Raw genomic sequence first — 54,084 nt, forward strand, 5'->3', positions numbered from 1 at the left:
TGTTCGCCCGCGAGGGGATCAGGACGAGCTGGTTCGTCCCCGGCCATTCGGCGGAGTCGTTCCCCGACCAGATGCGGCGGATCGTCGAGGCCGGGCACGACGTCGGCGCGCACGGCTACATGCACGAGAACCCGGTCGCGATGTCCGCCCAGCAGGAGGAGGACGTCCTGGCGCGCAGCCTGGAGGTGCTGGACAAGGTGCTCGGCGTCCGGCCCCGGGGCTATGTGGCGCCGTGGTGGGAGATGTCCGCGCGGACCGTCGAGCTGCTGCTGCGCTACGGCTTCGGCTACGACCACTCGCAGTCCTACCGCGACTTCCAGCCCTTCTACGCCCGCAAGGGCGAGCAGTGGACGCACATCGACTACGAGCAGGCCGCCTCGACCTGGATGAAGCCGCTCGTGCCCGGCCAGGAGGTGGACCTGGTGGAGTTCTCGGCCAACTGGTACCTCGACGACCTGCCGCCGATGATGTTCATCAAGAGCTCGCCGAACAGCCACGGCTTCGTCAACCCGCGCGACCTCGAACAGCAGTGGCGCGACCAGTTCGACTGGGTCTACCGCGAGCTGGACTACGCGGTCTTCCCCGTCACGCTGCATCCCGACGTCAGCGGGCGTCCCCAGGTGCTGCTGATGCTGGAGCGGCTCATCGCGTACATGCGCGGCCACAAGGGGGTCACGTTCATGTCGATGGCCGAGGCCGAGATCGACTTCCGCGCCCGCTTCCCCTTCGACGGGCGGGCGCGCCCGGCCGACATGCACTGAGCCGCCCCCGGCCGCGGGCCGGGGACGGCTCGGGCCCCCGTCTACGCCCAGGGCGGGCCGACGACCCAGCTCACGTCCGCCGCCCAGGAGGCGGCGTTGTCGAAGGCGTGCGAGCCGCCGTTGCTCGCGATGTAGACGGTGTTGTCGTAGTGGCGCAGGAACCGGTCGGGGAAGTTGGCGGCGGCGAACGACGTGCCCTGGCCGCTCTTGCCGGCCTGCGGGCAGAAGGTGGCGTCGGCGGCGAACAGCGCGCTGCCGTCGTCGTGCTGCCGGTAGAGCTGGTAATTGCGGTGCCGCAGGTAGTCGCCCGGGTAGTTCCGCGACTCGAACGACACGCACGAGGCCCCGGCCAGGCCGCTGCGGACGATCCACGTGGCGTCGCTCCTGTCCAGCGACGAGCTGCCGGCACCGATCACCGACGTGACCACCTGGTCGTTCTGGTGGCGCAGGTAGCGGGTGGTGCAGCAGGCCGTGGTCGCGCGCAGCGAGACGGACGCGCCGGGGGTGAGCGTCCCGTCCGCGCCGCCGCCCGTGGTGGTGTAGCCGGCGGCGACGATGTTCGCCTGAACGGCGTTCTCGGTGGCGTTCGAGGGGTAGCCGGCGGTCATCACACCCTCGTAGAAGGTGCCCGCGGAGCCGTTGCTGTTGTCGCCGCCGATCCCGAGGATGATCGCGCCCTCCTTCTTCATGGGGTTGTAGCCGGGGGCGTTGGGACGGGGGCCGTCGTAGTAGGTGGACAGGCCGCCGGACTGGGCGTTCCCGGCGCGGATCGCCCAGTGGTTCGGCTCGCCCTTGACGACGGCGGTCAGGTAGCGGTGGCTGACGCTGGGGTCGCCCGGGTTGTAGCCCGGGTTCACGCCGGAGAACAGGCCGTTCTCCAGGTCGGCCATGACCAGGGGCCGTTGCCGGTGCCGTAGCCCCAGACCTTGATGTCGCCGAAGTAGATGGCCTCCATGGTGCCGTTGCCGTTGTCGCGGCTGTTGGTCTCGGCGTTGCCGTAGTCGAAGCAGCAGCCGCCGTTGTGGTGGGTGCCGTCGAAGACGGCGTACATGCCTTCGGGCTGGTCGCCCTTGGCGATGCCGTTGGTGACGTTGTCGCGGTAGCCGGTGCCGGGGGTGACGCGCACGCCGTACGCCTTGTGGCCGTTGACCATGGTCGGGGCGGCGGTCGCGATCGCGAGGTTGTCGTACCCGCCGGGCGCCGGGCCGGGGAAGCCGCCGGGGGGCGCCTGGGTGAGGTGGTTGCCCCGTCCGGACTGGTCGTAGAGGACGGTGATGAGGCAGGTCGTGCCGGCGCAGAAGGTGTCCTGGGCGGCGGCGTCGGCGTAACCGCCCGCGGCGAGCAGGCCGATGTCGCGGGTGGCGTTGTCGGAGGAGCGGCGGACCTGGTAGAGCGGGCCGTTGTAGGCGGCGTACAGGGCGCGGGTCGTGCTGTGGGCCGCCACGCAGGGGGTGCCGCCGGCGGCGTAGATGTCGCACGACTGCTGGGCGGCGGCCCGCGCCCGGCTCACGCCGTTTCACACAGCCGCACCACGACGACCGCCCCGGACTTCAACCGACCGGCGTAGGCGTCCGCCTGCATCCGGTGGGTGCCGGCGCTCCAGAGGGAGCCGACGGTGAGTGACGCCTGCTTCCAGGCGGGCGAGCTCATCAGGAGGCGATCCGGCCCGTCCGCGTCGTCCTGCCAGCCGCGCCACCGCAGGCGGTCGTGCGCCAGGCGCAGGGCCTCCTCGAAGGTGGCGGCGCCGAGGTCCAGCACCACGATGTCCTCGACCTGCATCGTGCCGTTATGTGCCAGCTCCGCCTGCTCCTGTCGCACCGTCCGGCCGATCTCCCGGACCTGGGCGAGGGCCGCCGGGTCGGCCTGGAGGCGAGCCGGGCGGCGGCGGGGGGTGATCAACGGATTCTCAACGGGGGCTCAACGTCCTTGGGGGCAGGGTGGCCGGGTCTTCGCGTTCACCTCACCACGGAGCTGGGATGACCACTGTCACGTCACGGGACGACCTCGAACTGGAATCGGCGTACGAGGCTCCGCGCACCGACATCGAACGGCGGCTGGCCGGCCTGTGGTCGGCCAAACTGGGCGTCGCGCCCGTCGGCATCGAGGACGACTTCTTCGAGCTGGGCGGCGACTCCCTGCTGGCGGCCGACGTGCAGTTCGCGATCGACCGCGAGTTCGGCTTCGAGGTGCCCGCCTGGACGCTGTTCCTGTCGCCGACCATCGCCGAGCTGGCCGAGGTGATCGGCTCGCCGGCCCCGCTCGACCATGCGTGACCTCGCCGACCCCGGCCTGTTCGAGGCGGGCGGGCAGCACGAGACCTGGCGGTGGTTGCGCGAGAACGACCCGGTGCACCGGCACGACCGGGGCTTCTGGTCGGTCACCCGGTACGCCGACGTGGACCGCGTCCTGCGCGACCACACGTGCTTCACCAGCGAGCGCGGCACCCTGCTCAACCTCCTGGGCCGCGCCGACCCGGCCGCCGGACGGCAGCTCGCCGCCACCGACCCGCCCGAGCACGACCGGATGCGCGCCCCGCTGCAGAAGGTCATGGGCATGCGCTCGGCCGCGGCCTACGAGCCGTCCGTCACCGCGGCGATCACCGCCCTGCTCGCCCCCGGTCTGGACGGGCCGGAGTTCGACCTGGCCGCCGCCGTACGGGGGCTGCCGCTGGCACTCGTCGGGCCGCTGCTGGAGCTGCCCCACGACGACCGTCCGCGCCTGCTGACGCTGGTCATGGCGGCCAGCGCCGAGGACGACCCCGACTACCAGCTCGCCGGCGACGCGTCCGGGACGCTGCGCCGGGCGCACCGCGAGCTGTTCGCCTACTTCCTGCACCTGGTGCGGGAGCGCGCCCGAAAACCGGGCGACGACCTGATCAGCCTGATGGTGTCGCAGGACGGCGGCCGGATGGACCCCGGCACGGCCGTCTCCAACTGTTACAGCCTGCTGCTGGGAGCGAGCGTCACCCTGCCGAACGTGGCCAGCTCGACGGTGTTCGAGCTGGCCAGGGGCGGCGGCTACCGCGCCTGGGCCGGCCGTCCGGACCTGCTGCGCGACGGGGTCGAGGAGGCGTTGCGCTGGGCGTCGCCCGGCAGTCACTTCATGCGGCACACGACCCGGCCGGTGCGGCTGTCGGGCGTGGAGCTCGCGGCGGGCGAGCCCGTGGTCGCCTGGATCGGCGCGGCCAACCGCGACCCCGCCGTCTTCGCCGACCCCGACACGTTCGACCCGGCCCGCACGCCCAACCGCCACCTCGCCTTCGGCAGCGGACACCACTACTGCATCGGATCCCACCTGGCCCGGCTGACGCTGCGGCTGTTCTTCGCGACGCTCTTCGCGACCTTCGCCGACGTCGAGGTGGCCGGCGAACCGGTCCGGGTGCGATCGACCTTCCTCACCGGTTTCAAGAAGCTGATCATCTCGGGGACGCCCAGGAGAGGCCAATGACGACAGAGATCCCGTTCACCTACGCCCAGCAGCTGCTGCTCGGGCTGGAGCAGGCCGTGCCGGGGAGCGTGGTCAACTCGACGTTCATCGTGCGGGCGGCCTACCGGGTGGCGCACGAGGTGGACGCCGGCGTGCTGCGCCTGGCCGTGGACGACGTCGTGGCCAGGCACGACGCGCTGCGCACGGCCGTGTCCCGCGACCCGGACGGCGAGATCCGGGCGCGGGTGCACGAGAGCGCGCCCGGCCGCCTGCTGGTGCACGACGTGGACGACGAGGACGCCTTCCTCGCGATGGCCACCGGCTCGGCGTACCCGCCGGAGGAGCCGCCGTTGTTGTGGGTGCACCTGGGCCGGTGCGCGGACGGCACGAGCCTGCTGGTGATCGTCGCCCACCACCTCACCTCCGACGCCTGGTCGCTGCCGCTGCTGGCGCGCGACCTGTCGGACGCCTACACCGCCCGGCTGCGCGGCGGCCCGCCACCGGGCTCCGCCGTCATGGGGTACGCCGAGGTCGCCGCCGACGACTTCTCGCCCGCCTGGGAGCGGACGATCACCGACGCGCTGCCGTACTGGAAGGAGCGGCTGGACGGCGTGGCGGAGCTCGCCATGCCGGTGCCGACGCCCGGCAGGCGCGGCGACCAGCGGACGTGCCGCTTCACCGTGCCCGGCCCGCTGTGGCGGGACCTGGGCCGGGTGGCCCGCCGCCGCCGGACCACGCCGTTCACCCTGCTGCTGACGGCGTTCACCGCGTCGGTCTGGGCCGGGCGCCACGACGCGGTCGTGCCGGTCATCACCGCGGGGCGCAAGCCGTCGGAGTGGTACACGGCCGGGTTCATGCTCAACATGTTGTGGCTGCGGATCACCACCGGCGACCCCGCCGACCTGGACGAGCTGAGCCGCCGCGCCGACGAGGCGTGCCGGGCGGCCTACCGGCACGACGTGCCGCTGCTGCGGGTGCTGCCCGAGGCGCCGGAGCTGGCGGCCGTGATGTTCGACCCGTCGGAGGTCGTCGAGCGCACCTTCCCGGTGTTCCAGCTCATCCCCAGGACGCCGTTCGCCCCCACCGCCGAGGACCCGGCGCTGGTGCTGACGCCCGTGCCGGAGGAGCGGCAGCCCGCGCCCGTGATGCCGGTGCACCTGCTGTGGTCGATGCGGGTGGACGAGGAGGTGGTCGGCATCGTCTCCTACGAGGCCGCGATGTTCGGCCGGGACTGGGTGGAGGCGAAGGTCGCCGGGTTCCTGCGCGTGCTGGAGCGGCTGGCCGATGCTTGAGCTCATCGAGCCGCACCTGGGCGGCGCGGCCACGGCGATCGCCGACCGCGAGGGCGAGCTGTCCTACCGGGACCTGGACCGGATCAGCGCCGGGCTGGCCCGGGTGTTGCTGGACGCGGGCCTGCGCCCCGACGAGCCCGTGGCGATCCATGCGCATCTGTCCCGGTGGGCGGTGATCGGCATGCTCGCCGTCCTGCGGGCCGGCGGCCGTTACGTGGCCATCGACGCCGCCTTCCCCTTCCAGCGCCAGCAGGACGTCGCGCAGGCGTGCGGGGCCCGGATCGCGCTCATCGAGCCCGACATGATCGTCCCGCTGACCGGCCCGGCCCGTCGTGTCGAGATGTCCGGCACGGAACTGCCGGACCGGCCGCTGCCCGCGACCTCGGCGCGGCTCGCCTACACCTGCTTCACCAGCGGCTCGACGGGCACGCCGAAACCCGTCACCGTCTCGCGCGCCGCCCTGGCCTGGTCGACCGGGGCCCGGCTGGCCCACTACGCCGCGCCGGTCACCGGGTTCCTGCTCTGCTCGTCCATCTCGTTCGACAGTTCGGTCGCCGGCATCTACTGGACGCTGGCCTGCGGCGGCAGGCTGGTCATCCCGAGCCAGCGCCCGTCCGACCTGGCCGCCGTCGCGCGCTTCGCCGTCGAGCACCGGCCCTCGCACCTGCTCATGGTGCCGTCGTTCTACGGGCTGGCGCTCCGCAACGGCCTGGCCGACGCGTTCGGGTCGCTGGGCACGGTGATCGTCGCGGGCGAGACGTGCCCGCCCGCGCTGGTCGGTGAGCACTACGCGGCGCTGCCAGGCGCGGTGCTGCACAACGAGTACGGCCCCACCGAGTGCACCGTCTGGAGCACGGTCCACCGCTGCGTCCCCGAGGACGCGGCGGCGGCCCGGGTGCCGATCGGCCGCCCGGTCCCGGGGGCGCGGGTGTCCATCGCCGATCCCGGCCCGGACGGCGTCGGGGAGCTGGTGATCTCCGGCCCCGGCCTGGCCGAGGGCATCGGGGACGCCTACCGTACCGGCGACCTGGTCTCCCTGCGCCCGGACGGCGAGCTGCTGTTCCACGGCCGCGCCGACCACCAGCTCAAGCTGGGCGGCGCGCGGCTGGAACGGGCGGAGATCGAGCACGCCATGGCGGGCTTCCCCGGCGTGCTGGCCGCCGCCGTCGGGGTCGCCCGGGCCGGTTCCGGACCGGCCCGGCTGAAGGGCTACCTCGTCACCGGCGAGGACCGGATCGACCGCCGGGCCCTGCGCGCCCACCTGCTGGACCGGCTGCCGATCGTGGCCGTCCCGACGGTGTTCCAGCGGCTGGACGCGCTGCCGCGGCTGCCCAACGGCAAGGTCGACTACAACGCCCTCGACGGCGGCTGACCGCCTCCCGGGATGATGGGGGGCGTTCCGTACGCGGTCGCCGGGAACCGCTCGCGGCCGGTCAGGCAACAACAGTTGTCCTGATTCATCGCCGAAAGGCCACGAAGTGAGCGCCCCGAACCCTACGGAAGGTGATGACGCCTCCCATGTCCAACGCTCCCTGCACGAACCGGAAGCCTTCGCCGAACTGTTCGGCCCGCGTCCCCGACGGGGGTCGGCCGGGTCTTCCGGCTCGGCTTTGCCGGCACGACCGAGCGCGACCGCATCGGCGGCGCCCTCCGTCCGGAGGGCTGCACCCCCGGGCGGCCGGGCTGCGCGCTCACCGTCACCGTCTCCAAGGGGTTCGGCGGCAAGGGGACGCTCCACCTCGGCCGTCCGGCCAGGCCCGGCGAGCCCTACCAGAACAACGCCGACGCCGGCCGGAAGGGCGAGGCCCTGGAGGGGTACGCCGCGGACGGCCGCACGGTCGCCGAGGTCCTGGCCGAGACGCGCAGGGGGGCTGGAGGTGACGTTCCAGATCATCGAACCCGCTTCCGACGGGAACGGCTTCTCGATGAACCCGCGCGAGCAGTCGGCGAGGGTGGGCGGCCACTGGGTGGTGTGGGCCGCCGAGCCGCAACAGCAGGGCACGGTGCGGCTCCTGGTGTCGGAGAAGCGCGTGCCGAAGAACCCGGTGAGCGGCGAGTGACCTCGCGTCTCCTCTCACACCTCGCCGCGCTCGCCGCCATTTCCGGCGAAATGATGGCCCATGAGCGCACATAGGCAGGGGTGTCCGAACAAATGATTCGATGAGGAGATCCGCCATGGGAACCGCCCGTGGATGACGAGCGGTCGGCCAGGTTCGAGGCCGCCTACGACCGGGCCTACGGCCAGATCACCGCCTACGCCGTACGCCGGTGCGACTCGCCTCAGGACGCCGCCGACGTGGTGGCCGAGACCTTCACCGTCGCCTGGCGGCGGGTGGACGAGCTGCCGGAGGGCCCGGAGGCCACCCTCTGGCTGTACGGGGTGGCGCGCAAGGTGCTGGCCAACCACTTCCGGGGCGACAACCGCCGCAGGGAGCGCACGGCCGAGCTCGACGCCGAACTGGCCGACCGGTACGGCCACTCGCCCGACACCCAGGTCGAGCTGGACGCGATCGGCCGGGCGTTCCGCAGCCTGCCCGACGACGACCGGGAGCTGCTGTCAGTGATCTTCGCCGTCATCGGCGTCCCGCCCGGCAACCCGGGAGGGTACGGCATCGACCGCACCCAGAGCACGCCCGTCGGCGACGACTGGGTGGTCTGGGAGGCTGAGGAGAACGCCAAGGGGGTGATCCAGCTGCTCGTGACGGAGGAGCGCCTGGACAAGAACCCGGTCTACGGCGGCCCCCGCGACGCGGTCATCCAGGACTGACCGGCGGTCCCGCGCGCCTCCCGGTGAGGCGCGCGGGACGGTCACCAGGCGAGCGGCCCCTCGGCGTCGAAGTAGCCGCCGGTGGGGCCGTCCGGCCCCACCTGGGCCATGCGCACGATGATCTCGGCGCCCTGCTCGACGGTCTGCAGGCCGCTGTTGCCGTTCAGGTCGGTACGGGTGAAGCCGGGTTCGACCGCGTTGATCCGCATCTGCGGGAACGCCTTGGCGTACTGGACGGTGACCATGTTGACGGCCGCCTTCGAGGCCGGGTAGGCGACGCCCGGGTAGGGATAGCCGGGCCTGCCGGGGTCGGTCATCCGGGACAGCGAGGCCAGGCCGCTGCTCACGTTGACGACGACCGGCGCGCCGGATCGCCGCAGCAGCGGCAGGAACGCGTGGAGCACGCGCACCATGCCGAACACGTTCGTCTCGAACGTGCGCCGCATCATCTCGGCGGTCACCTCCGCCGCCCCGGCCACCTCCTGGTCGTCCCCCATCTCCACCTGGATGCCGGCGTTGTTGACCAGCACGTCCAGCCCTCCGTCCGCCTCGACGGCCCGCGCCGCCGCCGCCACGGACGCGTCGTCAGTCACGTCCAGCGCCACCGCCCGCGCGCCCAGCCGCTCGGCGGCCAGCCGTCCGCGTCCGGCGTCCCGGCTCGCGACGTAGACGGTGTGCCCCGCGCCGACGAGCCGCCGCGCGGTCTCGAACCCGAGCCCCTTGTTGGCCCCTGTGATCAGTGTCGTCGTCATGGACGCGACGCTAGGAATTCGAGCGCGCTCGAAGTCAATTCGCCCTGATGGTCCTTGGCACAGGCGCACCGGCGGCCCTCAACCCGCCCCGAACCCGATGACCTTCCAGGGAGCGTCGTCCGACCGTACTCGTCAGGTGTCGGCTCGGGTAATGAGCCGGCGCTGACAGGAGACGAACCGCTTCGTCGTCACGGGCGGCGATGGCCGCCAGATACGCGCGCACCACCACATCGGCGGCCGCGTCACGCTTCGGCATGGTGACCGGCGGCCCCTGCGCGACGGAGCAGGTGGAACAGCCCGCACCACAGCACACCAGGAGCAGGGCGGCCAGCGTCGCGAGCAGCTTTCTCGTCGTCAACCCCTCGTCCTTCCCGCTCGTACGGCCGAATGCGGGGAGAGGGCGTCGCCGATCTCCTCCGCCTGTTCCGATGCGCTGATCATGATCCATCAGATCGACCCTCATCGCAGGGAATCGATCCGATTCGGATACCCCCGGCCCCCCGCCGGAGCCGGTCGCGGTTGGCCCTTGCCGGACATCTCTGCCAAGATCACCGTGTTTCGCACCGCCTTGACCGAGGAGCCCTGTGGACAGGAGACGTTTTCTCACCCTGACCGGTGTCGCCGGACTGGCGGCCGCCACAGTGCCCGCCGCAGTGCCCGCCGCGCCCGCCTTCGCGGCGGCCTACCCGTCCGCGGACGCCGGGCTGACCGCCGAGGCGCACGCCAAGCTGGCCGAGCTGGCTCCCTACGGCGTCACGGCGCTCGCCTTCACGCCGTCCGGCGGCTGGGTCATGGTCACGCAGGACGGGCGGTACTTCGCCCGCGGCATCCCCGACGCCTGCTTCACGGAGCTGGGGGCGCTGGTCAAGGCCGGCCGGAAGGTCAACGCCATCGCCTTCCCGCCGGAGGGCGGCGACCGCTGGGTGATCACCACCGACAAGGGCGTGTCGTCCCGCGGCCTGCCCGCGGCGTGCCTCAGCCGGATCAAGGCGTACTACACCGCCGGGCAGCAGGTCGTGGACGTGGCCTTCCCGCCCGCCGGGGGCGACCGCTGGACGGTCGTCGCGTCCGGCGCCTTCCAGGCCAACGGCGTGGACGACGAGTGCTACCAGATGATGCGCAACCTGACCCAGGGCGGCCGCCGGCTGACCCGCGTCGCCTTCCCCAAGGCGGGCGGCTGGGCCCTGGTCGCGCAGGACGAGTTCCACGCCCGCGGCATCGACGACGCCTGCTTCGCCAAGATGAAGAGCCTGGCCGGCGGCGGCTGGCAGCTGCACAACGTGGCCTTCCGGCCGGGCGGCGGCTGGGCGCTGTGCTCCCGGGGCAAGGCGCCCGCGCTGCCCGCCGACCGGGTGCGCCAGTTCGAGAACGCGGTCGGCGGCTCGACCATCTGGCAGCGGATGAGCGCGTACAAGACGCCGGGCGTGGCGGTCGCGGTGGTCGTCGGCAACAAGATCGCCTGGTCCACCGGCTACGGGCGGCTCGCCGCCGGCGGCGCCCCCGCCGCGCATCCGGAGAGCGCGTTCCAGGCCGCCTCCATCAGCAAGGCCGTGGCCGCGGTGGGCGTGCTGCGGCTGCTCCAGACGCGCAAGATCGCGCTCACCGCCGACGTCCGCCCGCATCTCGGCTGGACGCTGCCGGCCCGCTCGTGCGTGTCGCCGACGGCGGTGCCGACCGTCGAGCAGCTGCTGACGCACCGGGCCGGGGTCGTCGGGCGCGGCTCCACCTCGCCCGCCGGGGCCTGCTCCGGCTTCGACGCCGGCGGCGGCGGCTTCGCCGGGTACGGCGCCGCCGCCACGGTCCCGTCACTGCTCCAGGTCATGAACGGCGAGGGCAACTCCCCCAGGATCGAGCTGTCCACGGAGCCGGGCGCCGAGTACCACTACTCCGGCGCCGGGTACGTGCTGCTGCAGCGCATGGTGGAGGAGCTGACCGGCAGGTCGCTGGCCGACTACATGAGCCAGGAGGTGTTCGCCCCGCTGGGCATGGCGGGCAGCTCGTACGCGCTCTCCCCCGCCTTCGAGCTCGCCTCCGGCCACACCTCCACCGGGACGGTGATCCCGGGCGGCCACAACCGGTATCCCGAGTCCGCCGCCGCCGGCCTCTACACGAACGTGCTCGACCTGTGCCGCCTGGTGTCGTACCTCAACCGGGCCTGGACCGCCACCGGCGACATCGCCGGGCCGCTCACCCGCGCGTCGGTGCGCTCGCTGCTCACCGAGGGCCCGCAGCCCGGGATGGGACGCGGCCTGTTCGTCGCCGGGTCCGGCACCCAGAACTTCTCCTACACCCACGACGGCTCCAACTACGGCTTCAGATCGGTGTTCAAGGGCTATCCGGAGCTCGGCGCGGGCTACGCCGTGCTGGCCAACGGCAACGACACGGCGCTGGTGAACGAGGTCGCCGCGGCCGTCAGGTCGGTCTACGGCTGGGCGTAGGGCACGACGACTCGTGGGGTCTGAGCTGCGAGGTCGCGGGTAGGGCCCCTGGCATGGACAACGAGCGGAGAACGGCTGGGACCGTCATCGTCGTGGGGGCCGGGATGGCGGGGCTGGCCTGCGCGGTGCGACTGCACGAGGCCGGTGTGCCGGTGCGGGTGCTGGAGGCGTCCGACGGGGTGGGCGGGCGGGTGCGCACCGACGTCGTGGACGGGTTCCGGCTGGACCGCGGCTACCAGGTGTTCAACACCGCCTACCCCGAGGCCCGCCGGCTGCTCGATCTGGACGCGCTCGACCTGCGCCCGTTCGCCTCGGGCGTGATCGTCCAGGGGACGCGGGCCAGGGCCAGGGTGATGCTGCCGTGGCGGCATCCCCGGCACGCGCTGAGCGGGCTGCTGACCGGCCTCGGCACGCCGCGCGACGACGCCGTGCTCGCCGCCCTCACGGCCCGCGACCTGGTGCTGCCGGCGTCCCGGCTGCGCGGCGGGCCCGACCGGCGCACCGACGACGAGCTGCGCGCCTGGGGCATGTCGGAGAAGATGATCGACTGCCTGATGCGTCCCTTCCTGGCCGGGGTGCTCCTGGAACGCGACCTGGAGACCTCCAGCCGGATCTTCCACCTGTTCTGGCGGTCGTTCGCGCGCGGCACCATCGCGGTGCCCGCCCTCGGCATGGGCGAGATCCCGCGCCGGCTCGCCGACCGGCTGCCGCCGGGCACCGTCACGCTCGGCGCCCGCGTCACCGAGGTGAGCCCCGGCGGCGTGCGGCTCGCCGACGGCGCCACGGTCGGGGGCCGGGCCGTGGTCGTGGCCGCCGACCCGGGGGCCGCCGGCCGCCTGCTGAGCCAGATCGAGACGCCGGAGATGCGCGCGGTGACCACCTTCTACCACGCCGCGCCCCGCTCCCCCATGCGCGAGCCGATCCAGGTCGTGGACGCCACCGGGGCCGTCACCGACACCCTGGTGCTCACCGACGCGGCCCCCGGGTACTCCGCCGACGGGCGGGCGCTGGTGTCCACGTCGGTCCTGGGCCTGGCCGACGACGAACGCCCGGTACGCCGCCGCCTGACCGAGATCTACGGCGACACCTCCGGCTGGGAGCACGTGGCGACGTACCAGGTGCCGGCGGCGCTGCCGGCGATGCGGCCGCCGTACCCGCTGCGCAAGCCCGTGCGGCTGCGGGCCGGCCTGTACGTGTGCGGCGACCACCGCGACACCGGCTCCCTGCAGGGGGCGCTGGTGTCCGGCCGGCGCGCGGCCGACGCCGTGCTCGACGACCTTCGGTCGCTGCGCGCCGAAAGCCTGGCCGCCCGCGACCGGGCGGCGCTCTAGGGGCCCGCGGTCACAGCTCGCGCAGGGCCTGCATGGCCTCGCGTTCGATGCGCGCGAGGTCGTGCAGGAGGGCGCCGGCCTGTTCCAGGTACGCCGCCTCGCGCCCCTCGCCGGCCTTGGCGATCAGGGCGGCCACGTCCGTCCACAGGGCGGCGGCCTCGGCGTACAGGCGGTGGCCGGCGCGCAGGCGGTCGTCGTCGACGAATCCGGCGCACTCGCCGAGGAAGTCCCGGTAGAGGGCGCGGAACAGGCCGCCGCCGGTGCCGCCCCTCTCCATGAGGAGGGCGGCCAGCGACAGGTCACGCGCGGGCTCGGCCACGCGGTCCAGCCACTTGGGCACCAGGCGGGCGGCCTTGTCGATGCCGCGGTGGCCCAGGTTGGCGATGGGCGCGGCGAGGAACGCCTCCGCGCACGCCCTGATCGCCGGGACGGCCCGCTCCCGCCAGGCGGGCGGGCCGCCCGGCAGGGTGAGGGTGAAGGACCGGTTCCTGGCGGTCATCGGGCCGCGTTCGGACCGCGCCGCCGCCAGGCTGTCCCGGCTCGTCCGCACCGCGCCGCCCTGTTGCGCGGTGTCCACCAGGTACGCCTGCCGCTCGTCGTAGCCGTACATCGCGACGACGTGGCCGCCGAAGTGCACCTTCGAGCCGAAGTAGTCCAGGTGGTGGCTGTCGAGCTGGAGGCCGACCGGCAGGCCGCCGTCGATGCGGGCGGCCACGTTCTCCCAGGCCCTGCGGGCCGAGCCGGTCTCGGCCACGTCCAGGGTCAGCCCGAGCCTGGCGGCCAGGTTCCTGGTCAGCTCGAACGGCTTGACCCGGCCGCCCAGGAACGGGACGTCCATGCCCTTGGCGTCCCAGTAGACGAAGGACAGGCCCGAGCCGAGCCCGAACAGCATGGGCTCGGACAGGTCGAGCCCCTGGTGGCGGAGCAGCACCCCCAGCGCCGTCGTCTCGCAGTGCTCCATGCCGCGAGCCTCGATGCCTTCCACGATGGTCATGCGTCGCTCTCCTCTGGCCGGTTCGATCATCGGGCGCGGGGCCGCCGGCCGGTCCGGCCCCGTCAGGCAGCCTGCGGCCTCCCACGGGGGGAGAGTCCATCGTCCCGCTCCCGCCGCGCGGCCCGGTGGGCGGTGAGGGCGCCGGTCGCGCAGAGGGCCGCGAAGCCGAACAGCACGTACCGGGCCGAGTCGAGCATGGAGGCGCCGCCGAGGTTGACCAGGATGCCGGCGACCGCCGTGCCGAACGCGACGGACAGGCTGGTCACGGTGGCGATCGCCGCGGCCGCCCGGCCGCCTTCGGCCGGGTCCGGCGTGCCGGTCAGCACGGCCACGGACAGGTGCGGGTAGGCCAGGCCGATCCCCGCGCCGGCCGCGAACAGCACCGGCACCCAGACCAGCACCAGCCATCCCGGCGGGTCCGTACGCTGCACCAGCCCCTGGACGAGCAGACCGGCCGCGAGCAGCAGCGGGCCGGCCACCCGCAGCCGCCGCACCGCGCGCCGCCCGCTCACGGACGAGCTGCCGATCTGGGTCGCCGACCAGCCGAACGAGACGGCCGCGGCGAAGAACCCGGCCGCCAGCGGCGGCAGCCCGGCCGGCACCGCCGTCGCGCGACGCGTCGCCCCGGCCGCGCAGGGCCCGCGGGACGACCAGGCCGCAGCCGGCACGACGGCGGCCCCGAGATGCTCCCGTCCCAGCAGCTCCCGCCAGGTGGCGGGGACGTCCTGCGCGCGGCTCATCCGCGTGCCTGCGCCGTGCGGGCGGGCGGGGGCGGTGGCGGGACCGGCGTCGCGTGCGCGGGCTCGGTTTCGGTTCTCATGGCTTCAAGGCTGTCGTTGAACCGCTCCCGGAAGCTTCGCGCCGGGTGCGGCGGGCGGCGCTGGGCCGCCGGGCGGCGCGCCCTCAACCGCCGGTGCAGCCCCGCCGGTCAGCTGTAGGCGCGGATCGTCCGGTCGAGCCACTCCGCGTACGCCGGCACGCTGGTGTACAGACCGGGGCCTTCCGCGCAGGACGGGCTCTTGGCGCCGGGCCCCGAGGTGACCCCGATGAGCTCCCACCGGCCGTTCCTGCCCCGCTGCAACTGCGGGGAGCCTGAGTCGCCGTTGCACGCCATGGCCTTGGGCACCCGGCTGACCGTGCACAGGCGGGTGCCGCTCGCGTATCCGGGCCCGCACTCGGACGGAGCGCCTCGGCGCGTGTCGAGCTGGTTGAGCCGCGGGGACATCTTCCAGTCGGCCGGGTCGGGCTTGGACTCGGTGACGCCGAAGCCGATGATCCGGGTCGGGGTGCCGGGCCGTCCCGGCCGCGCGGCGATCGGCACGGGCTTCTGGGTGACCGGACGGTCCAGGCGGACCAGGGCGATGTCGTTCCTGTTGGGCGTGTTCTGGGAGTAGCGGGGGTGGAGCACGGCCTGGGCGATCTCGCGCACCTCACCGCCGGACTTGCGCAGGTCGCTGCCGACCCGGACGGTTCCCTTCGGGATCGACCCGACCTCCATGTCCAGGCAGTGGGCCGCGGTCACCACCCACTGCGGCGCGATGAGCGCCGCTCCGCACACGCCGTCCGTGAGCCCCAGGGCCGGGGCCTTGATCGGGATCGAGGCCATGAACGGGTACGCCTCCGTGGCCTTCCCGCCGTTGACGATCGCTCCGGCGCCGCCGGCGGTGACGGCGAGACAGGCGGCGCCCGCCACGGCGACGACGGCGGAACGGCCCAGGACACGACCCAGCGATTTACGACTAAACAACGGATTTATCCATTTCAGTGCGTTATTACGATGAAAACACGCTATCTGCGAAGAATTCACCCGCATCAGTACGCCAGCACGCCAACCCGTGGTGGGGACAACCCCCCTCCCGACGGGCTGTGGTTTTCCGCAGCAGGACTGGGCGGAGCACCGCATTCCGCCGTACGGCCGATCTTCCTAACGTTGACCGCATGATGCAGACGATGATGAACGTGCTGGTGGCGGCGACGATGGCGGCGGGCGCACCGGGCGCCGGAGTGGGCAAGGAGCTGGCCGGGATCGTGGCGGGACAGGGCGCGACGGCGGCCCTCGCCCGGGTCACCGACGAGCGCGGCACCTGGACGGGCTCGGCGGGCGTGCGCGACGTCGAGCGCGGCGGACGCCCCTCGCCGGGCGGCTACTTCCGGATCGGCAGCGTGACCAAGACCTTCGTCGCCACCGTGGTGCTCCAGCTCGTGGACGAGGGGAAGCTGAAGCTGGACGACCCGATCGGCGACCACCTGCCCGGCCTGGTCCCCGGCGGCGACCGGATCACGGTCCGCGCCCTCCTCGACCACACCAGCCACCTGTACGACTACATGAGCGAGCCCGGCTACTCCACCAACCGCTGGCGCGGCGAGGCCCGCTTCCGCTCCTACCGGCCGGGCGAGCTGCTCAAGGTGGCCTTCGCCAAGAAGCTCCCCGACGACGGCAAGTGGCACTACTCCAACACCAACTACGTGGTGCTCGGCCTGCTGGTGGAGAAGCTGACCGGCCGCACGTACGGCGAGGAGGTCGCCCGCCGGATCCTGCGCCCGCTGGGCCTGCGCCACACGCTGGTCCCCGGCGACCGGGCGGGCCTGCCGTCCCCCCACGCCAAGGGGTACGAGCCGATGCCCGGCCTCGTGGACGCCACCCGGATGAACCCCTCGCTGGACTGGGCCGCGGGAGAGATGATCTCGACCGCCGCGGACCTGGAGCGGTTCATGTCCGCGCTGCTGGGCGGCAGGCTCACCAGCGCCGCGTCCCTGAAGGCCATGCGCACGACCGTCGAGACGGGCGCCGGGTTCCGCTACGGCCTCGGGCTGCAGGCGTACGCGCTGCCGTGCGGCACGGTGTGGGGGCACAGCGGGGAGCTGATCGGCTACCTGACGTTCGCGTTCCGCTCGGACTCGGGCAAGTCGCTGACCCTGTCGCTCAACCCCTCGACCAGGAACCCGTCCACGGCGGAGATCATGGGCATGGCCGTCAAGGTATTCTGCGGGACCGCGGGCTGAGCAGGCCCCCGAGACCACGAGGAGGATCCGTGACGACTCCGACGGACGGCCCGACGGGCGAGCCGCCGCTCGCGGGCGCCTTCCGGCTCCCGGACGGCTCCTGGATCCGCGGCCGGGGCCTGCGCCACCCGCTGCCGGACGGCCCGGCGCCCGGCTTCGGCCTCTACCTGGGGTCGGCGCGGCTCACCCGCCGCCACGAGGACGGGCTGCGCTGGCCGCACGCGTGGATCGAGTGGCCCGACTTCCTGCTGCCCCGCGACCGCGACGCGGCCGTGGAGCGGATCGGCGACCTGCACCGGCGGGCGCGGGCGGGCGAGGCGGTCGAGGTGGCGTGCGGGGGCGGCGTGGGCCGCACCGGCACGGTCGTCGCCTGCCTGGCCGTCCTGGCCGGTCTCGACCCGGCCGACGCCGTCGCCTGGACGCGCGAGCACCACCATCCCCGGGCGGTCGAGACCCCGTGGCAGCGCCGCTGGATCCTGCGCTTCCCGGGCCCGGCGCGGCGCTAGGCCGGTCCGCGTGCCCCTTCGCCGGTCCGGGCCTCGGTGAGCAGGCCCTCTTCGAGGACCACGTCGAGCTGGAGCTCGCGGTATCCGGCGTCCTCGAACAGGACCGTCAGGCGGTCCTCGCCGCGCTGGATGACCTGGCCGGGCCCCCACGCGCGGTGTTCCACCCGGGCGTGCAGCGGGAAGGGGCCGCTCTCCGGGGACGCCTGCCCGGCGGTCCCGGCGCGGCAGGTGTCGCAGTTGCCGCAGTTGCCGGCGAGCTCCTCGCCGAAGTAGCCGAGCAGGAAACGCCGGCGGCAGTCGGTGGTCTCGGCGTAGCGGCGCATCATCTCCAGGCGGCTGCGGTCGACGTCCCGGCGGCGCTCGGCCAGCTCCCTGGCGCGGCTCGCCGCCGCCCGGGGGTCGAGGCCGGGCACGGGATCGACCTTGCGGGTGCCGAGGCGTACCGCGCCGGCTCTCTCCAGCAGGTCCAGCAGCGCCGTGAGGCGTCGCGCCGACAGTCCGGCGCGTTCGGCCAGGCCCTTGCGGTCGCTGCCGGGGCCGGACTCGGCGACCGCCTCGGCGACCCGGGCCAGCCGTTCCTCGTCGGGCGTCCCGCCGGTGAAGAACCGCTGCAGCCCCAGGTCCTCGGACCGGTAGAACAGCAGGGCGTCGGCCGGGTCGCCGTCCCGGCCCGCCCGGCCGATCTCCTGGTAGTACGCGTCCGGCGAGCCGGGGATCTCGGCGTGCAGGACGAAACGCACGTCCGGTTTGTCGATGCCCATGCCGAAGGCGTTGGTCGCGACCACGACGTCCAGGTCACCGGCCATGAACCGGTCGTGCACCGCGTCCCGTTCGGCCCGGCGCAGCCCGGCGTGGTAGGCGGCGGCCCGCACGCCGGCCTCGGCCAGCAGGCCGCTCAGCCGTCCGGTCTGCCTGCGCGAGCTCGTGTAGACGATGCCGGGCTTCTTCGCCGCCGCGACGGTCGTGACGATGTCGCCGGCGGGGTCGCCGAGCGCCCGGCGCACCTCCAGCGAGATGTTGGGCCGGTCGAACCCCTGGACGATCTCCACCGGCGTCCGCATGCCCAGCCGCTCGGCGATCTCCGCCCGTACCGGCGGGGCGGCGGTCGCCGTCAGCGCCGCCACGACCGGACGGCCGAGCGCGTCGGCCACCGCGCCGAGCCGCAGGTAGTCGGGGCGGAAGTCGTGCCCCCAGGCCGAGACGCAGTGGGCCTCGTCCACCACCATGAGCGAGGGGGCCGCGGCGGCCAGCTCGCGCAGGACGTCGGGACGGGCGAGCTGCTCGGGCGCGCAGAACAGGAACTCCGTCTCACCCGCCCGCAGCGCCTGGAACGTCTCCGCCCGCTCGGCGGCCCGCGTTCCCGCGTCCAGGCTGACGGCCTCCTCGTCGCGGTCGCGCAGGGCCTCGACCTGGTCGCGTTGCAGGGCGATGAGCGGCGAGACCACCAGGGTCGGGCCGCGCAGCAGCAACGCCGGCACCTGGTAGATCGCCGACTTGCCGCTCCCGGTGGGCATCACCACCAGCGTGTCCCTGCCCTCGGCCAGGGCCGTCATCGCCCGGAGCTGGCCGGGCCGCAGGTCGGTCAGGCCGAGCGCCTGCCTGGCCACCCGCTCGCATTCCGCCGCCGTGTCGCCCATCCGGTCCTCTCTGGTCGGGAAGACCGTTCCTCCTGCCCCGCCGGCCGGCCGGCATGTCAGCCGACGGCCGTGATCCGGGTCATGGCCGGTTTCCGGCGTTCCGTCCCGGGCACCGGGCTTCGCATGCGCAACCTCATGAAAGGCGCCGCGGGCGGCGCCGTGGCGACCGCGGCGATGAGCGCGGTGATGCTCGCCGGCAGCCGGGCGGGCCTGATGGAGGACCAGCCGCCGAAACGCATCGCGCGGGCGTTGCTGCCCGGCCACCGGCACCGCCCCAAGCCGGGCGAGGGGGTCGTGGGAGCGCTGGCCCACCTGGGGTTCGGCGTCACCGCCGGAGCCCTGTACGGCCTGCTCACCCGCGGGCGCCGCACCCCGTCCGCGCTGGGCGTCGGGTACGCGCTGACGATCTGGATCGCCAGTTACGAGGGCTGGATCCCGAGCCTGGACATCCTGCCGCCGGTCTCCCGCGACCGGCCCGGCCGTCCCGCGGTGATGGCCCTCGGGCACGTGGTCTACGGATCGGCCCTCGCGACGACCCTGAACCGGCTCAACGCCCGTACGGACCCCCGATGAGCGGGCGCGGCCGTCAGCGCGGCGGGAGCCGCAGCTCGAAGACGACGCGGTCGACGCCGGGGCCGTCGTAGTCCGGGACGGGCCCGGTGACCGTGAAGCCCATCGCGGCGTGGAAGGCGATGGACGCGCCGTTGACCGGGGAGGTGATCGCCCTGACCCGGTCGCGCCCGTCGGCCGTGGCGAGCGCGAAGAAGCGCCGGTAGAGGCGGCGGGCCAGGCCGCCGCCGCGCAGGCGCGGGGCGACGCCGACGAAGTGCACGTAGGCGAGGCCGGGCGTCGAGGGCGACAGGATCCCGACGAGGAACCCGGCCAGGCCGTCGTCGTCCTCGGCCACCAGGCTGGTGCGGTGGAAGTGGTCGAGGAACAGGCGCGGCAGCCCGGCACTGATCGGCCGTCCCCACCAGTCGTCCAGCACGGCGACGATGCGGCCGTGGTCATCGGGCTCGGCCGGCCGCAGGCGCGGCTCCCCGGGGTCGTTCTGGTCCATGATCACATATCGTCCCGGCAGCACCGCGCGGCTGTCCAGCCGCCGGGGGTGAGCGTTGACGTCGGTTTCCGGGCCGTATGGCGCGGGGCTCCCGCCGAAGGGTGACGATCACAGGTCCGACCTCCCATCTGCTTCAGGCATACATCTCGCACGGATGTCTGTCCACGGCCGTCCGCACCTCCGATGTCTCCTCCGGGCCGAGTTAGTAAAGTTTCCTAAAGTTGGAGCGTTCCAAGATCGACAACTTGTTGACGGGTGTGACTCCCTGTGGGAACACGATGAAAAGCCGCTCACCCCCCAGGAGCCACCCGATGAACTCGTGGAAGCCCCGGTTATGCGTCCTCGCGCTGGTCGCGGGCGCGCTGGCCGTGCCCGCCGGCCCCGCCGACGCCGCCCCCACCAGGTACGAGGCCGAGAACGCGACGCTCTCGCAGGGAGCCGTCGAGTCCAACCACACCGGCTACTCCGGCAGCGGCTTCGTGAACGGCGACAACGTCGCCGGCTCCTACACGGAGTGGACCGTCAACGCGCCCGGCGCCGGGACCGCCACGCTGGCCCTGCGCTACGCCAACGGCACCACCGGCGACCGGCCCGCCGACCTCGCCGTCAACGGCTCGGTCGTGGCCGCCTCCCGCGCCTTCGCCCCCACCGCGAACTGGGACACCTGGGCCACGGTCACGCTGACCGCCCAGGTCAAGGCGGGCCCCAACACGATCAGGGCCACCGCCGCCACCGCCGGAGGCAACCCCAACTGGGACTACCTCGACGCCGACGTCCAGGTCAGCGGCTTCACCGACTACCAGGCCGAGACCGCCACGATCGCGCGGGGCGTCGTGGAGTCCAACCACGCCGGTTACACCGGCTCCGGCTTCGTCAACTACGACAACGCGACCGGCTCGTACGTCGAGTTCCAGGTCAGCGCGGCGGCCACCGGCCCGCAGAGCCTGACCTTCCGCTACGCCAACGGCACCACGATCGACCGGCCGCTGAGCATCTCGGTGAACGGCGCCGCGAGCACCCGTTCCTTCCCCGGCACCGGCGCGTGGACCACCTGGAACGAGGTCACGCTCAACGCCACCCTGAACGCGGGCGCCAACACCGTACGGGCCACCGCGACCACCGCGGACGGCGGCCCCAACCTCGACCGGCTGCGCGTCAGCGGACCGGCCGACACCCAGAAGCCGACCGCGCCCGGCCAGCCGGTGTGCGGCGAGATCACCCACAACAGCCTGAAGCTGGACTGGCCGCCCGCCACGGACGACATCGGCGTCGTGGCCTACGACATCTACCAGCAGGGCCAGCTCATCGCCACCGCCCCCGCGCCGCCGGCCACCCTGACCGGGCTGACCCCCGACTTCGGCTACCAGCTGTCGGTGTTCGCCCGGGACGCCTCCGGCAACGTCTCGCTGAGCAGCCCCGAGGCCGCCTGCCGCACGCTGCCCGCGCCGCCGGACGACCCGCCCTCGCCGCCCGGCACGCCCGCGGTCAGCGGCGTCCAGCCCACGTCGGCGTCCGTCACCTGGGCCGCCTCCACCGACGACGGCGGCGTGCGCGCCTACCTGGTCCGCGACCACGCCTCCGGCGCCGTGCTGGCCACCGTCACCGGCGCACCGCCCGCCACCAGCACGAGCGTGCCGCTGGAGTGCGCGCGCACCTACCAGCTCGACGTCGTCGCCCGCGACACCGCCGGCCAGCTCTCCGCGCCGAGCGCGGCGTCGGCCGCGTTCACCACGGGCGGGTGCGGGACCGTGCCCCAGACGCCGACCTCCGTCGCGGGCGGCTGGGACGTGCCCTGGGACGCCTCCTGGACGCCGGACGGCTCGTTCGCGCTGGTCACCGAGCGGGACACGTTCAAGGTGTTCAAGGTGACACCGTCGGGCACGAAGACGCAGGTCGGGACCGTGCCGAACGTGCAGACCACCGACGGCGAGGGCGGCCTGATGGGCCTGGACCTCTCCCCCACCTGGAACGGCACGACCGACCAGGAGGTGTTCTTCATGCACACCGCCGCCGAGGGCAACCGCATCGCGAGGATGAACTTCAACGGCAGCACGCTCAGCGGCTACACCACGATCCTCCAGGGCATCGACAAGAACCGGTACCACAACGGCGGCCGCATCCGCTTCGGCCCCGACGGCTACCTGTACGCCACCACCGGCGACGCCCAGCAGTCGGCCAACGCGCCCAACCTGAACTCGCTCAACGGCAAGATCCTGCGCCTGACCAGGACCGGCGCCGCCGCGCCCGGCAACCCGTTCGGCACCCGCGTCTACAGCTACGGCCACCGCAACCCGCAGGGCCTGGCGTGGGACTCCGCGGGCCGGCTGTGGTCGTCGGAGCTGGGCAACTCCGCGCGCGACGAGCTCAACCTGATCCAGCCCGGCAAGAACTACGGCTGGCCCACCTGCGAGGGCACCTGCACCGCCTCCGGCATGACCAACCCCAAGTACACCTGGGGCGTCGCCGAGGCCTCGCCGAGCGGCATCGCGATCGTCGGCAACACGGTCTTCATGGCGGCGCTGCGCGGGCAGCGCCTGTGGCGCATCGTCCTGAACGGCGAGAACGTCTCGACGGTCAACTCCTACTTCAACGGCACGTACGGCAGGCTGCGCGTGGTCGAGAAGGTGCCGGGCGCCGCCGCCATCTGGTTCGGCTCGACCAACTCCGACAACAACGGCGACGGCAGCGCCGACACGATCCGCCGCTCCGCCATCCAATAGCCCCCGAGGAGTGACCGTGCTCGCAACCCGCTTACGCACCCTCGTCCCGGTCGCCGCCGCGTGCCTGGCCGTCTCCGCGCTCGTGGCGCTGCCCGCGCGCGCGGCGACCGTGCGCTACGAGGCCGAGAACGCCACCAACGTCCAGGGCGCCGTCGAGGCGAACCACGCCGGGTTCTCCGGCACCGGCTTCGTCAACAGCGTCAACGCGGCCGGCCCGTACACCGAGTGGACCGTGGACGCCCCGGCGGCCGGCACCGCCACCCTGGCCATCAGGTACGCCAACGGCACCGGCTCCGCCCGTGTCGCCGACGTCTCCGTCAACGGCACGGTCGTGTCCGCCGGGCGTTCGTTCGGCGCGACGGCCAACTGGGACACCTGGGCGACCTCCACCCTCACCGCCGCCCTGAACCGGGGCGACAACAAGATCCGGGTCACCGCCGCGTCCGCGGGCGGCAACCCCAACCTCGACTTCCTGGAGGCCACGACCGCCGACGCCCCGGCCACCGAGTACCAGGCCGAGGCCGCGACGCTGACGGGGGCGAGCGTGGCCACCAACCACACCGGCTACACCGGCGCCGGGTTCGTCGACTACGTCAACGCCCCCGGCGGCTCGATCGAGTGGTCGGTCAACGTGGCCGAGGCCGGCAGCCACACGCTGACCTTCCGTTACGCGAACGGCACCGCCGCCGGCCGCCCGATGGACGTCGCCGTCAACGGCGTCACCGCGGTGACCGGCCTGGCCTTCCCCGGCACCGGCGGCTGGGACACCTGGGCCGACGTCCGCGCCACGGTGACGCTGAACGCCGGCGTCAACACCGTCCGGGCGACCGGGACCGGCGCCGAGGGCGGCCCGAACGTGGACAGGTTGTCGGTCAGCGGCGCCGGCGGCGCCGACGGCCAGGCGCCCACCGCGCCGGCGAGCCCGCGGGTGACCGGCGTCTCGGCCACCGGCATCTCCCTGGCCTGGACGGACTCCACCGACAACGTGGGCGTCACCGGCTACCGCGTCTACGAGGGCACGACCGTGGTGGCGACCTCGCCCACCGCGAGCGCCACGGTGGCGGGGCTGGCCGCCGGGTCCGCCCACACGTACACGATCACGGCGGTGGACGCGGCGGGCAACGAGTCCGGGCACAGCGCCGCGGTCACCGGCACCACGACCGGCGGCGCCGGCGGGCCCACCGCCGACCAGCTCCTCGCCGAGGTCACCACGTGCGCCCAGATCTCCAACGGCAAGTACAAGACCGACTCCGACGTCTCCTCCGCGACCGTCGCGGTGTGCGGCAAGACCGGCGGCGTGTTCTGGAAGGGCGACCTGGACATCGACTGCGACGGCGTCCGGACCGCGCAGTGCAACGAGAGCACCGACTGCTGCTTCCAGGCCGAGACGTTCTGCCACACCACCTCGGACACGCCGCTCAACGCCGCGCAGCTCCCCTACGTGGTGGTGCCGAGCCCCAGCTCGATCTGGGACTACCGGACCAAGGGCATCGGCTGCGGGACGGTGGTGGCGGTCATCTACAACGGCCAGGTCGAGTACGCGGTCACGGGCGACACGGGCCCGTCGGGCATCATCGGCGAGGCCTCCTACCGCACCGCCGCCGACCTCGGCATCAACCCCGACCCGAGCAACGGCGGCACCGACTCCGGCGTCACCTACATCGCGTTCACCGGCTCCGGGACGAAGGTGGCCGCCATCGAGAACCACGACCAGGCCGTGACGCTGGGCCGGACCCTCGCCCAGCGGTTCATCGACCAGAACTGACCAACCCCGCCATGCCCTGATTTGTCCCGGATAAAACAGCAGGTAGCTGGACAGGACAGGGGTTATGGCAAGATCTGCGCTGGTCGTCATCGACATGCTGAACCCGTACGAGCACCAGGACGCCGAGCTGCTCGCCCGGCAGGTGGAGCCGATCGTCGAGCCGCTCGCGGACCTGGTGGCGCGGGCCCGCGAGCGGGACGACGTCGAGCTGGTCTACGTCAACGACAACTACGGCGACTTCGCCGCCGACCGGCGGGAGATCGAGGAGCGGGCGATGAAGGGCCGGCGGCCGGACCTGGTGCAGCCGGTCCTGCCGCCGCCGGGGTGCGCGTTCCTGCCCAAGGTGCGGCACAGCGCGTTCTTCGGCACGTCGCTGGAGTACCTGCTGTCGCACAGCGGGGTCGAGCGGGTGGTCCTGGCCGGGCAGGTGACGGAGCAGTGCGTGTTGTACAGCGCGCTGGACGCGTACGTGCGGCACTACGAGCTGACCGTGCCGCCCGACTGCGTGGCGGCCATCCACCACGATCTCGGGCAGGCGGCGCTGAACATGATGGAACGCAACATGTCCGCCCGGCTCACCCCGTCCGGCGACTGCTTCACCCGATGAGCTCGGCCGTGCGGTCGGCGACGAGGTGCGGCTGCTCGGCCTGGACCAGATGGCCCGAGAGGACGTCCTCGTGGCGTCCGTCGGGCAGGCTGTCGGCGTAGCGGCGCTGGTGCTCGCGGTTGGCGGCGTGCCGGCGCTCCCGCCCTCGGGCGGCGCGGGTCACCGACAACACGATCGTCGGGCAGCGCGGCAGCCGAGGGGGCCGCGCCCGGAACTCCGGGATGGCGGCGGCCACGGCCCGGATCTCCTGGCGCGTCCGGGCGACCCCGGCGGGGGTGAAGTCCTCGGCGAGCATGGTCCGGTAGGTGTCGGCGGGGAACAGCCGCCGGACGTTCCCACTGAACAGCCGCGCCGCCGGACGGAACCGGCTGAGCGCCTGCGTCACCGCCATCACGCGGTCGACCTGCGCGGCGGTCCGGTCCCAGGTGTCGTACACCGGCGAGGTCTCCGGCAGGACGTCGGCCAGCAGCAGCCCGCGCAGCCGGGGCCCCAGCAGCTCGGCGGCACGGCGCGCGACCAGCCCGCCCATGCTGTGCGCGACCAGCACGAACTCCCCCGGCACGACGGCCTCGGTCATCGCGACCAGGTCGGCCGCCAGGTCGTCGATGCCGAGCGACCCAGTGGCGGGGCCGCTGCGCCCGCGCCCGGCCCGGTCGTAGGTCACCAGCCGCGCCCTGCTCGCCAGCAGCGGCGTCACCGCGTCCCAGCAGGTGCGCCCGCAGCCCCCGCCGGCCTCGAACACCACCGGTAAGGGGCCTTCACCGGTCTCCTCGACATAGACGTGCCGGCCGTTCACCGGCACCGTCCGCCCCGGCACGTCCCGCATGCCGCCTCCTCCGCTCCGCGAACCTAACGTTTTCATTTTGGATAACGGTATCTCATATGAAATCGTTAGGCCATGGACCCTGTCGAGCAGCTGCTGCACCCCGTACGGCTGCGCATCGTGCACGCCGTGGCGGCCGCGGGCACGATGACGATCGCGCAGCTCTGCGCCCGCATGCCCGAGGTTCCCAAGATCACCGTCTATCGCCAGGTCGCGCACCTGACCGAGGGCGGGTTCCTGGAGGTCGAGGGCGAGCAGCGCGTACGCGGGGCCACCGAGCGCCGCTACCGGCTGCGCCAGGACCGTCCCGCGATCGACGCGGGGGCCGCCGCGTCGATGTCGCTCGACGACCACCGCAGGGGGTTCGCCGCCGCCATGGCCGTCCTGATCGCCGAGTTCGACGCCTACCTGCGCCGCGAGGGCGCCGATCCGGTCGCCGACTCGGTCTCCTACCGGCAGGGCACCGTGTGGCTCAGCCCCGGCGAGCTCGCCGCGATGCTGACCGACCTGCTGGCGGTGCTGGGCGACCGGCTGGGCAACGCCCCTGCCCCCGGCCGCGCCCCCTACCTGCTCAGCGCGATCCTGTTCCCCTCCGGCGAGCCGCCCGCGCACGGAACCGGCCGGTAGCCCGAGGTCGTCCCCATCCTGGGCATGCGCGGCACGCCCCTCGGAGGGGTTTCGCGGAATTTCCGGCCGAATGTCGTATCAGGATGCTTAGGATTTGCTCACTGACGGGTGAGCGGCCGCACTCACACTCCGCTCGTTCGCGGCGAGGGCCGGTACCGACCAACGGGACGAATCAGGCGGTGACCATGGGCGAGTCCTTCGGGCTGCACGTGCCGATCGGTACGAACCTGGCTCACCTGCGGGGCCTGGTCAGCGCTTTCGCCCTGGAGGCGGGGCTCGACAGGCAGCGGGTGGAACGGCTGGTGCTGGCGGTCAGCGAGGCGGCCGGCAACGTCCTGGAACACGCCCAGGCGCCCGGCACGGTGAGCGCCCGCAGCGACGAGGACGGCGTGACGGTGCACGTGATCGACGAGCGCGGCACCCTGACGCACGCCCACCTCGACCGCGTCCCGGCCTGGCCGCCGCAGCGCGGCATGGGGCTGTGGATGATGCAGCGCGTGTGCGACCGGGTGACGCTCGACCACCCGGACGGCCGCTCCCGGCTGGAGCTGTTCATCCGCCGCGCCCCCGCGGACCTGGACGGGCAGCCGTGAAGGCGGGGCCCGCCTGGTGATCGTGGAGGACTCCGGGCACACCGGGAGCGGCGCCTTCCGCGACGAGATCCTGAAGGCTCTGGACGGCTTCGCCGATCAGCCCGGAACGAACCGGACGAACGGGATGCGGCTGCCCACCTCGCGGTAGTCGTCCACGCCGCCGTCGACGGCGAAGCCCATGATCCGGCAGAGCCGGCGGGCGGCGGCCGGGTGGCGGGGGGCGTACCGGGCCATGATGTCCGCGCCCTCACCGGGCTCCAGCGGCACCGCCGTGGCGCGGAAGCGGTGGCCGCCGACCTGCAGGCTCACCCGCGGGGTGGCCATGACGTTGCGGTACCAGTCGGCCTTGGGGCCGAAGCCGGAGGCGGCCACGTAGCCCTGCCCGTCGCGCTGGACGACCTCGATGACGGCCCGGCGGGGCAGGCCCGAGACGCGTCCGGTGTGGGTGAGCAGCATGACGCGGCCGCCGAGCAGCGGCCCGAGGCCGAGACGGTACAGCAGGATGGGCAGCCGCCACAGCCGGCGGCGCAGCCCGGTCGGCGGGTCCGGTCTGCTGACGATCTCCATGGCCGGTCTCCTTCCGTGGTGGGTGGCGGGCCCCGGACGGCCCGGTCGAGGACGGTCTCCGTCAGCCGGGCGGCGACGCGGCCGACTCGCCCGCCTCCAGCAGGTCCTCCACCGCCGACAGCGCCGCGCCGACGGGGAGGGCGGGGTCGATCATGTGGTGCAGCATCAGCCCGTCGATCGCGGCGGTGACGAGCGTGGCGACGCCGTCGAGGCGGTCGGCCGGCCAGCCGGGGCGCAGGCGGCCGAGGCGGGTGGCGATGCGGCCGCGGGCCCGGCGGAGCTCGTCGCGCAGCACGGCGCCCAGGGCCGGATCGCGGGTGGCGCCCACGATCAGCTCGGCGGCCAGCCGGGTCGTCGGCCCGTCGGCCGCCGCCCGGGCAGGCAGGCCGCGCAGCAGGGCCAGCGCGGCGCGCTCGTCGTCGGCGGCCAGCAGCTCGGTGACCAGCGGGCCGACGACGAGGTCGGTGGCGCGGCGGAAGATCGCCTCACGCAGGCCGGGCAGCCCGCCGAAGTGGTAGTGGATCAGGCCGGGGTTGGTGCCGGCCCGCTCGGCCACGGCCCGGGTGGTGACGCCGGGCCACCCGTGCTCGCCCAGCAGCGCGACCCCGGTCTCCACAAGTTGCTCACGACGGCGGTCGCCGCGCGCCGAATTTGGCCGATCGGCCAAGTTGGTCATACGGCCAAGTTAGCACGGGGAAAATCGCGTGCGCCATGGCGGCGGCCGGTGTTGCATGTCCGGATGATCGACGAACCGCTGGACCGCCTCCGCGCCGCCGCACGACGTACCCGCGAACTGGCCCTGGACCGGGGGGCCACCGGCGTGGGCCACGAGGACGCCGACGACGACGCCGGCACCATCGGCACCGACGGCGCCCTCGGCTTCGACCCGTTCCCCCTGCTCGAAGCCCTGCACCGGCATCGCGTCCGGGCCGTGGTGATCGGGCAGGTCGCCGGCATCATGCACGGCTCCGCCGAGCTGACCGGCGACCTTGACCTGCTCTGGGACGGCCGCCCCGCCCACGCCCCGGCCCTGGCCGCCGCCTTCGCCTCCGTCGGCGCCCGGCTCGCCGACGAGACGGGCGGCCCGCTGCCCCTGCACCCGGACTCCCTGCTGCGCCCGAAGACGCAGTTCGCCTCGCCGGGGGCCGGCGGCGACTGCTGCACCCCGGCGCTCCCCTGGGGCGGGCTTCGGGTCGGCGAGTGCCTGGACCGCGCGCTGACCGCGACCGGCCCCGGCGGCCTGGAGGTCCACTACGTCTCCCGGGAGGACCTGATCCGGATGCGCCGCGCCCTGGGCCGGCCGAAGGACCTGCGCCGGGCGGCCGAACTGGAGGCGTGACCTGCGGCGCCCCGGCGAAAATGAGTCGTCGGGGCGCGCGGCGTTCGAGTAGGTTCGCCGTTCATGACCCCTACTCTGCGCACCGAGCGGCTGCTGCTGGAGCCGTACGTCCCCGCCGACGAGGACGCGTTCGTCGCCATGTTCCAGGATCCACGGGTCACGCGCTGGATGGGGGACGGCACCGCCACCGAGCCCGAGGACCGTGCGCTGTTCGGCCGCATCTTCAGCAAGGTCTACGCCCAGGACCTGTTCGCCGTCTGGGCCGTACGCCGGGACGGCGAGCTGGTCGGGCACGCCGAGATCAAGCCGACCGACACCGTGTCGGGCCACGAGCTCATCTACGCGCTGGTTCCCGCGGTGTGGGGGGCGGGCCTGGGCCGGGAGCTGGCCGAGGCGATCGTCGGCCACGGCTTCGACGCCCTCGGCCTGACCGAGGTGCACGCCACCGTCGCGCAGGACAACCTCGCCTCGCTGGCCGTGCTGCGCAAACTCGGCTTCGAGCACGTGCGCGACATCGCCGAGGACGACGGCGGCACCACCCGCGTGCTGACCCGCCGCCGTCCGCCGGTCACTCCACCGCGCCCGTCCGCGTGAGCAGGTCCTGGTACCAGGCGTCGTAGGGATGGTTGGTGGCCGGGTAGTTCGCCGGCGGATCGGTCGCCTGGCCGGCCGAGTCGAAGTCCCAGCCGCGGACGAGCCGGCCCGCCCGCCGCGCGTCGGTGATGAACGACGACTGCCCGGCGGGCGCCGCGTAGAACAGCGCGTCCTGCCGCAGCTCCGCGCTGTCGCCCTGCTGGAACTCGGCGAAGGCGACCTGCCGGTGGCGGATGCGGTCGCCGGTGAACGCGTCGGTGTCCACCCGCAGGGTCCGCGACGGGGTCGGGCCGTCGGCGCCGGTCCACACGTGCACGCGGGGCGCGCCGCCGTAGGAGGTGGTCTTGTCGTGGCGGGCGTCGGAGGTCCTGGCGTTGCCGCTCCACGCGACGCTCGCCGCGCCGGCGTCGAGCGTGCCGGACCACTCCCAGTTCTGGCTGTTGCTCTGGCTGCGGTGGATCTCCCGGAGCCGGGTCCCGTTCGCGTCGGTGAAGCGGATCGTCGGCAGCACGCCGTTGTCGTACTGGCGACTGGCGGACCAGGTGATCTCGCCGGCGGCGTCCAGGCGTCCCACGCGGTACCAGAGCGTGGTGGCGTTCTGCGACTGGTGGACCTCGACCAGGTCGCCGTTGTCGTTGAGGGCGACGGCGGGGGTGACGCCGCTGTCGTACCTGCCGTGGCGCAGCCAGGTCACCCGGCCGTCGGCGCCGTACGCGCCGGTCCAGTACCACAGCGCTCCGGCGCCCGAGTCGTGCACCTCCACGACCTGGCCGCGGGCGTTGGCCGCGACGGCCGGGTTCGAGCCGAGGTCGCGCTTGTACAGCGTGCGGGTCGTGCCGTCGCCGGAGATCACCGGGAGCACGCGGCCGCGCAGCGCGTCCACGGTGGACGGGCCGGCCGGGTAGTCCTCGGCCCGCAGCAGCCGCGGCCCGAAGGCGGCGACGAGCTCGTCGTTCAGCGCGGCCGGGTTGCCCGCGGCGTGGGACGGGTTGTCGGTCAGGTCGTCCTTGAGGTCGAGGGCGACGACGATCGGCGCGGCCGCGGGATGGGCCGCCGACCAGCCGGCGATCACCGCGAGCCAGTCGCCGAGGAGGTTGGAGGCCGGGTTGCCCGCGTGGTCCACCTCGTCGCCGGGGGCGTCGTGGCCGACGGAGTAGTCGCGGGCGGTGGCGTACCCGTTGTCGTGCACGTCGAGCTCGACGAAGCGGACGCCGTGGTCGAGCTGGTAGGCGATCGAGTTCCTGGCGCCGGCGATGTTGCCCGAGTAGCTGTTGTGCGTGGCGCGGAAGACCGCCGAGGGTAACGGCACGTCCGCCGCCGCCTCGGCCGATCCGCTCGCCGTCAGGACCGAGGCCGCGGCGGCGAGGGCTGACAGGACGGCTCTCGAACGGGGCATGCGCTGATCCTCACGTCGGGGGGCGATTGCTCCCAGACAATACGATCACGGCCCTCCGGCCAACCCCGCCGGACGAACCGGCGGGGCGGCGCGGAGCGACACAGCCTGACGGGCGCGTTGGAGGTCAGCGGTCCTCGTGGACGCGGCCGAACTCGACCGCGGGCGCGCTGCCGGCGAAGTTGCGGTCCACCTCGGCCCGCTCGGCCGCGCTGGGGGTGGCGTTCGTGCAGCTCACGGGGGCGCTGGAGCCGGACATCAGGTCGCCGCAGAGCCCGGTGCGCCGGTCCGGCAGGCCGAGGATGTGGCCGATCTCGTGGGTGGCGATCCGCAGCGGGTAGTAGCCCTGGTTGACCGCCTGGCGGCCCATCCAGATCGTGCCGCGGCCGAGGCTGGTGGGCAGCGTCCTGGGCCAGTTGTTGTCGGCCAGGACGACGAAGCTGGCGGGCGTGCCCTGCATGAGCCGGACGTTCACCACGTTCGCGTTCCAGACCTGGGCGGCCTGGTCGATCACGGTGACGAACTCCGCCGACCGGGAGGCGTCGTACCGCAGCACCCGGACCAGCACGGCGGCCTGGGCCGGGGAGGTGACCAGCAGGAAGGAGAGGGCGAGGACGACGGAGAGCGTGACACGGAGAGACCTTGACACGGATCCTCCTCCAGAAGTTGGGGGGTCCTGTCACGGTAGGCGCGCAGTCAGGGGTGCGAAAAGTAGCTATTAGTGCATATTGCCGCGATATGCCGACGACGGCCCCGGCTTGTTGATCCGAGCGATACTGAGCGGTTTGCGCGCATAAAAGGAAGATTGTCCTTAGTTGATCAGGGCAGTGGGGCCGGGATGTCCACCCCCGATCTCGTCCTGGCCCTCGGCGGCGCCGCCGCGCTGCTCGCCGCCGTCCTGCCCGGCCTGCTCGCCCGCCGGGCCTTCTCCCCTCCCCTGGTCTACCTGCTCGGCGGCATGGGGCTGTACCTGCTGCCGATCGGGCTGCCCGAGCCCGATCCCGTCGCCCACCGGGCGGCCGTCGAGCACATCACCGAGATCTGCGTGCTGGTCTCGCTCATGGGCGCGGGGCTGGCGCTCAACCGGCGGATCGGGTTGCGGAGCTGGTCGACGACCTGGCGGCTGCTCGGCTGGGCGATGCCGCTGACCGTCGCCGGGGTCACGGCGGCGGCCTCCGGCGTGCTGGGCTGGCCCGTCGCCGCCGCGCTGCTGCTGGGGGCCGTGCTCGCGCCGACCGACCCGGTGCTCGCCTCCGACGTCAGCGTGGGCGAGCCCGCCGACGCCGAGAACGCCGACGACGAGGTCCGCTTCGCCCTCACCTCGGAGGCGGGCCTGAACGACGGGCTGGCCTTCCCCATCGTGTACGCCGCCATCGCCCTGGCCACCGCCGGCGGCCTGGGCTGGACGGGCGAGTGGGCGCTGACGGACGTGCTCTACCGGATCGTCGCCGGGGTCGTCTGCGGCCTGCTGATCGGCCGCCTGCTCGGCCGGCTGTTCTTCCACTCCTCCGCCGAGGAGCTGCGCCTGGCCGAACGCCGCGACGGCTTCGTCGCCCTGGGCGCCACCCTGCTCGCCTACGGGGTCACCGAGCTGGTCAGCGGCTACGGCTTCATCGCCGTGTTCGTCGCCGCCTGCGCCATCCGCCGGGTCGAGCACGGACACGGCTACAACAACGTCCTGCACGGCTTCGTCGAGCAGCTCGAACGGCTCTTCACCTCCTGGCTGCTGCTCCTGCTCGGCGGCTTCGTCGCCGCCGGCGGCCTGGCCCCGCTCACCTGGCGCGGCGCCCTCGTCGGGGTGCTGCTGATCCTGGTCATCCGGCCGCTGGCGGGCTGGCTCTCCCAGGTCCGTGGCCCGGCCGGCCCCCGCGAGCGCCGGGTCATCTCGCTGTTCGGGATCCGGGGGGTGGGGTCGCTGTTCTACCTGGCGTACGCGCTGGGCCACGCCGACTTCGGCGTGCCGCCCGAGGAGCTGTGGGCGGTGACGGCCTTCACCGTGGTGCTCTCGGTCGTCCTGCACGGCGTCACCGCCACCCCGGCCATGGCCCGCCTCGACGCCCTCCGCGAGCGCCTGACCACGGGCACGCGGGGGTAGGACGCGGCCTCGCGGAGAGGGGGCCGCGAGGCCGCGTCGCCATCCGGCTACCGCAGGACGGACGTCCACCCGGGGCGGCCGGGCAGCGGGCTCGGGCCCGGGACCCGCCTGAGCGACGTCTCGTCCGGCGGGACGGCCGGGCAGCGGGCGCCCTGGGCGGGCAGGTCACGGGAGAGCAGGTAGCGGTCGAAGGCGGCCGTCGTGCACTCGCCGCGTCCGTAGATGCCGTGCCCCCACCCTTCGTAGGTCAGCAGCCGGGCCTGCCGGCCGGCCTGCAGCGCCGTGGAGACCGCCCACACGTACGGCGTGGCCGGGTCGTGCAGGGCGTTGCCGAGCAGCAGCGCCGGCGAGCCGTCCACCCTGAGCCGGTGCTGCCGGTTGGGCGTGGCCGTGCCCTGGCAGGCCAGCGCGAGCGGGTGCGCCGCGGCGCTGACCAGCATGTCCGGCGCGACGGCCGCCGACCTGCGGAGCAGCCGGTCCCAGTCGCGGTAGCCGCGGACGGGCAGCGCGTAGTCCTGGCAGAAGACGAAGCTCGCGTCGTTGACGGTCTCCCCGGCGGCCCGGACGGGCGGCGCGAAGAGCGGGCTGACCGGGCCGGCGCCGCTCTCCATGGCGGCCAGCAGCTCGGCGAGCTGGCTCCAGGCCGGGCCGTAGAACGCGCCGAAGGCCAGGCCGATGAGGTCGAGCCTGCGCAGCTTGACGTCCGGCTGCCCGGGGAAGGTCAGCTCGCCCCGGTCGGCCCTGGCCAGCAGCTCGTGCCACACCGCGCGGACGTCCCTGCCGTGCAGCGCGCACGAGTCGGTCCGGCCGCACCAGGCCACGAACTCGTTGAAGGAGTCCTGGGAGGTCCAGGCCTCGGTGTCCAGGAACGCCTGGGTGCCCAGGCTGTGGTCCATGTTGCTGTCCAGCGCGAGGGCGCGGACGCGGCGCGGGTAGCGTTCGGCGTAGAGCTGGCCGATCAGGGTGCCGTACGAGACGCCGTAGTAGGTCAGCTTGTCGTCGCCGAGGGCGGCGCGCAGGGCGTCGAGGTCGCGGATCACGTACCCGGTGTGGACGTTGTCGAACAGCGGGCCGGTGCGCCGGCGGCAGTCCTCGCCGTAGCGCCGGTTGAAGGCGAGCAGGGCGTCCCAGCCGGCCTGGTCCTTGATCGACAGCGGGTCGGGCGCCTGCTGGGCGAGCTCCAGCGAGCAGGTGACGGGATGGCTGCGGCCCACGCCGCGCGGGTCGAAGCCGACTACGTCGAAGCGGCTGGTGATCTCGGGGGTGAAGCTGAGCCAGTTGTTCACCACGGCGTCCACGCCGGAGCCGCCGGGGCCGCCGGGGTTGATCACCAGCGACCCGATGCGGGCGGCCGGGTCGCTCGCCCGGCGCCGGGCCAGGGCCAGCTCGAAGGTCCCGGCGCGCGGGTCGTTCCAGTCGACCGGCACGGTCAGCGTCCCGCAGTCGGCCGCGGGGTCCTCCGCGCACGGCGCCCACCGCACGGCCGGGGCGGCTGTGGCACCGGCGGTGGCGGCGGCCGCGGGGACCGGCGCGAGCGGCGCCGCGAGGGCCGATAAGAGGGTGAGGATCAGGACTGGTCTTCGCATCGCGACTCCAATCGTTCGGGGACCTGATCATCGATCAGTTCCTCCGACAAGACCATCCGACTGGAGGAGGAGACCGGAGTCATCCCTGAGTACCTTCCGCCCAGCCCCCTTCGGACGGCGCGCGTACGCGGATCTCTCGTCAGGTCACCACGACCACATGCCGACGCGGACGTCCACGCCCGGTGAGGCGTGCAGGAGGGGCGGCCCGGCCGGGCCGGGCAGGCCGGCGGCCCGCAGCAGGCCCTGGTCGAGGCCGGTCAGCTCGACGTGCTGCAGCGGCCACGGCGGGTGGTCGACCTCGGCCGCGGCCAGCCGGCCCGCCACCCGGGTGAACAGCCGGTGGCGGGCGGTCAGGAAGTGCGCGAGCTCGTCCTGCTCGTCCTCCCGCAGGACGCCGCCCACCTCCGCCTCGACGTCGCACCGCACGCCCCGCGTCCCCGGCCACAGCCGGCGGCAGCGGTAGCGGCGGCGCCGCCGGTCGATCCGGACCGACATGTCGGACCAGTGGTAGGGCAGCCGGTAGCCGGAGCGTCCGCCGAGCGCGGCCAGCAGCCGTCCCGCGTCCAGGGACAGGAACCAGATGCCGGAACGGCCGCGCGCGTCCCGGACGTACGTGCGGCAGTTGGTCTCCGGGAACGCCGACAACCACGGCACGGCGGGCAGGCCGGGCACCCGTACGTCCTCCATGAGGAACGGCGTCACCCCCACCCACGCCGACCCGTCCATGGTCTCGACGGCGAGCTCGTCCGGCACCAGCTCGCGGACCACTTCGACGGGGTAGCGCCAGTGCAGGAACGTGATGTGCGCCCACCGGTGGCACATCACCGGCAGCGCCACGCGCGGCGACGGCGGCGCCTTCACGCGCTGCGGCGGTGCTCGGCGAGGACCCGGCCGTCGCGCCGGATCCGGGCGGCCCGGTAGGGCGGGACCGGCCGGGTGACGCACGCCCGCGCGGCCGACTCGGCCTCCGCCTGGTCGATCCCCCAGCCGATGGTGTGCCAGCGGTCGCCCGCCGCGTCCAGGGCGGTGATCTCGTAGAGCTGTCGCGCCGGACGCGGGGTGCAAGGGGTGTGGCGGTGCTCCATCCAAGTCTCCTCACGACGGGGGCGGACCGCCGCCTGCCCTACCCGGGGCGTTCCACCCCAATCCCCGCCTCCGGAACGCGTGACGGGAAGGGCTCAGGCGAGAGAACCTTGGGGACGAGGACGCGAGAGGGATCGGTGCACATGCCTGAGTGGCTGGAAGCGGGGACGTGGGGGCTGGTCGCCGGGGGCGCGCTGGTCCTCGGCGCGGCCGTGGCGATGCTGGTGCGGGTCCCGGCGCGGGCGATCGCCGCCGTCATGGCCTTCGGCGCCGGGGTGCTGATCTCGGCGCTCTCCTTCGAGCTGCTGGACGAGGCCGAACGGTCGGGCGGGCTGCTGCCCACCGCCGTCGGCTTCCTGGCGGGAGCCTGCGCGTACGTGGCGGCCAACGCGATCCTGGCGCGGCACGGCGCCCGGCACCGCAAACGCTCCGGCGACCAGCAGCCCAGCGAGGCCGACGCGCAGGGCAGCGGCGCCGCCATCGCCGTCGGCGCGCTGCTCGACGGCATCCCGGAGTCGGTGGTGCTCGGCCTGTCCCTGCTGCACGGCGGCGAGATCGGCCTCGCCGTCGTGGCGGCGGTGTTCGTCTCCAACGTCCCCGAGGGCCTGTCCAGCGCCGCCGGCATGCGACGGGCCGGGCGCAGCCCCGCGTACGTGTTCGGCGTCTGGGGCGGCATCGCCGTGGTCAGCGGCGTGGCGGCCATGATCGGCTACCTGACCCTCCGGTCGGCCTCCCCCGAGGCGATCGCGCTGATCACCGCGATCGCGGCCGGCGCCATCCTGGCCATGGTGGCCGACACCATGATCCCGGAGGCGTTCGAGCAGGCGCACGTCCTCACCGGGCTGATCACCACCGTGGGCTTCCTGTCCGCCTTCGCCATCGAGCGCCTGGCCTCCTGACGGCGAGCGCGGCTCACGGCCGGCCAGCGGTCCAGGGGCCCGGAGGGAGGTGGACGGTCATGATCATGTCGCAGGCGCCGTCGCCCTCGCCCCGGTAGCCGTGCGGGGCGTCGCCGTCGAAGGTGGCGGTCTGGCCCGCCTCGACGGGGTGCTCGGCGCCGTCGAGGACGAGCGTCATCCGCCCGGAGACGACGCTGAGGGTCTCCACCACCCCGGCCTGGTGGGGCTGGCTGGGGTACTCCTCGCCGGGTTCCAGCCGCCAGCGCCAGACCTCGACGGGGGCCGGGCCGGCGGTGGTCAGCATGAGCCTGGCCTGGCCGCCGCGCGGCCCGGTCCACAAGGGGGCCACCGCGTCGGCGGCCACGACGCGCAGGCGGCCCTCCGGCGGCCCCTGCATCAGGGCCGAGACCGAGATGCCGAGGGTATCGGCCAGCCTGACCAGCGTGGCCAGGTTGGGGTTGCCCTGCGCCTTCTCCAGCGCCACCAGCGCGCCCTTGCTGACCTGGGCGCGCCGGCCGAGCTCCTCCAGGGACAGGCCGGCGCGGGTGCGGGCGGCCTTGACGTTGTGGGCGACCGTGCGCAGGGCGCTGGCCGGCTCGGCCATCTGTTCACCTTCCTCGCGGGGCGGACCGGTGGAATGTACTGCGCGGTCGGTCCGTTGTGCTCCAGTAGTCATTCTAATGTACTCTTTGGTCGTTCCGCTGAACGTCCGGGAGGTGTCGTGATCGCTCTGCTGCTGGCCCTGGGCAGCTCGCTCGCCTACGGCTGCGCCGACTTCCTCGGCGGCCTGGGCGCCCGCAGGGCCCATGTGCTGCGTACCGTGATGGTCGCGGCCCCGGCCAGCCTCGTGGTCGAGCTGCTGCTGTGGCCGATGCTCGGCGCGTCGTTCAGCCCCGCCGCGCTCGGCTGGGGCGCGGCCTCGGGCGTCGCCTCGGCGGCCGTGTTCGCCCTGCTCTACCGCACGCTGGCGATCGGCCCGATGAACGTGCTGTCGCCGGTGACCGCGCTGGTGTCGGCCGCGCTGCCCGTCGCCGTGGGGCTGCTCCAGGGCGAGCACCTGTCGGCCGCCGGGCTGGTGGGGCTGCCGCTCGCGCTGGTGGCGGTCGTCCTGGTCAGCGCGGGGCACGGCGCGGGGTCGGCGCGGCCGTCGCGGACGGCGCTGCTGCTGGCCTTCGGCGCCGGGTCGGCGATCGCCCTCCAGCTCGTCTTCCTGCACCAGGCGCCGTCCGACAGCGGGGTGGCGCCGTTGATCGTGGGGCGGGCGGTCTCCTCGGCCGTCACCCTGACCGCGGCCGGGCTGCTGCGCCACCGGCTGGGCCCCGAGCGGCCCGCGTACGCGCTGTCGGCGACCGCGGGCGTGCTCGACTCGGTGGCGAACCTGCTGTTCCTGCTCGCGGCCCGCAGCGGCGACCTGGCCGTGGTGGCCGTGGTGACCGCCCTCTACCCGGCCGGCACGGTGCTGCTCGCCCGCGGCGTGCTGGCCGAGCGCATCCACCGCGGCCAGCTCGTCGGCCTGGGCGCCGCGGCCCTCGCCGTCAGCCTCCTCGCCCTGCCCTGAACCCCGTCCTGAACCCCGCCCTGAACCCCGCCCTGAACCCTGCCCGACCTCTGGCCCCGCCCCTGGCCCCGACCTCTGCCCGGCGGGCCCGCGCAGCGTCAGGAACGCGCGGCGGCGACCACGGCGACGGACAGCGGGACCACCGCCCACGCGCCCAGCATGCCGAGCGGGAGCTGGGCCAGGACCACCCCCACGTACACGGCGACCACCACCCCCATGGCCGCCTGGTCCCCCGTGCGGCCCGGGTCCCAGCGCGAGATGACGGTGGCGGCGCCGAGCACGGTGAGCGCGAGCGACACCAGCACCCCGACGCCGACCTGCGCTGGATCGAGACCGCGCTCGCGCGGATGAAGGAGGACACCGATGCTTGAGGCCAGGGGCCTGGGCAAGTCGTTCGGCGGCACCAGGGCGCTGAACGGCGTCTCGCTCGCGATCGCGGAGGGCGAGATCGTGGCGATCACCGGTCCGAGCGGCGCGGGCAAGTCGACGTTGCTGCACTGCCTGGCCGGGGTCGTCCGGCCAGAGTCCGGCGAGGTCGTCCTCGACGGCACGCGCATCGACACGCTGCCCGAGGACGACCTGACCCGGCTGCGACGCCAGAGCTTCGGGGTCGTCTTCCAGTTCGGCGAGCTGGTGCCGGAGCTGACCGCGGCGGAGAACGTCGCGCTGCCGCTGCTGTTCGACCGGCACGGCAGGCAGGAGGCGATGACCGCCGCGGCCGAGTGGCTGGCCCGGCTGGAGGTGTCCGGCTGCGCCGGGCGGCGCACCGGCGAGCTGTCCGGCGGGCAGCGGCAGCGGGTCGCCATCGCGCGGGCGCTGGTGACCGGCCCGCGCGTGGTGTTCGCCGACGAGCCCACCGGAGCCCTGGACACGCTCGGCGGCGAGCAGGTGATGGGCGCGCTGCTCGGCGCGGCCCGCGCCGGCCGGGCCGCCGTCGTCCTGGTCACTCACGACAACCGGGTGGCCGCCTACGCCGACCGCGAGATCGCCCTGCGTGACGGAGCGGTGCCGGCAGGGGTGGACCGGTGATCGCCGTACTGCTGATGTTGACCAGGGGGAGCTCGCGGGCCGAGCGCGTACGCGCCTGGCTGGTGGGGACGGGCGCGGCGGCGGCGGCGACGTTCCTGGTCTGCACGGCCGTCAGCCTGGCCGACTTCGAGGACGAGGGCGGCTCGCTGACCGGGCTCGGCCTGGCGCTGCTGGCCGTGCCGGTCGCCGGCCTGGTCCACCAGGCCAACCGGCTGGCCTCGGCCACCAGGGAACGACGACTGGCCGCCCTGCGGCTGGCGGGCGCGACGCCGGGCGACGTACGGCGGCTGGGCGCGCTGGAGGGCGGCCTGCTGGCGCTGGCCGGTTCGCTGACCGGCGGCGCGCTCTACGTCGTCACCCACCTCGGCGGGCCGCTGCCGCAGGTGCCGGTGATCGTGGCGCTGGTGGCGTACGGCGGGGTCGCGTCGGGGGCGCGCGCCGGGCGGGACGTCGTCGTCTCGCCGTTGGGAGCGACCCGCCGGGCGCGCGTGCGGGGGCCGCGCGTGCAGGACCTGCTCCTCCTCGCGGCGGGCGTCGGCCTCTTCGTTCTCGGAGCTTGGCTGAAGGGCCGCTTCCCCTTGGCCGGTCCGTACGGGGCCGCCTTGGCCATGGTGGCCGGGCTGGTCATGATGCTGTTCGGGCTGACCCTGGCCACGACCTGGCTGATCAGGGCCTACGCCCGCCGGGCCGGCCGGCGGGCCCGGTCGCCGGAGACGCTGCTGGCCGCGCGGCTGGTCGAGGCCGACCCCCGGGCGTGGGCCAGGGCCCTGTCCGTGGTGAGCCTGACGGTGTTCTTCGGCGCGGCGGCCGGGGCCCAGCAGGCCTCCGTCGGCTACTCCCAGGCCCACGCGCTGGTGGACGTCGCGCTCCTGCTGGCCCTGGCGACCTCGTCGATCGCCCTGGTGGTGCACCAGGCGGAGGAGCTGATCGACCGTCGCCGCTCGTTCGCCGCGCTGGCCGCCGCCGGGGTGCCGGAACGGGCGCTGGGCGGGGTGCTCGTGCGGCAGGCGGTCGTCGCGGCGCTGCCCGTCTGCGTGGTGGCGGCCGTGTCGGGGGTCGCCGTGGTGGTGCTCCTCCTGGTGAGCGTCTACCGCGTCGAGTCGCTGCCGTGGGCGCTGACCAGGGCCGTCCTCATGGCGGGCGTCGGGGTGCTGGCCGCCATGGTCGTCGCCCTGGCGGCCCGCCCCCTGCTGCGGGGCGCGCTGCGGTCCCGCCCGCGGACGTGACCGGCGTCCGCTGACACCGCCCGCCCCCTGGCCGTCTACCGGTGAGCCGCCGCCTCCGGCCGGGGGGCGACCGGCTGCCTGAGCAGCGTCTTCGGGTCGGGGTCGGTGAACTCGGTCAGGTAGATCTCGTGGTGCAGCCCGTTGGGCACCAGCCCGTGCTCGGCCATGAACGCCTCCATCACCTCCAGCGACCTCTTCTCCTCGCTGTAGGGCCCCTCGTGCAGCAGTTCCACGCACTCGCCCTCGGTGAAGGTGACGACCTGGACCCGGTCCACGGCGGCCCCCGACGGGCGGGCCCGCTCACGCGCCGCCTCGGCCGCCCCCGGCTCGGGCATCCCGGGCAACGGCAGCAGCAGGTGCCACCGCCACTGGTCGCGCGGGGTCTCCAGCGGCGGCAGCGACGTGTCCTCCACCCACCACCGCCCCTCCAGCGGCCCGGCGGCGCCGCCCATGGCGGAGGCCACGGCGTACAGGGCGCCGATGGCCGACAGGTGCTCGGCGCCGCCGGGCTCTCCCATGCCCGTGACGTTGAGACAGGTGACGGGATGGCAGTGGACCAGTCGCGGGGTCATGGATCCTCCGGGTAGATCTGGGTGGAATCCCCCAAGCGTGGGGTCTCCCCGTGGGGGAGAGTCCAATCAGCGTCGGCCTGCACACGGCCGAGCTCCCGGTCGCCGCCGCTTCCGCGCCAGCCTCCTCGCCGCACTCACTCCGGCCTCTTATACACCGCGTATATACTCTCGGAGTATATTGCGATGCATGATCAAGCACCTCAGAACGAACCCGGTGGGCAGGACCGCGGCCGTCGCCGGGCTCGCCGCCGTCCTGGCCGCCGGGCTGGTCCACGGCTCGCCGGCGGCGGCGTCCGCGCCCGCGACGTACCTGCCGGCCCCGACCGGCTCGCGGCCGGTCGGCACCACGTCCCTGTACCTGAAGGACACCTCGCGACCCGACCCGTGGGTCCCCTCGGTCAAGGCGCGCGAGCTGATGGTCTCGCTCTGGTACCCGGCCAGGTCGCCGGGCCGCCACCGCGCCCCGTACATGACGGCGAAGGCGTCGGAGCTGCTGCTCAAGGACGGCGGGATCACCCACCTCCCGGCCGACACCCTGAGCAGGACCCGGACCAACGCCTTCACCGACGCCCGCCCCGCCGGACGCCCCCGCAGCCTGCCCCTCGTCGTCCTGTCCCCCGGGCACAGCAAGCCCCGCACCGAGCTCACCGCCCTGGCCGAGGAGCTGGCCAGCCACGGGTACGTGGTGGCCGCCATCGACCACACCTACGAGAACGTCGCCACCTCCTTCCCGGACGGCCGGGTCACCACCTGCGTCACCTGCGAGATCGACGACAAGGGCCCGGCCTGGTGGGCGAAGCTGGAGCAGAGCCGGGCGGCCGACGTGTCCTTCGTGCTCGACCGGCTCACCGGCGCGCACGCGCCGTGGAAGGGGGCCCGCCTGATCGACCCGTCCAGGATCGCCATGGCCGGTCACTCGGCGGGCGGCGCCGCCGCCGTCGCCTCGATCGCGGCCGACACCCGGCTGCGCGCCGGCATCGACCTCGACGGCAGCGTGGAGACGACGCTCTCGGAGGCCGGGACGTCCCGGCCGTTCCTGTTCCTGGGCAAACCGGCCACGTACACGCCGGGCACGGGCGAGCCGGCCGCCACGTGGGAGCGCGTCTGGGCGCGGCTGACCGGATGGAAGCGCTGGCTGCTGCTGACGGGGGCCGCACACACGTCCTTCACCGACCTGGGCGTCCTGATGGACCAGGTCGGCATCGAGGACGGCGCCGCCGTGCCCGGCGCCCGCGCACTCGGCCTCACGCGCGCCTACGTCACCGCCTTCTTCGACCGGCACCTGCGCGGTCAGTCCCGGCCCCTGCTGGACAAGCCGTCGGCCGACGTCCCCGAGGTCAGGTTCTGCAGCCCGGAGGACAAGACCTGCGAGTGACCCGGGGCGGTCTGTACGCGGGGCCGTTCCGGCGGGCATGATGAACAACCATCGGTCCGTCTCCTTGGAGCGTCCATGGATCGTCTGTTCGTGCGGCTGGCCCTCTACGTGGTCAGGTTCGCCGGGGCCGTCGCGGGGGTGTGGGGGGTCGCCTACGCCGTCAACGGCGCCACGCAGGCCGGCGGGGAGATGGTCGTTCGCGTCCTCCCCCGCCTGGAGGCCGCCGACCGGCTCGGGCTGAGCGGGGTGAAGCTGCCCCGCGGCCTCTCCCTGGGAGATGGGGAGCTGCCGCTGCGGGTCTGGGACTCGACGGCGGCCGAGCAGGTGCTCTACCGGGCGGACGTGCTGGTGGGCGGCCTGTGCGCGCTCGTCGCCGCCCTCCTGGTCGGAGGGCTGCTGACGTCGGTGTTCGAGGGCGAGCCGTACCGCCGCGGCAACGCGGCGCGGGTCGCCTGGCTCGCCGTCCTCGCGCTCGTCTCGGGAGCGGCCCAGGCGCTGCCCGCGCTCGCGGTGGCCGCCGTGCTCGACCGCGCGGGGGCGGGCGGGACGTTCGGGCCGCCGTCCGGGCTGTCGTGGCCGCCGTTCGCGGGCGCGGCGCTGCTGGCGGCGCTGGCCCTGGCGCTGCGGGCCGGACGCCGGGCCCGCGCCGACGTCACGCCCGTCACATAGTGTCGCGATCATGACGATCGAACTGCGCGCCGTCCGCGAGGACGACCTGGCGTTCCTGACCCGGCTGATCGGCGACCCGGACGGCAGCGGCGAGTACCAGTGGTACGGCTGGCAGGACCCCCACCGCCTGCGCCGCCTCTGGGAGGAGAACGGGATGCTCGGCGAGGACGGCGGCATGCTCGTGATCGCCTCCGGCGAGGACCGGGCGGGCCTCGTGTCGTGGCGCAGGCAGCTCACCTCCCGGGTGTCGTACTGCTGGGAGATGGGCCTCATCGTGGCGCCCGGCTTCCGCGGCAAGGGGCACGGGACGCGGGCGCAGCGGCTGCTGGCGCGTTACCTGTTCGACCACTCGCCGGTCAACCGGGTGCAGGCGACCACCGAGCTCGGCAACGTGGCCGAGCAGTGGGCGCTGGAGAAGGCCGGTTTCACCCGGGAGGGCGTGCTGCGCGGCTGCGGCTTCCGCGCCGGCGAGTGGCGTGACGGCGTGATGTACGGCATCGTCCGCGCCGACCTCGACCGGGCCCCGGCGCCTCCGGGCGCCTGACCAGCGGCGGCGCGGACCCCGGCGGAGATCAACACGGGCTCAACGGATCCTCAACACCGGCGCCCCTACGTTGCGATCACACGATTTCGCACCAAGGGGGAGCACATGCGCAACCTTCCAGCTCTGGCACTCGCCGCGGTGGTGGCCGGCGGCCTCCTGACCGTCGCCTCGCCCGCCGGCGCCACCGTCCAGGACGCCCGGCAGGTGTCGCGGACGCAGGCCGCCGGGCCGATCAACTACTCGTGCGGCGCGCGGCTGCGGGTGAGCCGGGACGTGCCCAGGAACACCTGGCACCGCATGGCGAAGGCGAAGGGCCGCCGCGGCATGGTCTACCTGTACGAGGCCGACGGCGTCTACCGCGGCCGGAACGTGTGGTGGGCCTGGGGCACCAGCCTGCGCTCCGGCGACCGCATCTCCATCGACTGGACCGACGACGGAGGCCGCACCTACCACGCCTGCCACGCGGTCGTCAGGGGCGGCGGACGCCGCAGCGTCACGTCGTACGCGGTGGACGCGCCGAACGGCCGCAAGTTCCGCGCCTGCGTGAAGGCCGCGGGCAAGTGGTCGTGCACCCGCGGCTGGTGGGAGATCAGGTATTCCTGACCGGCCGGTCCGCCGGGCAGGGCGTGCGAGCTGCGGCGATACGACCGCGACCGCTTGACATACCGGACAACCGGCACATAGTGTCCCGTCAATCGGCAGGCACAGACGAAGAGATCCCTGTCAGTGGTCTTCGTCTGTGCCTTTGTCGTATCCAGACCGCTGGCAAGGGATCACACCCCCCTGAAAGGCGGCTGGGCATGAGCGACGCCCCCGTGCAGAACACCTCGGTCACGCGGATCCGCAACGCCGGAGACGCGGCCGACGTCATCAACACCCTGACGAGGCTGGCCGGCCGGGCCAACTGGATCTGGTTCCTCGCCCTGGCGGGCCTGTTCCTGGACGCCTACTCCAACGCGGCCCTGGGCGCCGGCCTGTCCCCCATGGTCAAGCAGCTCGGCCTGTCGCCGGGCCAGGTGGGCGTGCTCACCGCCATGGCGCCGGCCATCGCCATCATCTCCAACCCGTTCGGCGGCTGGCTGGCCGCCCGGATCGGCCGGGTCAAGCCGCTGCTGCTGACCAAGGTGGTGTTCGCGCTCGGCGCGCTGCTGACCGCGTCCGGCTCCGACTTCCAGACCGTCTTCGCCGGCCGCGGCCTGGTCGGCATCGCGTACGGCATCGACTTCGCGGTGGCCATGGCGCTGCTGGCCGAGTACACGCCGTCCGCGCTCAAGGGCAGGCTCAACTTCTGGCAAGGCGTCTGGTACACCGCCACCACCACGAACCTGCTGCTCACGCTGGTGTTCTACCGTTTCGACGTGGGCGCGGACATCTGGCGCTGGTCGGTGGGCTCCTCGGCTGTCTTCGCCGTCGTGCTGCTGGTCCTGCAGCTCGCCTTCCTGGTGGAGAGCCCGACGTGGCTGGCCGCCAAGGGACGGCTGCGCGACTCCGCCGCGGCCCTGCGCCGCATGTACGGCTTCGCCGTCCAGGAGGACGCCGGGCGGGACGGCGTCGCGGCCGAGCAGGGGCGGCAGGTGGGGTTCGGGGACGCGGGCGTGCTGTTCCGCAGGCCGTACCTGCCACGCACGGTGTTGTCCACGGTCATCTCGCTCACCCAGGCCATGCAGTACTTCGCGGTCGGCTGGTACCTGCCGGTGATCAGCCTGGAGCTGTTCGGCAAGGAGTTCGAGAAGGCCACGATCGGGTCGATGGCGTTCAACGCGGTCGGCATCGTCGGCGGCTGCCTGGCGGCCTACACGGGCCGCCGCCTCGGCCTGCGGATCAGCTCGATGGCCGGGTACGCGGTGGTGTTCGTGGCGCTGCTGGTGATGGGCGCGACGTTCAAGGAGCTGCCGGTCGCGCTGGCCGCGCTGCTGCCCGTGCTGTTCATCTTCTTCCACTCCGCCGGGCCCGGCCCGAACGGCAAGTCGATCGCCGCGCTGTCCTACCGCAGCGACATCCGCACCCTGGGCACCGGCGTGACCGGCATGCTCGGCAGCCTCGGCTCGGTCGCCGGCCTGTACCTGTTCCCGCAGTTGCAGGCAGGCATCGGGGTCGGCGCCAGCCTCATGGTGCTCTCGGTGGTGCCGCTGGTCGGCCTGGTCACCTGCCTGCTGATCAAGTGGGACCCCACCCGCGTGGCGGTCAACCTGGAGGAGGAGGAGATCGCGCTGCGGAAGAGGGACGAGCGCCGATGACCGGCCGTACCCGACGGGGGATCCTCAGCGTCGACGAGGGCACCACGGGCACGCGCGCCGCGGTCGTCCTGGACGACGGCTCGGCGGCCCCGCCCGCCTACCGGCCCATCTCGGTCCACTCCCCCGACCATCTGCGGGTCGAGCAGGACGCCATGGAGATCTGGGCGAAGACCGCCGAGGTCTGCGCGCAGGCCCTGGAGTGGGCGCGGGCGCACGACGTCGAGGTCACCGGCGTGTCGATCGCCACCCAGCGCGCCACCGTGCTGCTGTGGGACACCGTCACCGGCGAGCCCCTCACCCCCGCCGTGGTCTGGCAGGACCGCCGCTACGCCGCCCGGCTGCGGGAATGGGAGCCCGGCTGGGACGCCCGCCTGGTCGAGCACACCGGCCGGCCGGTCGGCTCGCGCGCGCCGCTGCTGTGGGCCGCCGACGTGCTGCGCGACGACCTGGCCGTGCGCCGGGCGCACGAGGCGGGACGGGTGGCGTTCGGTTCGGTCGACACCTGGCTGGTGTGGCGGCTGACCGGCGGCGCGCGGCACGTCATGTCCGCCACCAACGCGGTCGCCGCCGGCGCCTACGACCTGCGCACCGGCGACTGGTACGAGCCGTGGCGGGACTTCCTCGGCTGCCCCCGCGACGTGCTGCCGCAGATCCTGGACGAGGACGGCGACTACGGCCACACCGACCCGTCGGTGCTCGGCGTGCGGCTGCCGGTGTTGTCGGTGATGGGCGACCAGCACGCCGCGATGATCGCGCTCGGCGCGCACCGGCCGGGCCAGGCGATGTGCGTGCACGGCACGGGAACGTTCCTGGACGCCGTGGCCGGCGACCGGCCGCCCGCGCATCGCCGGGCGGTGCCGGGGGTGCTGACGCTGGTCGGCTGGCGTTCGCGCGGCGCGGCGGTGTTCAGCCTGGAGGGCTACGCCGCCACCACCGGCTCGGCGGTGCGCTGGTTGTGCGAGGAGATCGGGCTGTTCGACTCGCCCGCCCAGCTGACCGCGCTGGCCCGCGAGCATCCCGGGCCGAGCCGGGTGCGGTTCCTGCCCGCGCTGGCCGGGATGCGCACCCCGGTCTGGTCGCCCGAGGCCACCGGCGTCCTGACCGGGCTCAGCCTGTCCACCACCCGGGCCGAGCTGGCCCGGGGCGTCCTGGAGGGCATCGCGCACTCGGTGTGCGACCTGCTGGACGGGGTGGAGCAGGCGCTCGGCGCGCCGGTCACCGATCTGTTCTGCGGCGGCGGCCTGGCCAGCAGCGACGTGCTGATGGCGAGCCAGGCCGACCTCGTCGGGCGGCCGGTCCGCCGCGCCCGCGCCAACGAGACGGCCAGCCTGCGCGGCGCCGCCTACCTCGGGGGCGTGCGCGCGGGGCTCTGGCCCGACCTGCCCGCCGCCCTCGCCGGGCTCGGCGACGTCCCCGTCTTCGAGCCCACGTTGCCCGACGCCGCCCGCGAGGAGGCCCGCGCCGCCTGGCGTGACCTGCTCTCCCGGCACATCTCGTACCAACAGGAGGAATCCCCCTCGTGATCCGGCTTCCAGAACGCAAGCCCAGATCGGAGACCAGGAGCGCCATCCGGCGCACCCCGCTGCGGCTGGACCGTCAGGCGCAGATCGAGCGGCTGGCCGGAAGGCCGGTGGACGTGCTCGTCGTCGGCGGCGGCGTGACCGGCTGCTACGCCGCGCTGGACGCCGCCACCCGCGGCCTCAGCGTGGCGCTGGTGGAACGCGACGACTTCGCCTCGGGCACCTCCTCCAAGTCCTCCAAGATGGTCCACGGCGGCCTGCGCTACATCGAGCAGGGCAACCTGCCGCTGGTGCGCCGCTCGCTGCTGGAGCGGCAGCGGTTCCGCCGCAACGCGCCCCACCTGGTGCGGCGGCTGCCGTTCGTGCTGCCGATCCTCGCCCAGGACGGCGTCTTCGACGCCCGCATCGCCAAGGCCTTCGAGGGCCTGCTGTGGACCTACGACCTGGCGGGCGGCTGGCGCATCGGCCGGCTGCACCAGCGGCTCAGCGTGGCCGAGGTGCTGGCCAGGGCGCCGCGGCTGCGCGCCGACCGGCTCAAGGGCGGCCTGCTCTACTACGACAGCCGCACCGACGACGCCCGCCTGACCCTGACCATCGCCAGGACCGCCGCCCACTTCGGCGCCACCGTGCTGAACGGCGCCACCTGCCGCGAGCTGGTCAAGGAGGGCGGCCGAGTGCGCGGCGCCCGCGTCGAGGTGGACGGCCGCACGATCGAGGTGCGCGCCGGGGTCGTCGTCAACGCCACCGGCGTGTGGACCGACACCCTGGACGCGCTGTCCGACCCGGCGCACCGGCCGCGGGTGCGTCCGGCCAAGGGCGTGCACATCGTGGTGCCGTGGACGCGGCTGCCGGTGGACGGCACGGTGACCGTCCCGGTGCCCGGCCGGGCGCGCCGCGCCACCTGCACCCGCTGGGGCGACGTGGTCGTGGTCGGCACCACCGACACCGACTACGACGGCTCGCCCGACGAGGTGCTGTGCACCCGCGAGGAGATGCAGTACCTGCTCGACGGCGCCAACACCGCCTTCGACGCCGACCTCACCCCGGACGACGTGATCGGCTCCATCGCCGGGCTGCGCCCGCTGGTCGGCGAGAAGGAGGGCGCCACGCTCGACATGAGCCGCGACCACCGGATCATCACCGACGGCTTCGGCCTGGTCACGGTCACCGGCGGCAAGCTGACCACCAGCAGGCACATGGGCGAGCTGGCCGTGGACGAGGCGCTGAAGGTGCTCGGCCGCAAGGCCCGCTGCCGCACCGCGCGGCTGCCGCTGCTCGGCGGCGCGGGCTACGACGCCGAGGCGACCACCGCGACCGGCGGGCTCGGCGCCCACCTGGGCGAGCGGTACGGCACCGAGGCCCGGTTCGTCGCCGACCTGATCACCGAGGACCCGTCGCTGGCCGGGCCGGTCGTCGAGGGCAGCGAGTACCTGCGGGCCGAGGTCGTCTACGCGGCCCGCTGCGAGCTGGCCAGGAACGTGGACGACGTGTTGTCGCGGCGCACCCGGATGCGGGTCTTCGCCCGCGACCTGTCGGTCGAGGCGGCTCCCGAGGTGGGCCGGCTGCTCCAGCGCGAGCTCGGCCTCTCCGACGACGAGGTGGCCCGGCAGGTCGAGGACTACGTACGCGGCGTGGACCGCGAGAAGAGCGTTCTGATGGAGGGACTTTCATGATCAGCAGGCAGACCGTCACCCACCCGTTCAACCGCGGCGACTACGTCGTGGGCGCGCCCACGCCGCCGCGCTGGGCCGCCGACTGCCCGCCGGGGAAGGGCCCGGCCAGCCTGCAGGACCAGGTCGTGCCGGTCCCCGAGAGCGTGGTGGCGGAACTGCGCGCGCTCGGCGCCGCCGTGCACACCGACCGGGACGAGGTGGTCCTGCGCACCCGCGACTGGTGGGCGGGCACCTCCATCGGCGAGACCGACGGTCGCCCGGCCACCCCGGAGGCGGTCGTCGTCGAGGTGGACGCGGAGGAGCAGGTGGCCGCCGTGGTGCGGATCTGCCACGAGCACCGCATCCCGCTGACCGTCTCGGCCGGGCGCAGCAACGTGCTGGGCGCCGCGCTGCCCGTGCACGGCGGCGTCGTGCTGGACGTGTGCCGGCTCAACCGCATCCTGTCCTTCGACGCCGAGTCCATGATCGTCGAGGTGCAGGCGGGCATGTTCGGCGACCTGTTCGAGAAGGAGCTGCAGGAGACGCACGGCGCCACCACGGGCCACTGGCCGTCGGCGTTCGCCATCTCCACCGTCGGCGGCTGGGCCGCCTGCCGCGGCGCGGGCCAGCTCTCCACCCGCTACGGCAAGATCGAGGACATGGTGGTCGGGCTGGACGTGGTGCTGCCCGACGGCACCACCGCCAGCTACGGCACCTACCCGCGCGCCGCGGTGGGCCCCGACCTGCGGCAGCTGTTCATCGGCTCGGAGGGCACGCTCGGCGTCATCACCCGGCTGCGGCTGCGTACGCACCGGCTGCCCGACTACGCGGTGGGCATCGCCTACGGCTTCGACACCTTCGCCGCCGGGCTCGACGCGTGCCGGGAGATCCTGCAGCGCGGCGCCACCCCGGCCGCGCTGCGCCTGTACGACGCGCACGAGAGCGGCACCCACTTCGGCGAGCCCGGCACGAACCTGCTGCTCGTCGCCGACGAGGGCGACCCGGTGCTGGTCGACGCCGTCATGAAGATCGCCGACGAGGTCTGCGCCGAACGCGCGTCGGTGAAACTGGACGGCGCGGCGGTCTTCGCCCGCTGGCTGGACGAGCGCATGATCGTCGGCAAGGCCGCCGACGGCTTCGTCCGGGGGCCGGGGTTCGTCTCCGACACCTGCGAGATCGCCGGGCCGTGGGCCGCGCTGCCCGCCCTGTACGACGAGGTCGTGGCCGCCATCGAGGCCGTCCCCGGCACGCTGCGCGCCTCGGCCCACCAGTCGCACGCCTACACCGACGGCGCCTGCCTGTACTTCTCGCTGCGCGGCGACGTCGAGCGCGACCAGCGGCGCGCCTGGTACCGGGCCGCCTGGGACGCCGCCGCCGAGGTGCTCGTCAGGCACGGCGCGGCGATCAGCCACCACCACGGCGTCGGCCTGCTGCGCTCGCCGTACATGCGGGACGCGCTGGGCAGCGGCTACCCCACGCTGGTGGCGGTCAAGCAGGCGCTGGACCCGCGGGGCATCATGAACCCCGGCAAGCTGGGACTGCCCGCGTCCTTCGAAAACACGGCGCACTAAGGTGGATGCGGTGAACTCTCGACACAAGGGTCCGCTGGATCAGCGCCTGCTCGCCGCCCTGGCCGAGCATCCCGTCGCCGCGTCGCTGGTGGGGGTGGAGATGGTCGAGCGGTTCACCTCCTCCGCCACGCCGATCGGCATCCTGGCCTCGATCCCGCTCGGCGACCTGGCGGCCACGGTCCAGCGCACGGTGGCCGCCCGGAAGATCGCATTCGTCAACATCGACTCCACCCCCGGCCTGGGGCACGATCCCGGGGCGCTGGCGTACCTGCAGGGCATCGGCGCGGTCGGGGTCGTCTCCACGCGGCAGGCGTTGATCGAGCGGGCCACCGGGCTGGGGCTGCTGACCATGCAGAAGGTGTTCGTCACCGACCGGTCGAACCTGCGGCGCAGCCTGCAGTCCATCACCCGGTCGCGGCCCGACCTGGTGCAGCTCATGCCGGCCATGGTGCTGCGGCACGTCGAGCGGCAGGTGCGGGCGGTCGGCGTCCCGTGCCTGGCCGCGGGGTTCGTGCAGAGCGCGGACGACGTGGTGGAGGCGCTGCGGCACGGGGCCGTCGGCGTGTGCACCTCCGACGAGGAGCTGTGGGGGCTGCGCCGCTCGGCCCTGCGCGCCTCCTGATCCGTCTTCATCCGGAAGGACCTTGCGATGACGCCTGCCCGCGTGCGGGAGACCGCCGCCGCCACGGCGCCCGTCCGGCGCGCCGGGAGGCGGTGGCCGGTGGCGCCCGGGGTGTTCGTCGTCCTGTGGAGCAGCGCGTTCATCGCGGGCATCCCGGGGGTCAGGGCGGCGCCGCCGCTGTTGCTGATGTTCGGCAGGTTCGCCGTCGCCGGGGTGTTGCTGGGGGCGTACGCGCTGGTCAGGCGGGTGCCGTGGCCCCGGGGGCGGGACCTGGCGCACGTGGCCGTGGCCGGGCTGCTGATGCAGGCCGTGCAGTTCGGCGCCTTCTACAGCGCGCTCGGCGCGGGCCTGCCGGCCGCGGTCGTGTCCCTGGTGCAGGGGCTGAACCCGGTGGTCATCCTGCTGGTCGCCCGGGTGCTGGGCGAGCGGGTCGGCGCCGGGCAGTGGGCCGGGTTCGCGCTCGGCCTGGCCGGGGTGGTCCTGGCGGTGGCCGACCGGATCAGCCTGTCCGCGTCCGGGGTGGCGCTGTGCCTGCTGGGGCTGGCCGGGCTCAGCGCCGGCACCCTCTACCAGCAGCGGTACGCCCCCCGCATGGACGCCCTGAGCGGCACCGCGGTGCAGCTGCTGGTCAGCGCCCCCGCCGCCGGGCTGGCCTGCCTGGCGCTCGGCCCGGTCCGGGTGTCGGACTGGACGGCGTTCGGGCTGTCGGTCGGCTGGATGGCGCTGGTCAACTCCATCGCGGCGTTCATCCTGCTCAACCGGATGTTGCTGCGCTCCCCGGCCAGCCGGGTGAGCACGGTGTTCTTCCTGACCCCGGCCGTGACCGCCGTGCTGGCCTGGTCGCTGGCCGGGCAGCCGCTGCCCCCGCTCGCCGTGGCCGGGCTCGTCCTGGGCGGCTGCGGGGTGCTGCTGGCCAACCTCTCGACACGAAGAAGGGCGAACTGATGCGCATTCGCGGCGCGGTCCTGGAGGAGATCGGCCGGTCCCGGCCCTACGCGCAGTCGCGGCCCCTGACGGTCTGCGACCTCGAACTCGATCCGCCGGGGCCGGGCGAGCTGCTGGTGCGGGTGGAGGTGGCCGGCGTGTGCCACTCCGACCTGTCGGTGGTGGACGGCAACCGGGTGCGTCCTGTGCCCATGCTGCTCGGCCACGAGGCGGCGGGCGTGGTGGAGCGGACCGGGCCGGGCGTCGACGACCTCGCCCCCGGGCGGCGCGTCGTGATGACCTTCCTGCCCAGGTGCGGCGGCTGCGCCGGCTGCGCCACCGAGGGCGTGACGCCCTGCGTGCCGGGCAGCGCCGCCAACAACGACGGCACCCTGCTGAGCGGCGCGGTCCGCCAGCACAGGGACGGCGTCGCGGTGCTGCACCACCTCGGGGTGTCGGCGTTCGCCACGCACGTGGTGGTCGATCGGCGCTCGGTCGTCCCGGTCGATCCCGACGTGCCGGCCGAGGTCGCCGCCCTGCTCGGCTGCGCCGTGCTGACCGGCGGCGGCGCCGTGCTCAACGCCGGCCGGCCACGCCCCGGGCAGACGGTCACGGTCGTCGGGCTGGGCGGCGTGGGCATGGCGGCGCTGCTCACCGCGCTGGCCCTCGACGACGTCCGGGTGATCGGCGTGGACGCCAACCCGGCCAAGCTCGCCATGGCCCGCGAGCTGGGCGCGCACGAGGTGTACGGCCCGGACGAGCTGCCCGGCGAGGCGGACGTCGTGGTCGAGGCGGCGGGCAGCGCGCGGGCGTTCGAGACCGCGGTGACCGCGACGGCCCCCGGCGGCCGCACCGTCAGCGTGGGCCTGCCCGCGCCCGGCGCCCGCGCCTCGATCTCACCGCTCGCGCTGGTGGCCGGCGGGCGCAGCATCATCGGCAGCTACCTGGGCTCGGCGCTGCCCGCACGCGACATCCCGGTGTTCGCCCGGATGTGGCGCGAGGGCCGGCTGCCGGTGGAGCGGCTGGTCTCGGCCCGGATCGGCCTGGCGGGCGTCAACGAGGCGATGGACCAGCTCGCCGACGGCGCCGCCCTGCGCCAGCTGATCGTCTTCGACGGCTGACCGCCGGGGCCTGGCACTGCGCCAGCTGATCGTCTTCGACCTGACCGCCGGGGCCTGGCGCTACCCCGACGCGACGACCAGCGTCTGCGGGGCCGCCTGCTTCATCCGGCCGCGGGCCCACGTCATCTGGGTGGCGGTCTCGTCCTCGCAGTCGCGGACCGCCGCCAGCAGCGGCTCGTCGCGGGCGCCCTGCGCGGCCTGGCCGATCAGCGTCCAGCAGACGTCGCACTCGGCGGCCATGAGGTAGAGGTCGTGCAGGTCGCGCAGCAGGCCGAGGCCGCCGCCGCGGGAGCCGGAGAACAGCGTCGAGTGCAGCCGCTCCGGCTCGTCGGGGGCGTCCTCGGAGTAGCGTTCGACGAACGGCCGCAGCCGCCGTACGTGCTCGTCGCACTGCTCGGCGAGCCGCCGGCAGACGTGCATCACGTCCGGCTCGTCGCCGTGGGCCGCGGCGACCTCGCGGTACGCCGACGCCAGCTCCTCCTCCGATCGGTGCAGCAGCCCCAGGTAGTGCGCCAGCAGCACGGTCATCCTCCCGCTCTGGTCACCCGGACCGCGGTGACCTTGTAGATCGGTTGCTTGGAGACGGGGTCCCAGGTCGTGCTCGTGACCTCGTTGGCCGCCCGGGGCGCCGCTCCCGGCTCCAGGTCCCAGTAGCCGTAGTGGAAGGGCACGAACACCACGCCCCGCCGGATGCCGGTGATCCGGGCCGGGGCCTCCAGCCGGCCGCGCGGTGACTCCACCCGCACCAGGTCTCCTTCGCCGATGCCCAGCCCGGCGGCGTCGGCCGCGTTGAGCTCCACCCACGG

General features: G+C 73.9%; 56 protein-coding genes and 1 pseudogene (2 of these 57 running past the window's edge). 35 read left to right on the forward strand and 22 right to left on the reverse strand.

The annotated features are described in order from the left end of the window. A protein-coding gene (locus ACFYUV_RS19830) for a polysaccharide deacetylase (protein WP_364389603.1) crosses the window boundary here: on the forward strand, nt 1–761 show its 3' portion. It extends 145 nt beyond the left edge of the window; the window shows 761 of its 906 coding nt (coding positions 146–906); its start codon lies off the left edge, out of view; it ends in the stop codon at nt 759–761. A gap of 41 nt (nt 762–802) precedes the next feature. Here ACFYUV_RS19830 and ACFYUV_RS19835 read toward each other — a convergent pair whose 3' ends face one another. From ACFYUV_RS19835 to ACFYUV_RS19845, 3 genes and pseudogenes are all read right to left on the reverse strand, one after another. Continuing rightward, nucleotides 803–1,369 (reverse strand): AbfB domain-containing protein, encoded by a 567-nt coding sequence (locus ACFYUV_RS19835; protein ID WP_387670378.1) that lies wholly within the window; start codon nt 1,367–1,369, stop codon nt 803–805. Then, nucleotides 1,358–2,271, reverse strand: a pseudogene (locus ACFYUV_RS19840) (arabinofuranosidase catalytic domain-containing protein); the annotation flags it as partial. The gene ACFYUV_RS19835 and the pseudogene ACFYUV_RS19840, both read right to left, overlap by 12 nt. Beyond that, on the reverse strand, nt 2,268–2,660 hold the full coding sequence (locus ACFYUV_RS19845; RefSeq protein ID WP_387670201.1) for a hypothetical protein: 393 nt from the start codon (nt 2,658–2,660) through the stop codon (nt 2,268–2,270). The pseudogene ACFYUV_RS19840 and the gene ACFYUV_RS19845, both read right to left, overlap by 4 nt. Before the next feature lie 77 nt (nt 2,661–2,737). Between ACFYUV_RS19845 and ACFYUV_RS19850 the strand changes: the two genes are divergently transcribed. From ACFYUV_RS19850 to ACFYUV_RS19875, 6 genes are all read left to right on the forward strand, one after another. Further along, on the forward strand, nt 2,738–3,034 hold the full coding sequence (locus ACFYUV_RS19850) for a phosphopantetheine-binding protein (RefSeq protein ID WP_352353844.1): 297 nt from the start codon (nt 2,738–2,740) through the stop codon (nt 3,032–3,034). Beyond that, on the forward strand, nt 3,027–4,208 hold the full coding sequence (locus ACFYUV_RS19855; RefSeq protein WP_387670203.1) for a cytochrome P450: 1,182 nt from the start codon (nt 3,027–3,029) through the stop codon (nt 4,206–4,208). The genes ACFYUV_RS19850 and ACFYUV_RS19855 overlap by 8 nt, the downstream gene beginning before the upstream one ends. Further along, nucleotides 4,205–5,479 (forward strand): condensation domain-containing protein, encoded by a 1,275-nt coding sequence (locus tag ACFYUV_RS19860; protein ID WP_387670205.1) that lies wholly within the window; start codon nt 4,205–4,207, stop codon nt 5,477–5,479. The genes ACFYUV_RS19855 and ACFYUV_RS19860 overlap by 4 nt, the downstream gene beginning before the upstream one ends. Continuing rightward, complete coding sequence (locus tag ACFYUV_RS19865; RefSeq protein ID WP_387670207.1) at nt 5,472–6,851, forward strand: amino acid adenylation domain-containing protein; 1,380 nt, start codon at nt 5,472–5,474, stop codon at nt 6,849–6,851. The genes ACFYUV_RS19860 and ACFYUV_RS19865 overlap by 8 nt, the downstream gene beginning before the upstream one ends. Before the next feature lie 505 nt (nt 6,852–7,356). After that, complete coding sequence (locus tag ACFYUV_RS19870; protein ID WP_387670209.1) at nt 7,357–7,539, forward strand: hypothetical protein; 183 nt, start codon at nt 7,357–7,359, stop codon at nt 7,537–7,539. Nucleotides 7,540–7,667: 128 nt separating this feature from the next. Further along, nucleotides 7,668–8,246, forward strand: coding sequence for an RNA polymerase sigma factor (locus tag ACFYUV_RS19875; protein ID WP_387670211.1), 579 nt, complete (start codon nt 7,668–7,670; stop codon nt 8,244–8,246). 41 nt (nt 8,247–8,287) lie between these two features. On the opposite strand, the gene ACFYUV_RS19880 is transcribed toward ACFYUV_RS19875, so the two are convergent. Beyond that, nucleotides 8,288–8,998 carry an SDR family NAD(P)-dependent oxidoreductase gene (locus ACFYUV_RS19880; protein WP_387670213.1) on the reverse strand — a complete coding sequence of 237 codons (711 nt, stop codon included), beginning with the start codon at nt 8,996–8,998 and terminating at the stop codon, nt 8,288–8,290. Nucleotides 8,999–9,582: 584 nt separating this feature from the next. Between ACFYUV_RS19880 and ACFYUV_RS19885 the strand changes: the two genes are divergently transcribed. Beyond that, a complete protein-coding gene (locus tag ACFYUV_RS19885) occupies nt 9,583–11,436 on the forward strand; it encodes a serine hydrolase domain-containing protein (RefSeq protein WP_387670215.1) in 1,854 nt (617 codons plus the stop codon). 53 nt (nt 11,437–11,489) lie between these two features. After that, nucleotides 11,490–12,767, forward strand: coding sequence for an NAD(P)/FAD-dependent oxidoreductase (locus ACFYUV_RS19890; RefSeq protein WP_387670217.1), 1,278 nt, complete (start codon nt 11,490–11,492; stop codon nt 12,765–12,767). A 10-nt stretch (nt 12,768–12,777) separates the two neighbouring features. Here ACFYUV_RS19890 and ACFYUV_RS19895 read toward each other — a convergent pair whose 3' ends face one another. The 3 genes from ACFYUV_RS19895 to ACFYUV_RS19905 all read right to left on the reverse strand — a co-directional run bounded on the left by ACFYUV_RS19895 (nt 12,778) and on the right by ACFYUV_RS19905 (nt 15,508). Beyond that, entirely contained in the window at nt 12,778–13,761 is a 984-nt protein-coding gene (locus ACFYUV_RS19895; RefSeq protein WP_387670219.1) for a BtrH N-terminal domain-containing protein, read from the reverse strand. A gap of 62 nt (nt 13,762–13,823) precedes the next feature. Further along, nucleotides 13,824–14,501, reverse strand: coding sequence for a hypothetical protein (locus tag ACFYUV_RS19900; protein ID WP_387670221.1), 678 nt, complete (start codon nt 14,499–14,501; stop codon nt 13,824–13,826). A gap of 188 nt (nt 14,502–14,689) precedes the next feature. Continuing rightward, nucleotides 14,690–15,508: a S1 family peptidase gene (locus ACFYUV_RS19905; protein WP_387670223.1), complete on the reverse strand. Its 819-nt coding sequence runs from the start codon at nt 15,506–15,508 to the stop codon at nt 14,690–14,692. Between the two features lie 191 nt (nt 15,509–15,699). Here ACFYUV_RS19905 and ACFYUV_RS19910 point away from each other — a divergent pair, with 191 nt between their 5' ends. Together ACFYUV_RS19910 and ACFYUV_RS19915 are read left to right on the forward strand one after the other, a co-directional pair. Further along, nucleotides 15,700–16,764 (forward strand): serine hydrolase domain-containing protein, encoded by a 1,065-nt coding sequence (locus tag ACFYUV_RS19910; protein ID WP_387670225.1) that lies wholly within the window; start codon nt 15,700–15,702, stop codon nt 16,762–16,764. 29 nt (nt 16,765–16,793) lie between these two features. Beyond that, a complete protein-coding gene (locus tag ACFYUV_RS19915; protein ID WP_387670227.1) occupies nt 16,794–17,270 on the forward strand; it encodes a protein-tyrosine phosphatase family protein in 477 nt (158 codons plus the stop codon). Here the strand turns inward: ACFYUV_RS19915 and ACFYUV_RS19920 are convergent. Next, on the reverse strand, nt 17,267–18,907 hold the full coding sequence (locus ACFYUV_RS19920) for a RecQ family ATP-dependent DNA helicase (protein WP_387670229.1): 1,641 nt from the start codon (nt 18,905–18,907) through the stop codon (nt 17,267–17,269). The genes ACFYUV_RS19915 and ACFYUV_RS19920 overlap by 4 nt on opposite strands. A gap of 123 nt (nt 18,908–19,030) precedes the next feature. Here ACFYUV_RS19920 and ACFYUV_RS19925 point away from each other — a divergent pair, with 123 nt between their 5' ends. Beyond that, the gene (locus tag ACFYUV_RS19925) at nt 19,031–19,480 is read left to right on the forward strand and encodes a DUF6789 family protein (RefSeq protein WP_387670231.1); all 450 of its coding nucleotides are present in this window, start codon (nt 19,031–19,033) and stop codon (nt 19,478–19,480) included. 13 nt (nt 19,481–19,493) lie between these two features. Here the strand turns inward: ACFYUV_RS19925 and ACFYUV_RS19930 are convergent, their stop codons facing one another. After that, a complete protein-coding gene (locus ACFYUV_RS19930; protein WP_387670233.1) occupies nt 19,494–19,967 on the reverse strand; it encodes a GNAT family N-acetyltransferase in 474 nt (157 codons plus the stop codon). Between the two features lie 311 nt (nt 19,968–20,278). On the opposite strand from ACFYUV_RS19930, the gene ACFYUV_RS19935 reads away from it, so the two are divergent. The 3 genes from ACFYUV_RS19935 to ACFYUV_RS19945 all read left to right on the forward strand — a co-directional run bounded on the left by ACFYUV_RS19935 (nt 20,279) and on the right by ACFYUV_RS19945 (nt 25,059). After that, a complete protein-coding gene (locus tag ACFYUV_RS19935; protein ID WP_387670235.1) occupies nt 20,279–22,687 on the forward strand; it encodes a PQQ-dependent sugar dehydrogenase in 2,409 nt (802 codons plus the stop codon). A 16-nt stretch (nt 22,688–22,703) separates the two neighbouring features. Then, nucleotides 22,704–24,452, forward strand: a complete 1,749-nt coding sequence (locus ACFYUV_RS19940; RefSeq protein ID WP_387670237.1) for a CBM35 domain-containing protein — start codon at nt 22,704–22,706, stop codon at nt 24,450–24,452. Between the two features lie 64 nt (nt 24,453–24,516). Beyond that, nucleotides 24,517–25,059 (forward strand): cysteine hydrolase family protein, encoded by a 543-nt coding sequence (locus tag ACFYUV_RS19945; RefSeq protein ID WP_387670239.1) that lies wholly within the window; start codon nt 24,517–24,519, stop codon nt 25,057–25,059. Here the strand turns inward: ACFYUV_RS19945 and ACFYUV_RS19950 are convergent. Then, nucleotides 25,049–25,885, reverse strand: a complete 837-nt coding sequence (locus ACFYUV_RS19950; RefSeq protein WP_387670241.1) for an alpha/beta fold hydrolase — start codon at nt 25,883–25,885, stop codon at nt 25,049–25,051. The genes ACFYUV_RS19945 and ACFYUV_RS19950 overlap by 11 nt on opposite strands. A gap of 72 nt (nt 25,886–25,957) precedes the next feature. Between ACFYUV_RS19950 and ACFYUV_RS19955 the strand changes: the two genes are divergently transcribed. Then, complete coding sequence (locus ACFYUV_RS19955; RefSeq protein ID WP_387670243.1) at nt 25,958–26,509, forward strand: helix-turn-helix domain-containing protein; 552 nt, start codon at nt 25,958–25,960, stop codon at nt 26,507–26,509. Between the two features lie 185 nt (nt 26,510–26,694). Beyond that, nucleotides 26,695–27,102, forward strand: coding sequence for an ATP-binding protein (locus ACFYUV_RS19960; protein ID WP_387670245.1), 408 nt, complete (start codon nt 26,695–26,697; stop codon nt 27,100–27,102). 96 nt (nt 27,103–27,198) lie between these two features. Here the strand turns inward: ACFYUV_RS19960 and ACFYUV_RS19965 are convergent, their stop codons facing one another. Further along, the gene (locus ACFYUV_RS19965; RefSeq protein WP_387670247.1) at nt 27,199–27,669 is read right to left on the reverse strand and encodes a nitroreductase family deazaflavin-dependent oxidoreductase; all 471 of its coding nucleotides are present in this window, start codon (nt 27,667–27,669) and stop codon (nt 27,199–27,201) included. A gap of 61 nt (nt 27,670–27,730) precedes the next feature. After that, complete coding sequence (locus ACFYUV_RS19970) at nt 27,731–28,345, reverse strand: TetR/AcrR family transcriptional regulator (protein ID WP_387670249.1); 615 nt, start codon at nt 28,343–28,345, stop codon at nt 27,731–27,733. 63 nt (nt 28,346–28,408) lie between these two features. Between ACFYUV_RS19970 and ACFYUV_RS19975 the strand changes: the two genes are divergently transcribed. Together ACFYUV_RS19975 and ACFYUV_RS19980 are read left to right on the forward strand one after the other, a co-directional pair. Further along, on the forward strand, nt 28,409–29,008 hold the full coding sequence (locus tag ACFYUV_RS19975; RefSeq protein ID WP_387670251.1) for a hypothetical protein: 600 nt from the start codon (nt 28,409–28,411) through the stop codon (nt 29,006–29,008). A gap of 63 nt (nt 29,009–29,071) precedes the next feature. Then, complete coding sequence (locus ACFYUV_RS19980) at nt 29,072–29,602, forward strand: GNAT family N-acetyltransferase (protein WP_387670253.1); 531 nt, start codon at nt 29,072–29,074, stop codon at nt 29,600–29,602. On the opposite strand, the gene ACFYUV_RS19985 is transcribed toward ACFYUV_RS19980, so the two are convergent. Together ACFYUV_RS19985 and ACFYUV_RS19990 are read right to left on the reverse strand one after the other, a co-directional pair. Then, on the reverse strand, nt 29,577–30,998 hold the full coding sequence (locus ACFYUV_RS19985; protein WP_387670255.1) for a hypothetical protein: 1,422 nt from the start codon (nt 30,996–30,998) through the stop codon (nt 29,577–29,579). The two genes, ACFYUV_RS19980 and ACFYUV_RS19985, sit on opposite strands and share 26 nt — an antisense overlap. 124 nt (nt 30,999–31,122) lie before the next feature. Next, the gene (locus ACFYUV_RS19990) at nt 31,123–31,644 is read right to left on the reverse strand and encodes a snapalysin family zinc-dependent metalloprotease (RefSeq protein WP_387670257.1); all 522 of its coding nucleotides are present in this window, start codon (nt 31,642–31,644) and stop codon (nt 31,123–31,125) included. Nucleotides 31,645–31,833: 189 nt separating this feature from the next. On the opposite strand from ACFYUV_RS19990, the gene ACFYUV_RS19995 reads away from it, so the two are divergent. Then, nucleotides 31,834–33,090, forward strand: a complete 1,257-nt coding sequence (locus ACFYUV_RS19995; RefSeq protein ID WP_387670259.1) for a cation:proton antiporter — start codon at nt 31,834–31,836, stop codon at nt 33,088–33,090. Nucleotides 33,091–33,137: 47 nt separating this feature from the next. On the opposite strand, the gene ACFYUV_RS20000 is transcribed toward ACFYUV_RS19995, so the two are convergent. The 3 genes from ACFYUV_RS20000 to ACFYUV_RS20010 form a co-directional block, all read right to left on the reverse strand. Continuing rightward, on the reverse strand, nt 33,138–34,676 hold the full coding sequence (locus tag ACFYUV_RS20000; RefSeq protein WP_387670261.1) for an alpha/beta fold hydrolase: 1,539 nt from the start codon (nt 34,674–34,676) through the stop codon (nt 33,138–33,140). Between the two features lie 144 nt (nt 34,677–34,820). Then, nucleotides 34,821–35,537 (reverse strand): YqjF family protein, encoded by a 717-nt coding sequence (locus ACFYUV_RS20005; protein WP_387670262.1) that lies wholly within the window; start codon nt 35,535–35,537, stop codon nt 34,821–34,823. Beyond that, nucleotides 35,534–35,761 (reverse strand): hypothetical protein, encoded by a 228-nt coding sequence (locus ACFYUV_RS20010; RefSeq protein WP_387670264.1) that lies wholly within the window; start codon nt 35,759–35,761, stop codon nt 35,534–35,536. The genes ACFYUV_RS20005 and ACFYUV_RS20010 overlap by 4 nt, the downstream gene beginning before the upstream one ends. A 141-nt stretch (nt 35,762–35,902) precedes the next feature. Between ACFYUV_RS20010 and ACFYUV_RS20015 the strand changes: the two genes are divergently transcribed. Further along, complete coding sequence (locus tag ACFYUV_RS20015) at nt 35,903–36,658, forward strand: ZIP family zinc transporter (protein WP_358293573.1); 756 nt, start codon at nt 35,903–35,905, stop codon at nt 36,656–36,658. Nucleotides 36,659–36,671: 13 nt separating this feature from the next. Here ACFYUV_RS20015 and ACFYUV_RS20020 read toward each other — a convergent pair whose 3' ends face one another. After that, nucleotides 36,672–37,262 (reverse strand): helix-turn-helix domain-containing protein, encoded by a 591-nt coding sequence (locus tag ACFYUV_RS20020; protein WP_387670267.1) that lies wholly within the window; start codon nt 37,260–37,262, stop codon nt 36,672–36,674. Nucleotides 37,263–37,379: 117 nt separating this feature from the next. On the opposite strand from ACFYUV_RS20020, the gene ACFYUV_RS20025 reads away from it, so the two are divergent. After that, nucleotides 37,380–38,216, forward strand: a complete 837-nt coding sequence (locus tag ACFYUV_RS20025; protein WP_387670269.1) for an EamA family transporter — start codon at nt 37,380–37,382, stop codon at nt 38,214–38,216. A 98-nt stretch (nt 38,217–38,314) separates the two neighbouring features. Here the strand turns inward: ACFYUV_RS20025 and ACFYUV_RS20030 are convergent, their stop codons facing one another. Beyond that, nucleotides 38,315–38,521 (reverse strand): hypothetical protein, encoded by a 207-nt coding sequence (locus ACFYUV_RS20030; protein ID WP_387670271.1) that lies wholly within the window; start codon nt 38,519–38,521, stop codon nt 38,315–38,317. Nucleotides 38,522–38,579: 58 nt separating this feature from the next. On the opposite strand from ACFYUV_RS20030, the gene ACFYUV_RS20035 reads away from it, so the two are divergent. Continuing rightward, complete coding sequence (locus ACFYUV_RS20035) at nt 38,580–39,245, forward strand: ABC transporter ATP-binding protein (protein ID WP_387670273.1); 666 nt, start codon at nt 38,580–38,582, stop codon at nt 39,243–39,245. Beyond that, the gene (locus ACFYUV_RS20040) at nt 39,242–40,471 is read left to right on the forward strand and encodes an FtsX-like permease family protein (RefSeq protein ID WP_387670275.1); all 1,230 of its coding nucleotides are present in this window, start codon (nt 39,242–39,244) and stop codon (nt 40,469–40,471) included. The genes ACFYUV_RS20035 and ACFYUV_RS20040 overlap by 4 nt, the downstream gene beginning before the upstream one ends. Before the next feature lie 35 nt (nt 40,472–40,506). Here ACFYUV_RS20040 and ACFYUV_RS20045 read toward each other — a convergent pair whose 3' ends face one another. Further along, complete coding sequence (locus ACFYUV_RS20045) at nt 40,507–41,043, reverse strand: hypothetical protein (RefSeq protein WP_387670277.1); 537 nt, start codon at nt 41,041–41,043, stop codon at nt 40,507–40,509. Between the two features lie 187 nt (nt 41,044–41,230). On the opposite strand from ACFYUV_RS20045, the gene ACFYUV_RS20050 reads away from it, so the two are divergent. The 11 genes from ACFYUV_RS20050 (at nt 41,231) to ACFYUV_RS20100 (ending at nt 53,278) form a co-directional block, all read left to right on the forward strand. Further along, nucleotides 41,231–42,418, forward strand: a complete 1,188-nt coding sequence (locus ACFYUV_RS20050) for an alpha/beta hydrolase family protein (RefSeq protein ID WP_387670279.1) — start codon at nt 41,231–41,233, stop codon at nt 42,416–42,418. 75 nt (nt 42,419–42,493) lie between these two features. After that, nucleotides 42,494–43,087 carry a hypothetical protein gene (locus ACFYUV_RS20055; protein WP_387670280.1) on the forward strand — a complete coding sequence of 198 codons (594 nt, stop codon included), beginning with the start codon at nt 42,494–42,496 and terminating at the stop codon, nt 43,085–43,087. Between the two features lie 10 nt (nt 43,088–43,097). Then, nucleotides 43,098–43,631: a GNAT family N-acetyltransferase gene (locus ACFYUV_RS20060; protein WP_387670282.1), complete on the forward strand. Its 534-nt coding sequence runs from the start codon at nt 43,098–43,100 to the stop codon at nt 43,629–43,631. A gap of 105 nt (nt 43,632–43,736) precedes the next feature. Then, nucleotides 43,737–44,234 carry a hypothetical protein gene (locus tag ACFYUV_RS20065; protein ID WP_387670284.1) on the forward strand — a complete coding sequence of 166 codons (498 nt, stop codon included), beginning with the start codon at nt 43,737–43,739 and terminating at the stop codon, nt 44,232–44,234. Nucleotides 44,235–44,431: 197 nt separating this feature from the next. Then, nucleotides 44,432–45,868: an MFS transporter gene (locus ACFYUV_RS20070; protein WP_387670286.1), complete on the forward strand. Its 1,437-nt coding sequence runs from the start codon at nt 44,432–44,434 to the stop codon at nt 45,866–45,868. Beyond that, a complete protein-coding gene (locus ACFYUV_RS20075) occupies nt 45,865–47,391 on the forward strand; it encodes an FGGY family carbohydrate kinase (RefSeq protein WP_387670287.1) in 1,527 nt (508 codons plus the stop codon). The genes ACFYUV_RS20070 and ACFYUV_RS20075 overlap by 4 nt, the downstream gene beginning before the upstream one ends. Next, a complete protein-coding gene (locus ACFYUV_RS20080; protein ID WP_387670289.1) occupies nt 47,388–49,061 on the forward strand; it encodes a glycerol-3-phosphate dehydrogenase/oxidase in 1,674 nt (557 codons plus the stop codon). The genes ACFYUV_RS20075 and ACFYUV_RS20080 overlap by 4 nt, the downstream gene beginning before the upstream one ends. Next, a complete protein-coding gene (locus ACFYUV_RS20085; RefSeq protein WP_387670291.1) occupies nt 49,058–50,611 on the forward strand; it encodes an FAD-binding oxidoreductase in 1,554 nt (517 codons plus the stop codon). The genes ACFYUV_RS20080 and ACFYUV_RS20085 overlap by 4 nt, the downstream gene beginning before the upstream one ends. A gap of 10 nt (nt 50,612–50,621) precedes the next feature. Beyond that, the gene (locus ACFYUV_RS20090) at nt 50,622–51,233 is read left to right on the forward strand and encodes a glycerol-3-phosphate responsive antiterminator (RefSeq protein WP_387670293.1); all 612 of its coding nucleotides are present in this window, start codon (nt 50,622–50,624) and stop codon (nt 51,231–51,233) included. A gap of 27 nt (nt 51,234–51,260) precedes the next feature. After that, on the forward strand, nt 51,261–52,178 hold the full coding sequence (locus ACFYUV_RS20095) for a DMT family transporter (protein WP_387670295.1): 918 nt from the start codon (nt 51,261–51,263) through the stop codon (nt 52,176–52,178). Beyond that, nucleotides 52,178–53,278 (forward strand): alcohol dehydrogenase catalytic domain-containing protein, encoded by a 1,101-nt coding sequence (locus ACFYUV_RS20100; RefSeq protein ID WP_387670297.1) that lies wholly within the window; start codon nt 52,178–52,180, stop codon nt 53,276–53,278. Before ACFYUV_RS20095 ends, ACFYUV_RS20100 begins: the two co-directional genes overlap by 1 nt. A gap of 60 nt (nt 53,279–53,338) precedes the next feature. Here the strand turns inward: ACFYUV_RS20100 and ACFYUV_RS20105 are convergent, their stop codons facing one another. Together ACFYUV_RS20105 and ACFYUV_RS20110 are read right to left on the reverse strand one after the other, a co-directional pair. Next, a complete protein-coding gene (locus ACFYUV_RS20105; RefSeq protein WP_387670299.1) occupies nt 53,339–53,806 on the reverse strand; it encodes a hypothetical protein in 468 nt (155 codons plus the stop codon). Further along, nucleotides 53,803–54,084: the 3' end of a molybdopterin oxidoreductase family protein gene (locus ACFYUV_RS20110; protein WP_387670301.1), read on the reverse strand. It continues 2,049 nt past the right edge of the window; only the last 282 of its 2,331 coding nucleotides appear in the window; the start codon falls outside the window, past its right edge; its stop codon occupies nt 53,803–53,805. Before ACFYUV_RS20110 ends, ACFYUV_RS20105 begins: the two co-directional genes overlap by 4 nt.

This window comes from Nonomuraea sp. NPDC003560 (assembly GCF_042878785.1).
Lineage (GTDB): Bacteria > Actinomycetota > Actinomycetes > Streptosporangiales > Streptosporangiaceae > Nonomuraea.

Excerpts from the sequence above, each read along its gene's own strand:
- ACFYUV_RS19965 (WP_387670247.1), bottom strand. The coding sequence starts at position 27,669 with ATGGAGATCGTCAGCAGACCGGACCCGCCGACCGGGCTGCGCCGCCGG.
- ACFYUV_RS19930 (WP_387670233.1), bottom strand. The coding sequence starts at position 19,967 with ATGGACCAGAACGACCCCGGGGAGCCGCGCCTGCGGCCGGCCGAGCCC.
- ACFYUV_RS20095 (WP_387670295.1), top strand. The coding sequence starts at position 51,261 with ATGACGCCTGCCCGCGTGCGGGAGACCGCCGCCGCCACGGCGCCCGTC.
- ACFYUV_RS20075 (WP_387670287.1), top strand. The coding sequence starts at position 45,865 with ATGACCGGCCGTACCCGACGGGGGATCCTCAGCGTCGACGAGGGCACC.
- ACFYUV_RS19910 (WP_387670225.1), top strand. The coding sequence starts at position 15,700 with ATGATGCAGACGATGATGAACGTGCTGGTGGCGGCGACGATGGCGGCG.
- ACFYUV_RS19920 (WP_387670229.1), bottom strand. The coding sequence starts at position 18,907 with ATGGGCGACACGGCGGCGGAATGCGAGCGGGTGGCCAGGCAGGCGCTC.
- ACFYUV_RS20105 (WP_387670299.1), bottom strand. The coding sequence starts at position 53,806 with ATGACCGTGCTGCTGGCGCACTACCTGGGGCTGCTGCACCGATCGGAG.
- ACFYUV_RS19865 (WP_387670207.1), top strand. The coding sequence starts at position 5,472 with ATGCTTGAGCTCATCGAGCCGCACCTGGGCGGCGCGGCCACGGCGATC.
- ACFYUV_RS20015 (WP_358293573.1), top strand. The coding sequence starts at position 35,903 with ATGCCTGAGTGGCTGGAAGCGGGGACGTGGGGGCTGGTCGCCGGGGGC.
- ACFYUV_RS19955 (WP_387670243.1), top strand. The coding sequence starts at position 25,958 with ATGGACCCTGTCGAGCAGCTGCTGCACCCCGTACGGCTGCGCATCGTG.
- ACFYUV_RS19950 (WP_387670241.1), bottom strand. The coding sequence starts at position 25,885 with ATGCGGGACGTGCCGGGGCGGACGGTGCCGGTGAACGGCCGGCACGTC.
- ACFYUV_RS20085 (WP_387670291.1), top strand. The coding sequence starts at position 49,058 with ATGATCAGCAGGCAGACCGTCACCCACCCGTTCAACCGCGGCGACTAC.
- ACFYUV_RS19945 (WP_387670239.1), top strand. The coding sequence starts at position 24,517 with ATGGCAAGATCTGCGCTGGTCGTCATCGACATGCTGAACCCGTACGAG.
- ACFYUV_RS20020 (WP_387670267.1), bottom strand. The coding sequence starts at position 37,262 with ATGGCCGAGCCGGCCAGCGCCCTGCGCACGGTCGCCCACAACGTCAAG.
- ACFYUV_RS19900 (WP_387670221.1), bottom strand. The coding sequence starts at position 14,501 with ATGAGCCGCGCGCAGGACGTCCCCGCCACCTGGCGGGAGCTGCTGGGA.
- ACFYUV_RS20050 (WP_387670279.1), top strand. The coding sequence starts at position 41,231 with ATGATCAAGCACCTCAGAACGAACCCGGTGGGCAGGACCGCGGCCGTC.
- ACFYUV_RS20060 (WP_387670282.1), top strand. The coding sequence starts at position 43,098 with ATGACGATCGAACTGCGCGCCGTCCGCGAGGACGACCTGGCGTTCCTG.
- ACFYUV_RS19995 (WP_387670259.1), top strand. The coding sequence starts at position 31,834 with ATGTCCACCCCCGATCTCGTCCTGGCCCTCGGCGGCGCCGCCGCGCTG.
- ACFYUV_RS20100 (WP_387670297.1), top strand. The coding sequence starts at position 52,178 with ATGCGCATTCGCGGCGCGGTCCTGGAGGAGATCGGCCGGTCCCGGCCC.
- ACFYUV_RS20055 (WP_387670280.1), top strand. The coding sequence starts at position 42,494 with ATGGATCGTCTGTTCGTGCGGCTGGCCCTCTACGTGGTCAGGTTCGCC.
- ACFYUV_RS20070 (WP_387670286.1), top strand. The coding sequence starts at position 44,432 with ATGAGCGACGCCCCCGTGCAGAACACCTCGGTCACGCGGATCCGCAAC.
- ACFYUV_RS19975 (WP_387670251.1), top strand. The coding sequence starts at position 28,409 with ATGATCGACGAACCGCTGGACCGCCTCCGCGCCGCCGCACGACGTACC.
- ACFYUV_RS19890 (WP_387670217.1), top strand. The coding sequence starts at position 11,490 with ATGGACAACGAGCGGAGAACGGCTGGGACCGTCATCGTCGTGGGGGCC.
- ACFYUV_RS19855 (WP_387670203.1), top strand. The coding sequence starts at position 3,027 with ATGCGTGACCTCGCCGACCCCGGCCTGTTCGAGGCGGGCGGGCAGCAC.
- ACFYUV_RS19895 (WP_387670219.1), bottom strand. The coding sequence starts at position 13,761 with ATGACCATCGTGGAAGGCATCGAGGCTCGCGGCATGGAGCACTGCGAG.
- ACFYUV_RS19935 (WP_387670235.1), top strand. The coding sequence starts at position 20,279 with ATGAACTCGTGGAAGCCCCGGTTATGCGTCCTCGCGCTGGTCGCGGGC.
- ACFYUV_RS20065 (WP_387670284.1), top strand. The coding sequence starts at position 43,737 with ATGCGCAACCTTCCAGCTCTGGCACTCGCCGCGGTGGTGGCCGGCGGC.
- ACFYUV_RS20045 (WP_387670277.1), bottom strand. The coding sequence starts at position 41,043 with ATGACCCCGCGACTGGTCCACTGCCATCCCGTCACCTGTCTCAACGTC.
- ACFYUV_RS19980 (WP_387670253.1), top strand. The coding sequence starts at position 29,072 with ATGACCCCTACTCTGCGCACCGAGCGGCTGCTGCTGGAGCCGTACGTC.
- ACFYUV_RS19925 (WP_387670231.1), top strand. The coding sequence starts at position 19,031 with ATGCGCAACCTCATGAAAGGCGCCGCGGGCGGCGCCGTGGCGACCGCG.
- ACFYUV_RS19860 (WP_387670205.1), top strand. The coding sequence starts at position 4,205 with ATGACGACAGAGATCCCGTTCACCTACGCCCAGCAGCTGCTGCTCGGG.
- ACFYUV_RS19835 (WP_387670378.1), bottom strand. The coding sequence starts at position 1,369 with ATGACCGCCGGCTACCCCTCGAACGCCACCGAGAACGCCGTTCAGGCG.
- ACFYUV_RS19985 (WP_387670255.1), bottom strand. The coding sequence starts at position 30,998 with ATGCCCCGTTCGAGAGCCGTCCTGTCAGCCCTCGCCGCCGCGGCCTCG.
- ACFYUV_RS19880 (WP_387670213.1), bottom strand. The coding sequence starts at position 8,998 with ATGACGACGACACTGATCACAGGGGCCAACAAGGGGCTCGGGTTCGAG.
- ACFYUV_RS19850 (WP_352353844.1), top strand. The coding sequence starts at position 2,738 with ATGACCACTGTCACGTCACGGGACGACCTCGAACTGGAATCGGCGTAC.
- ACFYUV_RS20000 (WP_387670261.1), bottom strand. The coding sequence starts at position 34,676 with ATGCGAAGACCAGTCCTGATCCTCACCCTCTTATCGGCCCTCGCGGCG.
- ACFYUV_RS19970 (WP_387670249.1), bottom strand. The coding sequence starts at position 28,345 with ATGACCAACTTGGCCGATCGGCCAAATTCGGCGCGCGGCGACCGCCGT.
- ACFYUV_RS20035 (WP_387670273.1), top strand. The coding sequence starts at position 38,580 with ATGCTTGAGGCCAGGGGCCTGGGCAAGTCGTTCGGCGGCACCAGGGCG.
- ACFYUV_RS20010 (WP_387670264.1), bottom strand. The coding sequence starts at position 35,761 with ATGGAGCACCGCCACACCCCTTGCACCCCGCGTCCGGCGCGACAGCTC.
- ACFYUV_RS19960 (WP_387670245.1), top strand. The coding sequence starts at position 26,695 with ATGGGCGAGTCCTTCGGGCTGCACGTGCCGATCGGTACGAACCTGGCT.